The sequence below is a fragment of the Microbacterium sp. TWP3-1-2b2 genome (assembly GCF_049896145.1).
In the GTDB taxonomy this organism is placed as follows: domain Bacteria; phylum Actinomycetota; class Actinomycetes; order Actinomycetales; family Microbacteriaceae; genus Microbacterium.
On record NZ_JAFCTS010000001.1, the window covers coordinates 279,180 to 333,216 of the forward strand.

The 54,037-nt window shown below is 66.0% G+C and carries 59 protein-coding genes and 1 tRNA gene (2 of these 60 only partly in view); 44 read left to right on the forward strand and 16 right to left on the reverse strand.

The window, feature by feature from the left end; translation table 11 throughout:
• The 4 genes from ACP7AR_RS01380 to ACP7AR_RS01395 all read right to left on the reverse strand — a co-directional run.
• Positions 1 to 1,081 carry the 5' portion of an acyl-CoA carboxylase subunit beta gene (locus ACP7AR_RS01380; RefSeq protein ID WP_426187569.1) on the reverse strand. It extends 515 nt beyond the left edge of the window, so 1,081 of the gene's 1,596 nt are visible here — the first part of the coding sequence; the start codon lies at positions 1,079 to 1,081; the stop codon falls past the left edge of the window.
• A gap of 128 nt (positions 1,082 to 1,209) precedes the next feature.
• Positions 1,210 to 1,515, reverse strand: coding sequence for a hypothetical protein (locus tag ACP7AR_RS01385; RefSeq protein WP_426181783.1), 306 nt, complete (start codon positions 1,513 to 1,515; stop codon positions 1,210 to 1,212).
• Positions 1,516 to 1,590: 75 nt separating this feature from the next.
• Complete coding sequence (locus ACP7AR_RS01390; protein WP_426181786.1) at positions 1,591 to 2,538, reverse strand: hypothetical protein; 948 nt, start codon at positions 2,536 to 2,538, stop codon at positions 1,591 to 1,593.
• An 81-nt stretch (positions 2,539 to 2,619) separates the two neighbouring features.
• On the reverse strand, positions 2,620 to 3,312 hold the full coding sequence (locus ACP7AR_RS01395) for an NTP transferase domain-containing protein (protein WP_426181788.1): 693 nt from the start codon (positions 3,310 to 3,312) through the stop codon (positions 2,620 to 2,622).
• A gap of 233 nt (positions 3,313 to 3,545) precedes the next feature.
• On the opposite strand from ACP7AR_RS01395, the gene ACP7AR_RS01400 reads away from it, so the two are divergent.
• From ACP7AR_RS01400 to ACP7AR_RS01410, 3 genes are read left to right on the forward strand one after another with little or no spacing between them, the layout of a single operon-like run.
• Complete coding sequence (locus ACP7AR_RS01400; RefSeq protein WP_426181791.1) at positions 3,546 to 5,243, forward strand: ATP-binding cassette domain-containing protein; 1,698 nt, start codon at positions 3,546 to 3,548, stop codon at positions 5,241 to 5,243.
• The gene (locus tag ACP7AR_RS01405) at positions 5,219 to 6,784 is read left to right on the forward strand and encodes a hypothetical protein (protein ID WP_426181793.1); all 1,566 of its coding nucleotides are present in this window, start codon (positions 5,219 to 5,221) and stop codon (positions 6,782 to 6,784) included. Before ACP7AR_RS01400 ends, ACP7AR_RS01405 begins: the two co-directional genes overlap by 25 nt.
• A gap of 51 nt (positions 6,785 to 6,835) precedes the next feature.
• Positions 6,836 to 7,102, forward strand: coding sequence for a DUF3039 domain-containing protein (locus ACP7AR_RS01410; protein WP_426181796.1), 267 nt, complete (start codon positions 6,836 to 6,838; stop codon positions 7,100 to 7,102).
• Between the two features lie 26 nt (positions 7,103 to 7,128).
• Here the strand turns inward: ACP7AR_RS01410 and ACP7AR_RS01415 are convergent, their stop codons facing one another.
• Positions 7,129 to 8,454 (reverse strand): nicotinate phosphoribosyltransferase, encoded by a 1,326-nt coding sequence (locus tag ACP7AR_RS01415; RefSeq protein WP_426181799.1) that lies wholly within the window; start codon positions 8,452 to 8,454, stop codon positions 7,129 to 7,131.
• Between the two features lie 114 nt (positions 8,455 to 8,568).
• Here ACP7AR_RS01415 and murI point away from each other — a divergent pair, with 114 nt between their 5' ends.
• From murI to ACP7AR_RS01435, 4 genes are all read left to right on the forward strand, one after another.
• A complete protein-coding gene (gene murI, locus ACP7AR_RS01420; RefSeq protein ID WP_426181801.1) occupies positions 8,569 to 9,435 on the forward strand; it encodes a glutamate racemase in 867 nt (288 codons plus the stop codon).
• Positions 9,432 to 10,169: a ribonuclease PH gene (rph, locus tag ACP7AR_RS01425; RefSeq protein ID WP_426181804.1), complete on the forward strand. Its 738-nt coding sequence runs from the start codon at positions 9,432 to 9,434 to the stop codon at positions 10,167 to 10,169. The genes murI and rph overlap by 4 nt, the downstream gene beginning before the upstream one ends.
• The gene (gene rdgB / locus ACP7AR_RS01430) at positions 10,169 to 10,765 is read left to right on the forward strand and encodes an RdgB/HAM1 family non-canonical purine NTP pyrophosphatase (protein WP_426181807.1); all 597 of its coding nucleotides are present in this window, start codon (positions 10,169 to 10,171) and stop codon (positions 10,763 to 10,765) included. Before rph ends, rdgB begins: the two co-directional genes overlap by 1 nt.
• A gap of 97 nt (positions 10,766 to 10,862) precedes the next feature.
• Positions 10,863 to 11,789 carry a cation diffusion facilitator family transporter gene (locus ACP7AR_RS01435; protein ID WP_426181810.1) on the forward strand — a complete coding sequence of 309 codons (927 nt, stop codon included), beginning with the start codon at positions 10,863 to 10,865 and terminating at the stop codon, positions 11,787 to 11,789.
• 9 nt (positions 11,790 to 11,798) lie between these two features.
• On the opposite strand, the gene ACP7AR_RS01440 is transcribed toward ACP7AR_RS01435, so the two are convergent.
• Positions 11,799 to 14,225, reverse strand: coding sequence for an ATP-dependent DNA ligase (locus ACP7AR_RS01440; RefSeq protein ID WP_426181812.1), 2,427 nt, complete (start codon positions 14,223 to 14,225; stop codon positions 11,799 to 11,801).
• Positions 14,226 to 14,285: 60 nt separating this feature from the next.
• Here ACP7AR_RS01440 and ACP7AR_RS01445 point away from each other — a divergent pair, with 60 nt between their 5' ends.
• A complete protein-coding gene (locus tag ACP7AR_RS01445; RefSeq protein WP_426181814.1) occupies positions 14,286 to 15,092 on the forward strand; it encodes a Ku protein in 807 nt (268 codons plus the stop codon).
• A 34-nt stretch (positions 15,093 to 15,126) separates the two neighbouring features.
• Here the strand turns inward: ACP7AR_RS01445 and ACP7AR_RS01450 are convergent, their stop codons facing one another.
• Positions 15,127 to 15,885 (reverse strand): DedA family protein, encoded by a 759-nt coding sequence (locus ACP7AR_RS01450; RefSeq protein ID WP_426181816.1) that lies wholly within the window; start codon positions 15,883 to 15,885, stop codon positions 15,127 to 15,129.
• Between the two features lie 45 nt (positions 15,886 to 15,930).
• Positions 15,931 to 16,012 (reverse strand) — tRNA-Leu (locus ACP7AR_RS01455).
• A gap of 262 nt (positions 16,013 to 16,274) precedes the next feature.
• Here ACP7AR_RS01455 and phnD point away from each other — a divergent pair.
• The 16 genes from phnD to ACP7AR_RS01535 all read left to right on the forward strand — a co-directional run bounded on the left by phnD (position 16,275) and on the right by ACP7AR_RS01535 (position 30,161).
• Positions 16,275 to 17,264 carry a phosphate/phosphite/phosphonate ABC transporter substrate-binding protein gene (gene phnD / locus ACP7AR_RS01460; protein ID WP_426181819.1) on the forward strand — a complete coding sequence of 330 codons (990 nt, stop codon included), beginning with the start codon at positions 16,275 to 16,277 and terminating at the stop codon, positions 17,262 to 17,264.
• A 44-nt stretch (positions 17,265 to 17,308) separates the two neighbouring features.
• Positions 17,309 to 18,085: a phosphonate ABC transporter ATP-binding protein gene (phnC, locus tag ACP7AR_RS01465; RefSeq protein ID WP_426181822.1), complete on the forward strand. Its 777-nt coding sequence runs from the start codon at positions 17,309 to 17,311 to the stop codon at positions 18,083 to 18,085.
• A complete protein-coding gene (gene phnE, locus ACP7AR_RS01470) occupies positions 18,082 to 19,719 on the forward strand; it encodes a phosphonate ABC transporter, permease protein PhnE (protein ID WP_426181825.1) in 1,638 nt (545 codons plus the stop codon). The genes phnC and phnE overlap by 4 nt, the downstream gene beginning before the upstream one ends.
• 1 nt (position 19,720) lies before the next feature.
• Entirely contained in the window at positions 19,721 to 20,974 is a 1,254-nt protein-coding gene (locus ACP7AR_RS01475) for a cytochrome P450 (RefSeq protein ID WP_426181828.1), read from the forward strand.
• 34 nt (positions 20,975 to 21,008) lie between these two features.
• On the forward strand, positions 21,009 to 21,974 hold the full coding sequence (locus ACP7AR_RS01480) for a PaaX family transcriptional regulator C-terminal domain-containing protein (protein WP_426181831.1): 966 nt from the start codon (positions 21,009 to 21,011) through the stop codon (positions 21,972 to 21,974).
• 46 nt (positions 21,975 to 22,020) lie between these two features.
• Positions 22,021 to 23,436 carry a hypothetical protein gene (locus ACP7AR_RS01485; RefSeq protein ID WP_426181833.1) on the forward strand — a complete coding sequence of 472 codons (1,416 nt, stop codon included), beginning with the start codon at positions 22,021 to 22,023 and terminating at the stop codon, positions 23,434 to 23,436.
• A gap of 92 nt (positions 23,437 to 23,528) precedes the next feature.
• Entirely contained in the window at positions 23,529 to 23,855 is a 327-nt protein-coding gene (locus ACP7AR_RS01490) for a hypothetical protein (RefSeq protein WP_426181836.1), read from the forward strand.
• A gap of 41 nt (positions 23,856 to 23,896) precedes the next feature.
• On the forward strand, positions 23,897 to 24,901 hold the full coding sequence (locus tag ACP7AR_RS01495; RefSeq protein WP_426181838.1) for a hypothetical protein: 1,005 nt from the start codon (positions 23,897 to 23,899) through the stop codon (positions 24,899 to 24,901).
• Complete coding sequence (locus tag ACP7AR_RS01500; protein WP_426181841.1) at positions 24,898 to 25,797, forward strand: hypothetical protein; 900 nt, start codon at positions 24,898 to 24,900, stop codon at positions 25,795 to 25,797. The genes ACP7AR_RS01495 and ACP7AR_RS01500 overlap by 4 nt, the downstream gene beginning before the upstream one ends.
• A gap of 823 nt (positions 25,798 to 26,620) precedes the next feature.
• Positions 26,621 to 26,911: a hypothetical protein gene (locus ACP7AR_RS01505; RefSeq protein WP_426181843.1), complete on the forward strand. Its 291-nt coding sequence runs from the start codon at positions 26,621 to 26,623 to the stop codon at positions 26,909 to 26,911.
• 267 nt (positions 26,912 to 27,178) lie between these two features.
• Positions 27,179 to 27,559, forward strand: a complete 381-nt coding sequence (locus tag ACP7AR_RS01510) for a hypothetical protein (RefSeq protein ID WP_426181846.1) — start codon at positions 27,179 to 27,181, stop codon at positions 27,557 to 27,559.
• Positions 27,556 to 28,164: a hypothetical protein gene (locus ACP7AR_RS01515; protein WP_426181849.1), complete on the forward strand. Its 609-nt coding sequence runs from the start codon at positions 27,556 to 27,558 to the stop codon at positions 28,162 to 28,164. The genes ACP7AR_RS01510 and ACP7AR_RS01515 overlap by 4 nt, the downstream gene beginning before the upstream one ends.
• The gene (locus ACP7AR_RS01520; protein ID WP_426181852.1) at positions 28,161 to 28,541 is read left to right on the forward strand and encodes a hypothetical protein; all 381 of its coding nucleotides are present in this window, start codon (positions 28,161 to 28,163) and stop codon (positions 28,539 to 28,541) included. The genes ACP7AR_RS01515 and ACP7AR_RS01520 overlap by 4 nt, the downstream gene beginning before the upstream one ends.
• Before the next feature lie 365 nt (positions 28,542 to 28,906).
• Entirely contained in the window at positions 28,907 to 29,212 is a 306-nt protein-coding gene (locus tag ACP7AR_RS01525) for a hypothetical protein (RefSeq protein WP_426181855.1), read from the forward strand.
• Complete coding sequence (locus ACP7AR_RS01530; RefSeq protein ID WP_426181858.1) at positions 29,209 to 29,475, forward strand: WhiB family transcriptional regulator; 267 nt, start codon at positions 29,209 to 29,211, stop codon at positions 29,473 to 29,475. The genes ACP7AR_RS01525 and ACP7AR_RS01530 overlap by 4 nt, the downstream gene beginning before the upstream one ends.
• A gap of 122 nt (positions 29,476 to 29,597) precedes the next feature.
• Complete coding sequence (locus ACP7AR_RS01535) at positions 29,598 to 30,161, forward strand: recombinase family protein (protein WP_426181861.1); 564 nt, start codon at positions 29,598 to 29,600, stop codon at positions 30,159 to 30,161.
• A 104-nt stretch (positions 30,162 to 30,265) separates the two neighbouring features.
• Here the strand turns inward: ACP7AR_RS01535 and ACP7AR_RS01540 are convergent, their stop codons facing one another.
• On the reverse strand, positions 30,266 to 30,403 hold the full coding sequence (locus ACP7AR_RS01540) for a hypothetical protein (RefSeq protein ID WP_426181864.1): 138 nt from the start codon (positions 30,401 to 30,403) through the stop codon (positions 30,266 to 30,268).
• 721 nt (positions 30,404 to 31,124) lie between these two features.
• On the opposite strand from ACP7AR_RS01540, the gene ACP7AR_RS01545 reads away from it, so the two are divergent.
• Entirely contained in the window at positions 31,125 to 32,009 is an 885-nt protein-coding gene (locus ACP7AR_RS01545; protein ID WP_426181867.1) for a hypothetical protein, read from the forward strand.
• 458 nt (positions 32,010 to 32,467) lie between these two features.
• Here the strand turns inward: ACP7AR_RS01545 and ACP7AR_RS01550 are convergent, their stop codons facing one another.
• Positions 32,468 to 34,039, reverse strand: a complete 1,572-nt coding sequence (locus ACP7AR_RS01550) for a recombinase family protein (protein WP_426181869.1) — start codon at positions 34,037 to 34,039, stop codon at positions 32,468 to 32,470.
• Positions 34,040 to 34,080: 41 nt separating this feature from the next.
• Here ACP7AR_RS01550 and ACP7AR_RS01555 point away from each other — a divergent pair, with 41 nt between their 5' ends.
• Genes ACP7AR_RS01555 through ACP7AR_RS01585 form a run of 7 tightly spaced genes read left to right on the forward strand, consistent with a single transcriptional unit; the run spans position 34,081 to position 38,257 of the window.
• Positions 34,081 to 34,974, forward strand: a complete 894-nt coding sequence (locus tag ACP7AR_RS01555) for a CpaF family protein (RefSeq protein WP_426181871.1) — start codon at positions 34,081 to 34,083, stop codon at positions 34,972 to 34,974.
• A complete protein-coding gene (locus ACP7AR_RS01560; RefSeq protein ID WP_426181874.1) occupies positions 34,971 to 35,831 on the forward strand; it encodes a type II secretion system F family protein in 861 nt (286 codons plus the stop codon). The genes ACP7AR_RS01555 and ACP7AR_RS01560 overlap by 4 nt, the downstream gene beginning before the upstream one ends.
• The gene (locus ACP7AR_RS01565) at positions 35,828 to 36,766 is read left to right on the forward strand and encodes a type II secretion system F family protein (protein WP_426181877.1); all 939 of its coding nucleotides are present in this window, start codon (positions 35,828 to 35,830) and stop codon (positions 36,764 to 36,766) included. The genes ACP7AR_RS01560 and ACP7AR_RS01565 overlap by 4 nt, the downstream gene beginning before the upstream one ends.
• 44 nt (positions 36,767 to 36,810) lie before the next feature.
• Entirely contained in the window at positions 36,811 to 37,011 is a 201-nt protein-coding gene (locus tag ACP7AR_RS01570; protein WP_426181880.1) for a hypothetical protein, read from the forward strand.
• 1 nt (position 37,012) lies between these two features.
• Positions 37,013 to 37,411, forward strand: a complete 399-nt coding sequence (locus ACP7AR_RS01575; protein WP_426181882.1) for a TadE/TadG family type IV pilus assembly protein — start codon at positions 37,013 to 37,015, stop codon at positions 37,409 to 37,411.
• The gene (locus tag ACP7AR_RS01580; RefSeq protein WP_426181885.1) at positions 37,380 to 37,835 is read left to right on the forward strand and encodes a TadE family protein; all 456 of its coding nucleotides are present in this window, start codon (positions 37,380 to 37,382) and stop codon (positions 37,833 to 37,835) included. Before ACP7AR_RS01575 ends, ACP7AR_RS01580 begins: the two co-directional genes overlap by 32 nt.
• Positions 37,820 to 38,257 (forward strand): pilus assembly protein TadG-related protein, encoded by a 438-nt coding sequence (locus ACP7AR_RS01585; RefSeq protein ID WP_426181888.1) that lies wholly within the window; start codon positions 37,820 to 37,822, stop codon positions 38,255 to 38,257. The genes ACP7AR_RS01580 and ACP7AR_RS01585 overlap by 16 nt, the downstream gene beginning before the upstream one ends.
• 14 nt (positions 38,258 to 38,271) lie before the next feature.
• Here ACP7AR_RS01585 and ACP7AR_RS01590 read toward each other — a convergent pair whose 3' ends face one another.
• Together ACP7AR_RS01590 and ACP7AR_RS01595 are read right to left on the reverse strand one after the other, a co-directional pair.
• Complete coding sequence (locus tag ACP7AR_RS01590) at positions 38,272 to 39,486, reverse strand: MFS transporter (RefSeq protein ID WP_426187571.1); 1,215 nt, start codon at positions 39,484 to 39,486, stop codon at positions 38,272 to 38,274.
• Positions 39,487 to 39,545: 59 nt separating this feature from the next.
• Positions 39,546 to 40,361: an endo alpha-1,4 polygalactosaminidase gene (locus ACP7AR_RS01595; RefSeq protein WP_426181891.1), complete on the reverse strand. Its 816-nt coding sequence runs from the start codon at positions 40,359 to 40,361 to the stop codon at positions 39,546 to 39,548.
• A 49-nt stretch (positions 40,362 to 40,410) separates the two neighbouring features.
• Between ACP7AR_RS01595 and prfB the strand changes: the two genes are divergently transcribed.
• The 4 genes from prfB to smpB all read left to right on the forward strand — a co-directional run bounded on the left by prfB (position 40,411) and on the right by smpB (position 44,115).
• Positions 40,411 to 41,520 carry a peptide chain release factor 2 gene (gene prfB / locus ACP7AR_RS01600; RefSeq protein WP_426181893.1) on the forward strand — a complete coding sequence of 370 codons (1,110 nt, stop codon included), beginning with the start codon at positions 40,411 to 40,413 and terminating at the stop codon, positions 41,518 to 41,520.
• A gap of 67 nt (positions 41,521 to 41,587) precedes the next feature.
• Positions 41,588 to 42,637, forward strand: a complete 1,050-nt coding sequence (ftsE, locus tag ACP7AR_RS01605) for a cell division ATP-binding protein FtsE (RefSeq protein ID WP_426181896.1) — start codon at positions 41,588 to 41,590, stop codon at positions 42,635 to 42,637.
• Positions 42,634 to 43,548: a permease-like cell division protein FtsX gene (gene ftsX, locus ACP7AR_RS01610; protein ID WP_426181898.1), complete on the forward strand. Its 915-nt coding sequence runs from the start codon at positions 42,634 to 42,636 to the stop codon at positions 43,546 to 43,548. The genes ftsE and ftsX overlap by 4 nt, the downstream gene beginning before the upstream one ends.
• Positions 43,549 to 43,638: 90 nt before the next feature.
• Positions 43,639 to 44,115: an SsrA-binding protein SmpB gene (smpB, locus tag ACP7AR_RS01615; RefSeq protein ID WP_188436937.1), complete on the forward strand. Its 477-nt coding sequence runs from the start codon at positions 43,639 to 43,641 to the stop codon at positions 44,113 to 44,115.
• Here smpB and ACP7AR_RS01620 read toward each other — a convergent pair whose 3' ends face one another.
• Together ACP7AR_RS01620 and lexA are read right to left on the reverse strand one after the other, a co-directional pair.
• On the reverse strand, positions 44,116 to 46,008 hold the full coding sequence (locus ACP7AR_RS01620; protein ID WP_426181902.1) for a S9 family peptidase: 1,893 nt from the start codon (positions 46,006 to 46,008) through the stop codon (positions 44,116 to 44,118).
• Positions 46,009 to 46,108: 100 nt separating this feature from the next.
• Positions 46,109 to 46,795 (reverse strand): transcriptional repressor LexA, encoded by a 687-nt coding sequence (gene lexA / locus ACP7AR_RS01625; protein WP_426181904.1) that lies wholly within the window; start codon positions 46,793 to 46,795, stop codon positions 46,109 to 46,111.
• Between the two features lie 310 nt (positions 46,796 to 47,105).
• On the opposite strand from lexA, the gene ACP7AR_RS01630 reads away from it, so the two are divergent.
• From ACP7AR_RS01630 to hisH, 4 genes are read left to right on the forward strand one after another with little or no spacing between them, the layout of a single operon-like run.
• Positions 47,106 to 47,480 carry a LysM peptidoglycan-binding domain-containing protein gene (locus tag ACP7AR_RS01630; RefSeq protein ID WP_426181906.1) on the forward strand — a complete coding sequence of 125 codons (375 nt, stop codon included), beginning with the start codon at positions 47,106 to 47,108 and terminating at the stop codon, positions 47,478 to 47,480.
• Positions 47,481 to 47,493: 13 nt separating this feature from the next.
• Complete coding sequence (locus ACP7AR_RS01635; RefSeq protein ID WP_426181909.1) at positions 47,494 to 48,588, forward strand: histidinol-phosphate transaminase; 1,095 nt, start codon at positions 47,494 to 47,496, stop codon at positions 48,586 to 48,588.
• Positions 48,585 to 49,190, forward strand: a complete 606-nt coding sequence (hisB, locus tag ACP7AR_RS01640) for an imidazoleglycerol-phosphate dehydratase HisB (RefSeq protein WP_426181912.1) — start codon at positions 48,585 to 48,587, stop codon at positions 49,188 to 49,190. The genes ACP7AR_RS01635 and hisB overlap by 4 nt, the downstream gene beginning before the upstream one ends.
• Positions 49,187 to 49,822, forward strand: a complete 636-nt coding sequence (gene hisH / locus ACP7AR_RS01645) for an imidazole glycerol phosphate synthase subunit HisH (RefSeq protein ID WP_426181914.1) — start codon at positions 49,187 to 49,189, stop codon at positions 49,820 to 49,822. Before hisB ends, hisH begins: the two co-directional genes overlap by 4 nt.
• Positions 49,823 to 49,857: 35 nt before the next feature.
• On the opposite strand, the gene ACP7AR_RS01650 is transcribed toward hisH, so the two are convergent.
• A complete protein-coding gene (locus tag ACP7AR_RS01650) occupies positions 49,858 to 51,084 on the reverse strand; it encodes an AAA family ATPase (RefSeq protein WP_426181916.1) in 1,227 nt (408 codons plus the stop codon).
• Between the two features lie 100 nt (positions 51,085 to 51,184).
• On the opposite strand from ACP7AR_RS01650, the gene priA reads away from it, so the two are divergent.
• The 3 genes from priA to ACP7AR_RS01665 all read left to right on the forward strand — a co-directional run bounded on the left by priA (position 51,185) and on the right by ACP7AR_RS01665 (position 53,253).
• Positions 51,185 to 51,931: a bifunctional 1-(5-phosphoribosyl)-5-((5-phosphoribosylamino)methylideneamino)imidazole-4-carboxamide isomerase/phosphoribosylanthranilate isomerase PriA gene (gene priA, locus ACP7AR_RS01655; protein ID WP_426181919.1), complete on the forward strand. Its 747-nt coding sequence runs from the start codon at positions 51,185 to 51,187 to the stop codon at positions 51,929 to 51,931.
• Positions 51,915 to 52,739 carry an SseB family protein gene (locus ACP7AR_RS01660; RefSeq protein WP_426181922.1) on the forward strand — a complete coding sequence of 275 codons (825 nt, stop codon included), beginning with the start codon at positions 51,915 to 51,917 and terminating at the stop codon, positions 52,737 to 52,739. The genes priA and ACP7AR_RS01660 overlap by 17 nt, the downstream gene beginning before the upstream one ends.
• A 115-nt stretch (positions 52,740 to 52,854) precedes the next feature.
• A complete protein-coding gene (locus ACP7AR_RS01665) occupies positions 52,855 to 53,253 on the forward strand; it encodes a hypothetical protein (protein ID WP_426181925.1) in 399 nt (132 codons plus the stop codon).
• A 47-nt stretch (positions 53,254 to 53,300) separates the two neighbouring features.
• Here the strand turns inward: ACP7AR_RS01665 and ACP7AR_RS01670 are convergent, their stop codons facing one another.
• A complete protein-coding gene (locus ACP7AR_RS01670) occupies positions 53,301 to 53,696 on the reverse strand; it encodes a DUF1844 domain-containing protein (RefSeq protein WP_426187573.1) in 396 nt (131 codons plus the stop codon).
• Between the two features lie 260 nt (positions 53,697 to 53,956).
• On the opposite strand from ACP7AR_RS01670, the gene infC reads away from it, so the two are divergent.
• Positions 53,957 to 54,037 carry the beginning of a translation initiation factor IF-3 gene (infC, locus tag ACP7AR_RS01675; protein ID WP_426187575.1) on the forward strand. 546 nt of this gene lie beyond the right edge of the window, so the window shows 81 of its 627 coding nt (coding positions 1–81); the start codon lies at positions 53,957 to 53,959; its stop codon lies beyond the right edge, outside the window.

Here is a 54,037-nt window from a genome sequence, read left to right on the forward strand (position 1 = left end):
AGAACCGCACGAAGCGGCTTGCCTTCTCACCGGCTTCGATGTTCAGCGTGCCGGCCATCTGCGACGGCTGGTTGGCGATGATGCCGACCGAGCGGCCTTCGACGCGGCCGAAGCCGATGACGATGTTCGGGGCGAACAGCGGTTGCACCTCGAGGAAGTCGTCGTCGATGACGTGGTCGATGACGGTGTGGATGTCGTAGGGCTGATTGGCGGAGTCCGGGATGATCGTGTTCAGCGTGCGATCAGCATCCGTGGTCTCCCACTCGAAGTCGCTCTCGTAGCCGGGGATCTCGGCCATGTTGTTGTCGGGGAGGAACCCGAGCAGGGTGCGCGCGTAGTCGATCGCGTCGTCTTCGTCCTCGGCGAGGTAGTGCGCGACGCCCGAACGCGTGTTGTGCGTGAGGGCACCGCCGAGCTCTTCCATGCCGACGTCTTCGCCGGTGACCGTCTTGATGACGTCTGGGCCGGTGACGAACATCTGACTGGTCTTGTCGACCATGATGACGAAGTCGGTGAGGGCAGGGCCGTAGACGGCGCCGCCGGCAGCCGGTCCCATGATGATCGAGATCTGCGGGATGACTCCCGACGATCGGGTGTTCAGACGGAAGATCTCGCCGTACTTGCTGAGCGCGAGCACGCCCTCCTGGATGCGGGCGCCGCCCGAGTCGAGGATGCCGATGACGGGTATGCCGCCCTGGAGGGCGTATTCCATGATCTTGATGATCTTGTCGCCCGACACCTCGCCGAGAGATCCGCCGAATGTCGTGAAGTCCTGAGAGTAGACGGCGACCGTGCGGCCGTGGATCGTGCCGATGCCGGTGACGACGGAGTCGCCGTACGGGCGGTTGCGGTCCATGCCGAATGCCGTGGTGCGGTGACGCACGTACTCGTCGAATTCGACGAAACTGCCAGGGTCGACGAGCAACTCGATGCGCTCGCGGGCGGTCATCTTGCCCTTGGCGTGCTGCTTCGCCTTCGCCTTCGTCTCGGCGTCGACCACTGCTTCGCTGTAGCGCGCGCGGAGGTCGGCGATCTTGCCGGCGGTCGTGGAGAGGTCAGGGGTGTCCGTCACGGATTCCACACTAGCGGCGGGGAGCGGGCCGACGTTGGATGCTCGCCACAACGGGTTGGCCGAACCTTTGGCGAAACCGGCTGGCCGCGGCGGGCGGAGCGGACCGATCGGCCGGCTTCAGAAGACCGGCGCGGTGATCACACCACGAATCGCCACACGTACTCGAGGCCGTCCACTGGGCGAAACCACGCTACTGTGACCACCACCTCGTGCGGATCGGACGCGCACAGGCACAGGTCGATCTCTTCGGGCGGCAGCACCTGACCCCACAGCTGCGTGCGCTCCGACGGTCCGCCGTCGCTGCGGAAGACGCGTACGAAGTCGGCGGTCTCCCTCCCGTCGTTCATGAGGGTCGGATGAGACGCATCCGCTCGCACCACCCGCCATGGCACGCGGTACGCGGGTGCAGGGGGCAGTTCGGTCGGATCGATGGCTCGCAACATGATCGTCACGGTAGGAGCGGCATCCGACGCCTTCGGCCTGCTCAGCAGGCCGCCTCCGTGATCGGGGGAGAAGACTCAGAAGTCAGCGTCGGTGGAGGCAGACTCGCCCGCACCGATCTCCTTGCGATTGCGGTGTGTGAGATCGCCGACCCTGTGACCGACCCAGCCCGCGCCTCGTGCCACGGTCCCCGCAGCGCCGGTGACGGCAGACCCGGCGTAGCGCGCTCCGCGCAGCATCCGGGTCTCGATCTTCTCGGCACCTGTCACGGGTTCGAGTTCAGCGGGAAGTATCGCCGGCGCGACGCCGAACGCGCGACGAGATGTCGTGAGTACGCGTCGACCGAGAAGGTGGTTGCCCGCGCCGCCGACGGCGGCACCGACCCCGAACGGCAGCGCCTTACCGAGGAACGATGCGCCGCCCGCCGCCGCGAAATGCTTGATGAACACCGTCTTGAGCCTGTCGACGACGGGACCCACCGCGGCCCGGGGGAGTGACTTGGTCACGAGCTCACCCCAGTACGACGAGCGGTTCGTTCCTTGCCCTGTGGCCTGCTTCGCGAGTTGACCGACCAGGTCGACGCCCTCTTTGCCGAGCATCAGGGTCATCACGAGAGCGCGCGCCCGGTCGGGATTCTCGATCGCGATGCCATGGACTTCGGCGAGCGACTGCGCGAACAGCGCGGTCGACTCGACGAAACCGAGGGTCTCCACTCCCGATAGCGCCAGCGTGATGCCGGTTCCGATGCCGGGCACGACCGCCGTGGCGCCGACCGCTGCGCCACCGGTCGTCACTGCCGCGAGATAGCGGCGCTCAAGAATACGTACGAGCTGGTCGGGCGTGGCCTGCGGATTGCGCAGGCGGATGCTGCGGATGTGAGCCAGCACGAGCGGGCGCTGAATCGCGAGAACGCGGTCAAGCCCGCGCACGGCGGCTGGGTGTTCGTCCGAACCCACGGGTGGGACACCCTTGTCCCAGGCGGAGTCGTCTGGGAGGGAATGGATCTTATGCACCTTCTTAGCCACAGCACGATCCTAGATTCACCGGCAGGGAGAATGCAGAGAGCCGCACCCTGCTGCAGGGCGCGGCTCTCTGAAACGCGAAGTTCAGACGTACAGGTTCGCCCGCTCGAGGTCTTCGGCGAAGTCGACCTCGACGGCGTACAGATCGGAGACGTCCATCGGCTCGAGCAGCAGACCGTCTTCTGCGATCGCGAGTTCGAGGCCGCGCTCGAAGTAGTCCTGATCCTCGACGCGCTGCAGCTGGCGCATGAACGCCTTCTTGTTCGCGGACGAGATGTAGTTGATGCCCACTGCCTCACCGAGACCGCCCTTGACGGTCTTGGACAGCTCGTTGATGAAGCCCTCGGCAGTGATTGTGTACTTGACCTCTTCGTCGCTCACCTTCGAGGTGTTGACGGTCACGAACGACTGGTCGCGCTCGATGAACTCGATCGCGCGCCCCAGGATGCGGGGATCGAAGACCACGTCGCCGTTCATCCAGAGCACACCGCTCTTGCCCGTGGCGCCGAGAGCGCGCAGCAGGCTCTTGGAGGTGTTGGTCTCGTCGTAACGCTCGTTGTGCACGTAGTTCACGTGCGGGAACGCTTCGATGATCGTCTCGGCACGGTAGCCGACGACGGCGGTGATGCGTGCGTCGCTGCCGAAGGCGGCACGGATGTTCTCGTGCTGCTGCTGCATGATCGTGCGTCCGTCGTTGAGTTCGGTCAGCGGCTTGGGGAGGGCGCGGCCGAGGCGAGACCCCATGCCTGCGGCAAGAATGACGGTCTGAAGAGTCACGAATACTCCTTAAAAAGAATCTGTGTTCACGGTCGGTTCACCGACCAGACACTTCTTCGTGCCGAGTTCATGTTAGCGATGCCCCCTGGGAACCCCCGGGTCAGGCCGTCGCCGTTGCCATTTCGTGATCGAGTACACACCTGATGCACAGGTCTGAGCTCGCGCAGTGATGCGCTCACTGAATTGTTTCGCCGGACCCTCAGAAAGTCCAGTGCCGTTGATACCGTAGGACCGTGACTGCTACTCCAGAAGACCGCCCCGAGCGGCCAGACGACGTGACGGCGCGCCCCGTCGACGGCCCCGCGAAGAAACCCGCGGCGAGGACAGCAGCCAAGCCCAAGACCGCCGCAGCCAAGACGATCGCGGAGAAGGCGGCAGCGGTGAAGTCCGGCGAGGCGAAGGCCGCGGCCGCCAAGTCCGCGACCGCGCGGAGCACGGCTGCGAAGACAGCCGCAGCGAAGAACGCGGCCGCACGCTCTGCGGCGACCAAGACCGCCGCGAAGACCACCGCCGCGAAGACCACCGCCGCGAAGGCCGCTGCTGCGAAGGCCGCCGCTGCCGCCGAGGAAGAGGCCGAGAGATCTCGCGCCGCGGCCGACGATGAGGCGCTCGAAGAGACGACGGCCCCGACGACACCGTCCGACGAGTCTTCGACGGAGGCGGCGTCCGCCACGCCGGTCGTCAGGCCGGCCACGAAGCGCACGTCGACGAAGAAGACCGCGCAGGCGAAGCCGCGAACCACCAAGCCCCGCACGACGAAGCCGCGCGCCGAGAAGCCCACGACCAGGCCCAAACCGGTCGTCGCCGCCGATGCGGCCGCGCCGGCATCCGAAGCTGTCGCATCTCCGATCGGCGAAGCGGCGTCACCGGCAGAGGTCGCGCCGCAGACGGAGGACGCCGTCACCGAGGACGCACTCTTCGAGGACCTTCTCGAAACGGGGCCCGAGTCGACTACGAGCGATTCGGCCGAGGCGGAGACCATCCGCACTGAGGAGCCGGTCTCTTCCGAGCCTGTCGTCGAATCACTCGAATCGGTCGAATCACTCGAATCCGTCGAGACGGCCGAGTCGGCCGACGACCTCGTGGCCGACGACCTCGTGGTCGATGCAGACGTGGTCGATGCAGTGGCCGTCAGCGCCGTGGTCGACGACAAGGTCGTCGTGCCGGCATCCGCTCACGCCGTCGTGCTCCGCGATCTCGTCAAGGACTTCGGCGACCATCGTGCGGTCAACGGCATCGACCTGTCGATCCCCGCCGGTTCGTTCTACGGCATCGTCGGGCCGAACGGCGCGGGTAAGACCACCACCTTGTCGATCGTGGCCGGTCTGCTTCGCGCGACCTCCGGTCAGGTCGTGGTCTGCGGCATCGACCTTGCTGACGACGCACTCGGTGCGAAACGCATGATGGGCGTGCTTCCTGACCGGCTGCGCACGTTCGACCGCCTCACCGGCCGGCAGCTGCTGCATTATTACGGTCTGCTGCGCGGGCTGGCATCCGAGGTGATCGAGAAGCGCACGGCTGATCTCGCCCGTGCCTTCGATCTCGCCGACGCGCTGAATCGCGTCGTCTCCGACTACTCGGCGGGTATGACGAAGAAGATCATGCTCGCAGGTGCAATGATCCACTCGCCGCGCGTGCTGGTGCTGGACGAGCCTTTCGAAGCCGTGGATCCCGTCTCATCCGCCGTGATCCTCGACATTCTGCGCGCGTACGTCGCACACGGAGGCACGGTGATCCTGTCGAGCCACGGAATGGACCTCGTCGAACGAGTCTGCTCTCGCGTGGCGATCATCGTCGGCGGTGACGTGCTGGCGGAGGGGACGATCGACGAGGTGCGTGCGGGTCAGACGCTCGAAGCGCGATTCGTCGAGCTCTCCGGCGGCATCGGCGAGGTGGAGGGTCTCGAGTGGCTGCACACGTTCTCCGACTGAGGTTGACGCTGATGCTCGGCGCCCTTCGTGGCGGACGAGCGTTGCGCACCGTACTCGGACTCGTCGCCGTCGTCATCGTGACCGTGGCGGTCTGCATCGCCGTCCTGAGCCTCGCCGACGCGCCTCTCGCCGTCGCACGCGCCGTGATCGTGCTCGGCGGTACCGCCGTGCTGCTCGGCTTCCTGATCGGCCCGATCCTCACGGGTGCGGTCGATCAGCTCGACCCCCGCCGCTTCACCGTCTTCGGCGTCGACGAACGGCACATGCCGTGGATCCTCGCTGTCGCCTCGCTGGTCAGCGTGCCGTCCTTCGCGTTGCTCGCCGTCGGCGCGTGCATCGTGGTGCTCGCCGTGCAGCTCGGGGCACCGTGGATCGCTGCGGTGCTCGTATCGCTTCTCGGCGTCGTCGCGTCCGCGCTCGTCGCTCGGATCGGGATGTCGCTGAGCGCACTCCTGCTGCCGGAGCGGCGTTCGCGTGAGCTCACGGCACTCTTCGCGCTCGCGGTCGTCGTCGTGGCCTTCCCCGTCGCGGTGTTCCTCGCCTCGCTGGAATGGGACGGCGCGGTGCCGGGCCCCGTGGCCGTCGCGACCACGATCGTCGGCTTCACCCCGTTCGCCGCCATTCCGGCGTTCCCGTTCGCTGTCGCCGCCGGCGACGTCGCCGGGGCGTGGGTCAGCGGCATCGTCGCGGTCGTGACAGTGGCCGCCCTGTGGCTGACATGGTGGTGGGTCGTACGCAGACTGCTCACCACCACAGAGCGTCCGGCGGCGTCGCGCGAGCGCACCGGCCTCGGCTGGTTCGCTGTGCTGCCCAGCAACGCGTTCGGGGCGGTCGCCGCGCGAAGCCTGGTGTACTGGTTGCGCGATCGCCGCTACATCGTGAACATCATCGTCGTTCCGATCGCGGGAATCCTCACGGTGTTCCCGCTTCTGGTCGCAGGCGTGCCGCTGTACATCGCCGCCCTGGTGCCGGCACCTGTCATGGCGCTGTTCTTCGGCTGGCTGCCTCATAACGACGTCGCGTACGACTCCACCGCCCTGTGGACGCACGTCGCCAGCGGCGTGCGCGGACTGCCTGATCGCCTCGGACGACTGGTGCCGGTCGCGCTGGTCGCGATTCCGGTACTCGCGATCGCGATCCCGCTGACGCTCGCCGTCATCGAGAGCTGGTATCTGCTGCTACCGATGATCGGCCTCGCTGCCAGCCTGTTCCTCTCGGCTCTCGGCCTGTCCAGCATCTCGTCCGTCGTCTCGCCCTACGCGGTGTCGCGCCCCGGTGACAGCCCGTTCCAGCAGCCGCAGCGATCTGCGTCGCGCGGCTCCTTCGGCCCCGCCGCAGCATTCATCGGGTCCCTGATCGTCAGCGCCCCGACCCTGTGGCTCTTCGTGATGACGATCATCACCGACGGTGTGTACAACCCGATGACCTTCTGGGTCGGTGTGTGCACCGGCGTCGTCATCCTCGCGCTCGGTGCGTTCGTGGGGGGACGGATCTATGACCGAGGCGGCGCGCGGCTGATGGAGTTCGTGGAGACCGCGTGAGTGTGCACGATGACGCCCCGCAGCGGGCTCAGGACGGTTAGACTCGCCGCTATGAGTACTCCGCTGGACAGCCCCGATCAGGGCGGCGTGGCAACGCTTGATCGCGAACTGGAAGAACTTCTCAACGAAGAGAACCTCGAGCCGGGCGACCACGAACGCTTCTCGCACTACGTGAAAAAGGACAAGATCCTCGAGTCGGCGATCTCCGGAAAGCCCGTGCGCGCATTGTGCGGCAAGAAATGGACTCCGGGCCGTGACCCGGAGAAGTTCCCGATCTGCCCCACGTGCAAGGAGATCTACGAGTCGATGGTCAGCTGACCTCGATCTGAGACTCGGGCTTCGACTTACTCCGCATCGACGAACACCGTCGGGATCGCAGGGTCGGATTTGCTCAGCGCGAGCGCGCGAACCGGCATCTCCTCGCGCACGCGAAGATGGTGCGCGCGTGCGGATGCTGTGCCTGCCGCGCCTTCGTGAGAGTCGTCGATCTCGCCTCCATCGACGAGCGTCACCTGCAGCGAGCGGGAATCCGGATGCTCCGCCGCGGTGCTGACCGCTTCGAATCCATCGGAGACCACAACGGTCTCCGAGACGGCGACGCCGTCTCGGAGCGTGCGGAAGGCGGCTTTGCGCCCACCCTTTGATGCCTTGTCCGTCGAGGCCTTGGCGACGCCGACCCATGACCCTGACGGGTCCTGTCGGGCGACGAGCTTGTAGACCATGCCCGCGGTCGGGTAGCCGGACCCGGTGACCACAGACGTGCCGACGCCGTAGAAGTCGACCGGTGACGCAGCCAGAGCTGCGATGGCGTATTCGTCGAGGTCGCTCGTCACGGTGATCTTGGTGTCAGCGGCTCCCAGCTCGTCCAGCTGGGTGCGCACGGCGGCCGCTACCGTCGGGAGGTCACCGGAATCGAGGCGCACGCCGCCGAGTCCGGTGCCGGCGACTCGGATGGCCGTCTCGACCCCTGCGCGGATGTCGTACGTGTCGACGAGCAGGGTGGTGTTCGTTCCGAGGCTCTCGATCTGTGCGCGGAAGGCGTCCTCCTCGGTGTCGTGCAGGAGCGTCCACGAATGCGCAGCCGTGCCCATGGTCGGGATGCCCCACTGCCGCCCGGCCTCGAGGTTGCTCGTCGAGGCGAACCCTGCGATGAAGGCCGCACGGGCCGCGGCGACCGCAGACCTCTCGGCGGCTCGTCGCGAGCCCATCTCCGCGAGCGGGCGTTCGCCCGCCGCGATGCTCATCCGCGAGGCCGCGGTCGCCACGGCCGAATCGTGGTTGAGCACGCTCAACGCGAGAGTCTCCAGAACCACGGCATCTGCGAAGGTGCCTTCGACCGTGAGGATGGGGGAGCCGGGGAAGTACAGTTCCCCCTCGCGGTAGCCGTGCACCGATCCGGTGAACCGGTAGTTCTCGAGGTACTTCAGCGTTTCGGCATCCACGACACCGTCGTCGTGCAGGAATCGAAGCTCGTCGTCCCCGAAGCGAAAATCGCGAAGCAGTGTGAGCAGGCGTCCTGTGCCGGCGACGACGCCGAAACGGCGGCCGCCAGAGAGGCGCCTGGAGAACAGCTCGAACACGCTGGGACGCGCCGCGGTGCCATCGCGCAGAGCCGCTCCCAGCATCGTGAGTTCGTATCGATCTGTGAGCAGCGCCGTCGACGAGGTCATGCGCTCAGTTTAGTGAGCGCGGCGGATGTATCGGCTCGCGGGGGAGGTCACGGAGCCCGTCGCCAGTACTGAGCGAGCGGCAGCGAGTCGAAGTGAAGGGTAGGCTCGATAGTCATGAATGACGCGCCGATCGGAATCTTCGACTCCGGTGTCGGCGGGCTCACGGTGGCTCGCGCGATCCGTGCTCAGCTGCCGAGGGAGTCGTTCGTCTACATCGGCGACACCGCCCATTCGCCGTACGGTCCCAAGCCCATCGCCGATGTGCGCCGCTACTCCCTTGAAGTGCTCGACACTCTCGTCGACCAGGGCGTCAAGATGCTCGTGATCGCCTGCAACACGGCATCCGCTGCGATGCTCCGCGACGCGAGAGAACGATACGACGTCCCCGTGATCGAAGTGATCGGCCCGGCTGTTCGCCGGGCCGTGTCGACCACGCGCAACAACCGGATCGGCGTGATCGGCACGGTCGGCACGATCGGCTCCCGCGCTTATCAGGACATGCTCGAAGTCAACGAGCGTCTTTCTGTCTTCACGGCCGCATGCCCGCGTTTCGTCGAGTTCGTCGAAGCCGGCATCACCGGCACCGAAGAGGTGCTGGCCGTGGCGGAGGAGTACCTCGCCCCGCTCCGCGAAGCGGAAGTCGACACCCTGGTGCTCGGATGCACGCACTATCCGTTCCTCCGCGGCGCGATCAGCTACGTGATGGGCGACGGCGTCGCCCTCGTCTCGAGCGACGATGAGACGGCGGGCGATGTGTACCGTCAGCTCGTGCGCGGCGATCTGCTCGCCCCGGCGGATGCCGTCGCCACTGCCGTGTACGAGGCCACGGGCGAATCCACCGAGGAGTTCACCGCGCTCGCCAACCGGCTCATGGGCCGCGAGGTGCGCGACGTGCAACATATTCAGACGGGCGTCATCACGCTCCCCGACCTCTCCGAGCTGGCTGAGGCCGGTACATCCAACCCAGAAGGAACCTCATGACTGACATCGTCCGCGTCGACGGCCGCTCGACCGACCAGCTCCGCGAGATCACGATCGAGCGGGGATGGAGCGCGAATGCCGAAGGCTCCGCGTTGATCAGCTTCGGAGGCACGAAGGTGCTGTGCACGGCATCCTTCACCAATGGCGTGCCGCGCTGGCTCACTGGCAAGGGCAAGGGCTGGGTGACCGCCGAGTACGCGATGCTGCCGCGCGCGACGAACAGCCGCAACGACCGCGAGAGCGTCAAGGGCCGCATCGGCGGGCGTACGCACGAGATCTCGCGTCTGATCGGCCGCGCGCTCCGCGCCGTCGTCGACACCAAGGCCCTCGGCGAGAACACCATCGTGATCGACTGCGATGTGCTCCAGGCCGATGGTGGCACTCGCACGGCCGCGATCACGGGCGCATACGTCGCACTCGCGGACGCGATCGAATGGGGGCGCGAGAAGAAGTTCATCGGCAAGAACGCGACGCCGCTGCTCGACTCGGTCTCTGCGATCTCGGTCGGGATCATCGACGGCACACCCATGCTCGATCTGCCATACGTCGAAGACGTTCGTGCCGAGACCGACATGAACATCGTCGTCACCGGTCGGGGGCTGTTCGTCGAAGTGCAGGGCACGGCCGAGGGGGCGCCGTTCGACAAGCGTGAGCTCGATGCGCTGCTGGAGCTCGGCCTTGCCGGCTGCGAGACCCTGAAGGGGCATCAGCTGAAGGCTCTGGCAGGCGAGTGATGGTGCAGGTCGTCCTCGCCACGCACAACCCGCACAAGATCGCGGAGTTCCAGCAGATCGTCGCGCTGACCCGCCCCGACCTGGAGGTCGTCGGGTATGACGGCCCCGAACCGGTCGAAGACGGAGTCACGTTCGCAGAGAACGCTCTGATCAAGGCTCGCGCGGCCGCGGCGCACACCGGACTCGCCGCCATGGCCGATGACTCGGGCATCTGCGTCGATGTGCTCGGCGGGTCGCCCGGCATCTTCTCCGCCTACTGGGCGGGACAGAAGAAGGACGCGCAGGCGAATCTCGACCTGCTTCTCGACCAGCTCGCCGACATCGCCGATCCGCACCGCACTGCGCAGTTCGTGTCGACGATCGCTCTGGTCACCCCGGAGGGTGTGGAGCACACGGTCGCCGGCGTGTGGCCCGGACGTCTTGCCCGCGCGGCCGCGGGTTCCGGCGGCTTCGGCTATGACCCGATCTTCATCCCTGACGGTCAGCCGGCGGGCGAAGACCGCACCACCGGCGAGTTCACCGCCGAGGAGAAGCAGTCGCAGTCGCACCGTGCCCGCGCGTTCCAGGCTTTGATCCCGCTGCTCCAGACGTTGTGACGCGCATTTCGGCGGGCCGCGCCTACTGAGAATCGTTACGCTTCCCGACTAGGCGAAAAGGGCGCTCCCCGCCGGCTTCCAGCCGTAGCCTGGATGCATGCACGATCACGCGCCGGCGGCACACGGGGGAGGAATCCGCGGTTCCAGCAACCGCCGATTGCTGACCATCTCGCTGTGTCTGACCGCGACGGTGATGATCGTGCAGGTCGTGGGAGCGATCCTCACCGGCTCGCTCGCGCTGCTGGCGGATGCCGCCCACATGTTCACGGATGCCTCGGCGCTGGTCGTCGCTCTGATCGCGAGCGCCGTCGCCGCACGTCCCGCGGATGACAGGCGCACCTTCGGTTATCAGCGAGCCGAGGTGTTCGGCGCACTCATCAACGCCATCATCCTCATCGTGCTCTCGGTGATGGTCGGCATCGAAGGCGTCAGGCGTCTGCTGGAGCCCGCAGAGACCGAGGTCGCAGGACCGCTCATGCTCGTCGTCGCGGTGATCGGCCTGATCGCGAACGCTGTCGCGATGTGGCTGCTGAGCGCGGCGCAGAAGACGAGCATCAACGTGCGCGGCGCCTACCTCGAGGTGCTCGGCGACATGATCGGCTCGGTGGCTGTGATCGTCGCCGCTCTCATCATCGTCACCACCGGATGGATGCCCGCAGATGCGATCGCGTCGCTGCTCATCGCCGGCATGATCATCCCTCGTGCGATCTCGCTCCTGCGAGAGGTGTTCTCGGTGCTCGCCGAATCTGCGCCGAAGAACACGCACGTCAGCGAGATCCGCAATCATCTCCTCGCGTTCGACGGCGTGAAGAGCGTGCACGATGTGCACGTCTGGCAGCTCACGCGCGGTGCGCCGGTCTTCACCGCGCACGTCAAGGTCGATCCGGCGCTGCTGGCGGCCGGCCGGTCGGATCTGCTCCTCGAAGAGCTGCAGGGCTGCCTCACAGACCACTTCGATGTCGCGCACTCGACGTTCCAGATCGAATCCGCGGCTGCCGGGGAATGCGAAGACGCCCACGCCTGAAAAGGCCGATCAGGGCTCGACGACGATCTCTTCGGATGTCTTGTCGGGGCGCAACCCGCGCCAGCGGGCATGACGCAGGATGCCGTCGGGCGTCCAGTTCGCGAATTCGACCTCTCCGACCAGGACCGGCTCGACCCACAGCGCGTCTCGTGCGTCGGCCGCCGGAACGCCGGCGACCTCAGCGGCCTTCGTACGCAGCGGCTCGAGCCGCGCCGAAAGATCGCGGAGCGTCCGCTCGGAGAAGCCGCTGCCCACACGACCGACATAGCGCAAGGCCCCGGCTTCGGCATCCGGAATTCCGAGCAGAAGCGAGCCGATGCCACCCTCGCGATCTCCCTTCCCCGGTCGGATGCCGACGATCACGGCCTCCTGCGTACGCGTGTGCTTGAGCTTCAACCAGGAACCGGAGCGGACGCCGGGGCGGTAAGCCGAGCCGGATTCCTTGGCGACCACGCCTTCGAGCGCGAACGCACGACTGGTCTCGAGCGCGGCATCGAGATCCTCGAAGACCGGCGGAACCACGATCGGCGCATCCGAACCCTCTGCCAGCGTCTCCAGCAGTGCGCGCCTGTCACGAAGCGGAAGTCCGGTGAGATCGTGGCCGTCGAGCCTGAGAAGATCGAAGAGGTAGTAGACGATCGGCGTACGGATCACTTCACGCTCGATCTCGCGAGCCTTCGTCAGGTGCATCCGGTTCTGCAGCCTGCTGAAACTGGGACGCCCTGAGCCGTCCAGAGCCACGATCTCGCCGTCGATCACCGCGTCATCGACCGCGAGATGCGGAGCGCCGTCGGCGGTGAGTTCCGGATACCGCGCCGTGATGTCCGTGCCGCTGCGCGCGTGCAGCTGCATACGGCCATCCGCCCAGGTTCCGAGCGCGCGGATGCCGTCCCATTTGATCTCGATCCACGGGTCGCGGAGCGAACGGACCAGGCCCGCCGTCCCCGACTCGGCGAGCATCGGAACGGGCGGGCGCCCGCTGGCAGCCTTCGCGACCGGCGTGCTCTCGAGCGATGGCGCAGGGTGCTGCGTCGGCGACCCGGTGCGGTGCGCAGCATCCTTCGACTCCTTCATCCGGTGCAGCAGCCAGGACGACTTCTCGCCCGACCCCGTGGTGCGGATCAGCGCGAGCCTGGCGCGGCCGAGCGGTCCGGCTCCGGAGAAAGTGCCGATCACCTCGTCGTCGCGCCATTTCTCGAGCTCGACCGTTCCGGCGTCCCAGATCGTCATGGTCCCGGCACCGTACTCGCCCTTCGGGATCTCGCCGTGGAAGGAGAGATACTCCAGCGGATGCGGCTCGGTCATGACGGCGAGATGGTTGCTGTCGGAGGTGTCGGGAACGCCCTTGGGTACCGCCCAGCTGATCAGGACTCCATCGCGTTCGATGCGCAGATCGAAGTGCCGCCTGCGGGCGTGGTGCTCCTGGATGACGAACCGGGGGAGTCCGCTGTCCGCGGACGCCGACGCCGACACGGACTGCGGCATGGGCTCAGGCGTCTTGGTCGCGTTGCGCTTCTCGACATAGGGGTCGAGCAGCCCGGAGTCGGCGGCGGACGCGAACTCCTGCAGGGGGTCCAGCCCTGCCTCGACACGGTCGATGACTTCATCGAAGCGCAGCTGGCGCAAGTCAGGATCATCGAGTTCTTCCCAGGTTCTGGGTGCCGCCACAGTCGGATGCGCTCGTCCGCGCATCGAATACGGCGAGATCGTCGTCTTCTTGCCGTTGTTCTGACTCCAATCGATGAACACCTTGCCGCCGCGAGCCGCCTTGGCCATGGTGCTCGTCGCGATGTCCGGGTGGTCGGTTTCTATCGCGCGCGCGAGCTCGCGGGCGATAGCGGAGGCCTGGTCGCTCGTCTGCGTGCCGTCGAGCCTGCTGTACAGGTGGATGCCCTTGCTGCCGCTCGTCACGGGTGCAGGGTCCAGTCCGATATCGCGGAGGATGTCGCGGGCGAGGCCGGCGATGTGCGCGCACAGTGCGAGATCCGCGCCGGGGCCCGGGTCGAGGTCCAGCACGAGACGGTCTGGATTTCGACGTTCGCCTGACGGGCTGAATCGCCACTGCGGGACGTGCAGCTCGATGCTGGCGACCTGGGCCAGCCACACCAGGGTGGGCAGATCGTCTGCGATGGGGTAGTGCTTCGCCCCTCCGGAATGCTCGATCGGCATGCGGTGCACCCAGTCGGGTGCGCCGGCGTCGAGCTGTTTCGCGAAGAACGCATCGGCGGGAGCATCCGATGTGCCCACGCCCTCCACCCAGCGCTTACGTGTGATCGGCCGACCGGCCAGCAGCGGAAGCATCAGCGGGGCCACCGTCGTGTAGTACGCGATCATCTCGCCCTTGGTGGTGCCAGTCTCGGGGTAGAGCACCTTGTCGAGATTGGTGAGGCGCACACGACGGCCGCCGACGTCGACGACCTGTGCGTTGCTTGGCATGACGAAAGAGTATCCGCAAGCCTCTGGCATCAGGCCCCTCGCGCGGTGTGTACTGGTCTCATGAGGTCGATCTGGAAGGGCGCCCTGACGTTCGGGCTCGTGAACGTCCCGGTGAAGGTGTACTCCGCCACCGAAGATCATGACGTCTCGCTGCATCAGGTGCACGATGAGGACGGCGGACGCATCCGCTACAAGCGCACGTGCGAGGTGTGCGGCGAAGTCGTCGCCTACCAGAACATCGACAGGGCCTTCGAGGACGACGGACAGATGGTGGTCCTCACGAAGGAGGACCTCGATGCCCTGCCGGCGGAGCGCAGCCGCGAGATCGACGTGGTCGAGTTCGTCCCGAGCGAGCAGGTCGACCTGCTCACGCTCGACAAGGCGTACTACCTCGAGCCTGATTCCAAGTCGCCCAAGGCATACGTCCTGCTGCGACGGACGCTCGAGCAGACCGACCGCACGGCGATCGTGAGATTCACGCTCCGTCAGAAGACCAGGCTCGCGGCGCTGCGGGTGCGCGACGATGTGCTCGTCCTGCAGACGCTGCTGTGGGCCGACGAGGTGCGCGCTGCGCAGTTCCCGGCGCTCGATGAGAAGGTGACGATCTCCAAGAAGGAGCTCGAGCTCTCGGCGAGCCTCGTGAAGAGCTACTCCAGCGACTTCGATCCTGAGTCGTTCGTCGACGAGTACCAGAAGGAGCTTCGCACCCTGATCGACGCGAAGATCGAGGCCGGCGAGACGTTCGACGTCAAGGAGACCTTCGCCGATGAGGGCGAGGACGAGAAGGGCGGCGAGGTCATCGACCTCATGGAGGCGCTCAAGGCCAGCGTCGAGCGTTCACGGTCGAAGAAGCGCGACGCCGGCTGAGCCCGATGCGCGGCCTCGGCGCCGGAGAGCGACCTCAGTGCTTTCCGTCGCCGTCCAGATCAGGAGCGCGGTCGAAGACGTTGGGGTCGAGCGTGAGTTCCTCGGCCTCGGCGGCATCGACCTCAGGGTCAGCGCCGGCTGCGAGTTCCTTCTTCACCTTGTGGCGCTCTGAGAAATAGTGCCAGAGCGTGACGATCGCGGTGCCGCCGACGGCGATCAGCAGGATGATGTCGATGTACTCGGTGACCAGGTGGGCGATCCAGGGGATGTAAGCGATGAGGTAGCCCAGCATCGTCAGCCCGAAGCCCCACAGGAGAGCGCCGATGAGGTTGTAGAGGCTGTACTTCCTCCACGGCATGTGACCGACACCGGCAGCGACGGGTGCGAAGGTGCGCACGATCGGCACGAAGCGCGCCAGGATCACAGTGAGTCCGCCGTAGCGTTCGAAGAACGCGTTCGTGCGCTCGACGTTCTTCCGGCTGAACAAGCCCGATTCCTTGCGTTCGAACACCGCAGGGCCGCCCTTGTGGCCAATGAGGTACCCGACTTCGCCGCCTACGAACGCGGCAAGCGCGATGAGCAGCGCGACCAGCCAGATGTTGAGGCCGAACACGTTGTTCGTGTGGGTCAGGAGCCCCGCGATCACGAGCAGCGTGTCGCCGGGCAGCAGGAACCCGACCAGCAGGCCGGTCTCGGCGAACACGATGAAGCAGACCACCAGCAGTGCCCATGGCCCGGCCGCGCCGATGATCAGTTCTGGATCGAGCCAGGGGATGAGTGCGATGTGATGCATGGTGTCCCGTCGAGCAGGTCGTTCAGCGGTCAGTCGGAATTTCTGTGCGGAAGGTGGGACTTGAACCCACACGCCCTAGGGCACAGGAACCTAAATCCTGCGTGTCTGCCAATTTCACCACTCCCGCGCGCTTCCCTCAGTCTAGAGGCGCGCCCCTGTGCGGAAAAGATGGCGAACCCGCACGCCCGGTTACGGAAACCCCGAAAGCGTCCGGCGCCGCTCGGAACAAATTGATTGACATATTCAATTATTGATGATGGAATCTGCGTAACCCCGGAATCGAGCCGAACTCAGTGATGAGCAATAGGCCACAGTTTTCGGTTTGGTCGTGCATATATCTGCTGTGCAAATGTTCCGCATCCGACGTCACCGACGACAGAAAGAGCCCGATGATGCGCAAAACCCGTTACCTTGTCTCCCTGGCGATACTGAGCCTCGCGCTCGCCGCGTGCAGCGGCAGCCCCAACGCCCGTCCCGCCGATGACGACGATGCCGAGGCGCCGGCCGAACTCGTCTTCGCCGTCGTTCCCACCGACGACAGCAAGGCGCTTGAAGCCTCGTTCGAGCCGCTGGTCGCCGCGATCGAGGCGGAGACCGGAATCCCCACCCGCATCGAGGCCGTCAGCAGCAACGCCGGCGTCATCGAGGCGCAGGCCGCCGAGCGCGTCGATGTCGCCGTCTACGGGGCGTTCTCCTACTACCTGGCCAAAGATGTCGCCGACGTCACCCCTGTCGCGATGGACCAGCTCACGCCTGAGCAGGGCTCTGGCGCCGTGAACTCGTTCGGCGTCGTCGCCGCCGGATCTGACATCACCTCGATCGAGGATGTGGCCGGCCGCACGGTGTGCTTCACCGATCCGGCCTCCACGACCGGTTACCTTGCGGCGGCGGCGGGGCTGCTCGACGCAGGCATCGATCCGGAGACCGACATCACCCCGATCTTCGCCGGCAAGCACGACGTCGCCGTCACGCAGATGCTCGCAGGCGACTGCGAGGTCGCCTTCGTGGCCAGCACTTTCGTCACTGATCTGCTTCCCGCACGCGGCATAATCGCGGAAGGCGACACCGAGACCGTGTGGACGTCGCCGGACATCCCGGGCACGCCGCTGGTGATCGGGAACTGGCTGAGCGATGACCTCACGCAGCAGATCGTCGATGCGGTGCTGAAGTACGACGCCGTCACCGCCGCTGAGGCCGGGCTGTGCGATGACGCCCAGCGTGAGGCCCCTGCACCGTGGGGAGACGACTACGCAGGCACGATGGCGTGCGAGTGGGGAGGCACTGGCGCGTTCGCGTTCGAGCCGGCGACCGACGGCGACTACGACACCATCGCGGAGATCTGCGAATCCACCCAGGCGGAAGTCTGCCGGCAGGAATGACGAAGGGCGACGCAATCGTGCTGACCACTGAATCCGAGGCGCAGATGACGAGTTCTGTCGCTGCTGGTCCCAGCCTGCTCATTCGAGATCTCGAGAAGAGTTTCGGCGCCAAGACGGTGCTGAAGGGGATCGATCTGGAGGTCTCACCCGGGCAGTTCGTCGCCCTCGTCGGCCCTTCGGGTGCGGGCAAATCCACCCTGCTGCGACTGATCAACGGCAGCCACCGGCCCACAGGCGGTTCTGTGAAGGTGCTCGGGATCGATCCGGCCTCCTGCGGTCGTCGTGACCTGCAGCGACTGCGTGCCCGAGTCGGTTTCGTCTTCCAGCAGTTCGGCCTGGTCGGGCGCCTCACGGCGCTGGAGAACGTGCTGATGGGAGCGCTCGGAACGCTGCGGATGCCGCGGTACGGAGCGGCGAGCTATCCGCGTGCCCTGCGTGAACGCGCGGCGACACAGCTGGAGCGGGTCGGTCTGGTCGAGCAGCGCTTCCAACGATGCGACACGCTTTCGGGCGGACAGCAGCAGCGCGTCGCCATCGCACGAAGTCTGATGCAGGAGGCCGAGATCGTCCTGGCTGACGAGCCGGTCGCCTCGCTGGATCCGACGGCGAGCGTGTCGGTGCTGGCGATGCTGCGCAAGCTCAGTGCCGAGGACGGCTTCACCGTGATCTGCTCGCTTCACCAGGTCGACCTCGCGTTGCAGGTGAGCGATCGGATCGTCGCCGTCCGTGACGGCGGGATCGTCCTGGATGCCGCGACGAGCGACACCACCGAGGAACAACTCAGGGCTGTCTATCGGACGGTGGAGGCATCCGGCGCATGACGCAGACACTCGAGCGGCCTCCCCGCGTCCGCCGTCCGGCCGGCGATGCGACGCGATCGGGCGCGCATGCCAGCACGTGGGCGATTCCGCTCGCGTACCTCGCCGTCACCGTCTTCGGGGTGTGGTGGATAGACATCCGCCCCGAGGCGCTCGCGTCCGGCTTCGGCGACATCGCCCGCCTGCTCGAGCGGATGCTGCCACCCGAGACCGGCAGCGTGCCTGGTCTGCTCTCGAGCGCGCTCGAAACGCTGTGGATCGCCATCGCGGGCACCGGCGTCGCAACAGTCATCTCGGTGTTCCTCGCGGCGGCCGCGGCGCGCACGTTCACCGGGCCGCGCGTCGTGCAGTGGGGCGCCCGGCTCATCATCGTCATGACGCGCGCCGTGCCGTCACTCGTGTTCGCGCTCATCTTCGTGCGGATCTTCGGTCCCGGACCGCTTGCCGGCGGCCTCGCGATCGCCGTGCATTCGGTCGGCATGATCGGCAAGATGATGGCCGACGTCTTCGAGGAGCAGGACCCTGCGCCGCGGGACGCTGTCGCCGCCGTCGGCGCAGGAAGAGTGCAGAACTTCGTCGCGACGACCTTCAGCCGTGCACTGCCGTCGATCACCTCGCTCGTGCTCTACCGTCTCGACATCAACATCCGTGCGTCCGCCGTGCTCGGCGTCGTCGGCGCGGGTGGCATCGGCGTCGCGCTGCAGACCGCCATCGGGTCGTTGAACTACCCACGCGCTGCCGGGATCATCCTCGTGATCGTGGGGATGCTGCTCGTTCTGGAGATCGTGTCGTATGCGGTGCAGCGCGCGGTGGCAGAACACGCCGACACCGGCACGGCCGCCGAGCTCTACGGCCGAAGAGGCGATATCGCTGCCATCGGCTGGAACCGCGGGAGGACGTTGCGCTTCATCGGCGCAGTCATCGCCGTCGTCTTGTTCATCTACTCGCTCACGCAGCTCGGGTTCAATCCTGCGCGACTCACGCGCGCGGGGGAGAACACCGTCGCGCTTCTGTCGGGGTTCGTGCCGCCCATCATCACGATGGATGTGCTCACCGGAGTGTTCGAAAGCGTCATCATGGCACTCACCGCCACCACATTCGGGGTGGTGTTCGGCCTCCTGATCGCGGTGCTCTCGACGAATCTGCTCATTCGGTTCACGCCGTTGTCGCTGCTGCTGCGCGGAATCATCGTGCTGGTGCGAGGCGTTCCCGACATCATCTATGCGCTCGTGTTCGTCGCCGCGCTCGGCCTGGGGCCGTTCGCCGGGTTCCTGGCACTGGCGATCTCGTGCACCGCTCTTGCGGCGAAGTTCTTCACCGACGCGTTGCAGAAGGTCGACCCCGCGCCGCTTCGGGCACTCGAGGCCACCGGGGCGAACCGGCTGCAGGTGTTCGTCAGCGGCGTGTGGCCGCAGTTCGTGCCGAGCTTCATCGGAAACAGTCTGTTCACTTCAGACCTCGCGCTGCGCGAGTCGGCGGTGTTGGGCATCGTCGGGGCAGGGGGAATCGGATTCCTTCTCGATGAATCGGTCGCCTCCCTCGACTACCAGACGACGGCAGGGATCCTCGTCTGCCTGGTGGCGGTGGTCGTGGCGCTCGAATCGGTTGCGCGGTGGGCGCGGAAGAAGGTGATCTGACGTGGGTGGATGTCCATTCGGGTACGGCGCCGGGGGCGTCACCGGGGCCGAGGCGGATGCTCGAACGCGCGAGGAGCGCGGATCGGAGTGGGCCCCTGCGCTCGAGGAGGAGTTCGGCAGCGCGCACGCCGACTACGCGAAGCTGCGCGCAGACAATCCTTTCCCGTGGAGCGAGGAGTTCGGTGGGTTCTGGTCGGCCACGACATACGACGACATCGTGCGCGTCGCCCAGGATGACGAACTGTTCGTCACCTCAGTGCAGAACGTCGTCCCTCACGTCCCGCGCAGTTCGCGTCGCCCTCCGCTGCATTTCGACCCACCAGAGCACACCGCCTACCGGGACGCGATCGACCCTGTGCTGCGTCGCAGCGTCGTGCGGGAGCACGAGACGGCTTTCCGGGCGAGCGCAGCGGAGCTCGTCGACGGTCTGTTGCGCAGCAGCGCGCCTGACGCGGTCCGCGACTATGCGGCGCCCTACGTCATGGACTGCTTCGCGGCATTCCTGAGCGTGCCCCCCACCCTGACGCGACGGATCCGTGAGGTCGGTGTGCGGTATGCGTTCGCGATCCAGGACATGGACGACGCGGTCATCGCCGAATGCAGCGCGGAACTGTACGCGATCGCGGAGGGCGTGTACGACGACCGGATCGCGCAGCGCCCTGACCCTCGCCGCGACCTGGTGGCGAGTCTCGACGCTGCCGCGCAGGACCCGGCGAACCACATCACGAGGAAGACCGCGGTCGCCACCGTGCGGCAGATGATCGTCGCAGGGATGGGCGCTCCGCAGGCCGCGCTCGGCAGCTGTCTGGTGCACCTCGCTCAGGACCAGGATCTGCAGCGGCATCTGCGACGTCATCCCGATGACCTTCCCGCTGCGATCGAGGAGTTCCTGCGGCTGCACGCCCCGTATCGGGTGTTCGCGCGCACCCCCGTGCGCGACACGACGGTGCACGGGCGCCTCGTGCGCGAGGGGGAGCCGATCGCGCTGCTGTTCCCCTCCGCCAATCGCGACGGGGACGTGTTCGACGACCCGGACGACTTCGTCCTGCGCCGCCCGGGCAACTCGCATCTCGCCTTCGGCCGTGGTGCGCACAGATGCCCGGCAGCGACCATGGGCCGCCTCGAGCTGCTGTTGGCACTGCAGATGATCCTGGAGCGCACCGAGCGGTTCGAGCTGGCGGGCGAGGTGACGATGATGAATTGGCTCGAGTACGGACCGCGCTCCGCACCGCTGGCCCTGCGCGCGGCGCGCTGACCGGAGCGGAGCGGCCACGTGACAGAATCGGCTCATGTCGCAGCCAGAGACAGTCCTGCCGCGCGTCCAGCGCGGGGCGCACTCGCAGCAGCTGCTGTCGGTGCTGTTGGGCGACTACTGGTTCGCGCGGGCCGAACCGGTTCCGTCCGCAGCCCTCGTCGACCTGCTCGGCCTCTTCGATGTGAGTGCAGCCGGTGCCAGGGGCGCGATTCAGAGACTCGCGCAGCGGGGATTCCTCGTGGGAGCAAAGACCGGGCGTCATACCGAGTACGCGGTGGCACCCATGACGAGGGAGATCATCGACTCGCACGTGCGTGTGCTCTTCCTGAGTCACCGCGCACCGCAGTGGGACGGGACGTGGACCGTGGTCGCGTACTCCGTGCCGGAGAACGCCGCCGGTACGCGACGCGCACTGCGCGACCAGCTCAGGCAGCTGCGCTTCGGCGCGCTGTACGACGCGCTATGGCTTCGGCCGGGGGACGCGTCGGAATCGATCGAGAAGATGCTCGCGAAGATGCCTGCATCCCTGCATCCGGAGCAGTTGACCGTGTTCGCCGACGCTCGGCTTCCTCGTGGTGCCGATCAGGAGGCGGTCGCGGGAGCATTCCAACTGCACGCGCAGGCGGCGGGCTACCAGCGGTTCCTCGACCGTTGGGAGTCCGTGGCTCAACGCCTCGAGAGCGAGGGGCCGGAGGCCGTTCTGGACGTCGTGTCCGACTCTGCGGGGCTGCCGGCCGACGAGGCCCTCCGCGTTCGCACGTCGATCATGGCGGACTGGCGTACGCTCCGACGCAGCGACCCGCAGCTGCCGGACGAACTGCTGGGACCGGACTATCCACTGCATCGCGCCGTCGCCGTGTGCGCAGCCGTCTATGACGTCCTCGGCCCGGCAGCCGAATCCGCGGTCCGACGTGTTCTTCGTCCATACCGTGACGATCTCGCCGGCCACGTCACCCATCACACCTTCGCTGCAGCGACGTCGCTGCTGACCGAGGGCTGAACTCTCAACGCGAACTCGGGCGCTCCGCCCGGCAAAGGACATCTCCATGCCTTCATCGATCCTCCCGCGCGCCGCCGCCTGCATCGTCGCCGCTGCCGCACTCGCCCTCACACCCCTGACCGCCCACGCCACCGCGCCCGTCGCGACGACCCCGACCGCTGTCTCGCCGATTTCCGGCGCGGACCAGTACGGCGAAGTGCGGGGATCCTTGACCACTGGCAGCCGATACGTGCTGTTGACGCCCGCCACATGGAACGGCACGCTGCTCGTGTGGAGCCCCGGCTACTCGGGAAGCGCCGGAGGCGAGGCTGCCGCCGGACCGGATGCCGAAGTGATCTCCTGGCTGCTCGACGAGGGCTACGCGCTCGCCGGGTCCAAGCCGGCCACCGCCGGATGGAGCGTGCAGGACCTGCTGGCCGAGCAGCCGCAGCTCGCCGAGGTCGCTGCGGCCTCGCTGGGTACTCCCACGCATGTCGTGGCCTGGGGGTCGTCGATGGGCGGGCTCACGTCCGTGAGCCTGTTGGAGAACAACCCATCGGTGTTCGACGCGGCGCTGCCGTTGTGCGGATCGGTCGCGGGCGCGATCCCGATGCTCAACCAGTCACTCGACGGCGCGTTCGCCTTGCGGATGCTGTTGGCGCCTGGCGATGATCGACTGGAACTCGTGGATGTGCAGAACGAGCCGCAACGACAGGCGGCGTTCCGAGAAATCCTGGATGCGGCGCAGGCAACCCCTCAGGGACGTGCTCGCATCGCACTGGCCGCGAGTCTCGCGCAGATCCCGCCGTGGACGCAGCAGGGGACTCTCGAGCCTGGCCGCGGCGACACCGCGGCGCAGCAGGAGCAGTTGTACCGCGCGTTCATGTTCGGCGTGATCTCCCCACGTGAGCCGCTGGAGACCCGCGCGGGCGGCAACTTCTCGTGGAACATCGGCGTCGACTACTCGGCGTCCCTGCGCAGATCCGGCAACGCGCAGTTGGTCCGGTCGCTGTACGCCGAAGCAGGACTCGAGGTGAAGAGCGATCTGGGCGTGCTCGCCTCCGCAGATCGCATCTCTGCTGATCCGTCGGCGGTCGCGTACATGCAGGACAACGCGACGCCGACCGGTCGGATCTCAGGGCCCGTGCTGTCGTTGCACGAGACGGGCGACACCGCGCCGACCGTCGCCCAGGCTGAGACCTACGCCGAGAGAGTGCGGCACGCGGGCGCAGGGGCGCAACTCAGGCAGGCATTCGTCGACCGGCCCGGTCACTGCGCGTACTCGGAAGCCGAACTCGCCGCCGTCGTCGATGCGTTGCAGCAGCGGCTTGACACCGGACGGTGGGCGAACGTCGCCACGCCGAGGGCTCTCAACGCTCGCGCCGACCAGATCGCAGCCGAGAGCGGCCTTGATCGCGGAGAGGGGACGTTCGCGCAGCACCGCCCCGACGCGATGCTCCGTCCCGAGCGCGAAGCTGACTGATTCTCGACACCGTCGCCGGCCAGGGAGGGTCCGCACTGCTCGGCTGTGGATAACTTCTGCGGCCGGCGGCGGATTGTTGCGAGGATGCCGGTGTGAGCCAGACCTCCCTCGTCGTCGCCGAGCGTGTGCGTCGGCGTCTGCGCGCTGAGCGGACTGATCCTTCACTCGCGCCGGAGGAGGCCAGACGCATCGCGCAGGCCGAGGTGCGACGGCACAACGATCTGGCCTTGTCGCGAGGCGAAGCGACGATCGACGATGAGACCGCCTGCGTGCGGGACGTGCTGGCATCGGTCAGCGGTTTCGGGCCCCTTCAACCGCTCCTCGATGATCCCGACATCGAGGAGATCTGGTTGAACGGGCCCGACCGCACTTTGTCAAGTTCCACATTTCAAGTTGCGAACACCAGGTCATCTGCATGACACGGCTCAGCCTGGCCTTGCGAGCGCGCTAGGGTCAGCTCATGGATGAAGTTGCCCGCTTTGGGACCGCCTCTGTCGCTCAGGTTGCTCACCTTTTGTCTCGCGAGGAAGAGCAAGTGCTAGCCGAGGCGCTTCGCCTGACAGGTGAAGGATCAGCCGTGCGGGGCTGGCTCACCGCCGAAGCTGTAGCTGCATTGGTGAACGGGGTTGAGCGGAAGCGTCCTCTCGCGGAGGCCGATCCGTTCATAATCAAGGCCTTCGGTCAGGCCCAGGAGAGGTCTAAACCCGAGTGGACCTCGATGACGATCCCGGTCTTGAAGAACCGGTTGCTTCAGGTCTCATCGCAGACATTTCGAGAGATGGACTACGGCTCGCCGAACATTTGGCACTTTGTGACGCTATTTCCGCACCTCCTCAGGACCGACGGGGTTCGACCCGGCGAACGTGTTCATCTTGTGGATCCCAGCATCGTCGAGCCCAGTTCAACAGATGAGTCAGCGGCACTTGACCCAGTCGGTAGGGGGCGTATACGAGTTGATCTCTGGCGAGCTGTCTTTGACTACAGTTCAGGCAAGGAATATGTCTGGGACGACACAGTCGGGCGTGCCCGCCTGCGAGCGCCGGAAGATGTAGCGCGCCCAATCATTCCGACACTCGGAGAAGAAGACCTGCGCGGTCTTCGTGATGAGTTCGTCCAGACACAGGACGCGATCTCAGAGCACGATTCCAATCGTTTGAATGATTGGGTAGAAGGCGCGGGCGCAACCGCCGCTCTCCCGAGATTCTATCGGGGGCTATGGAACGCCCATCTGAAAAGTCATGCCGCAGACAGGCTGCGCGCATTTTTTGTGTCAGAAGGTCTCGCCGTACCTGTTGACATGCTGGAGAGGGTCGCCGACGCGGTCCAACCAGAATCCGACGTCGAGCGTGCTCGACGAGCCGCGCACCGCTATGTTGACGCGATGACGGGAGAAGAACTGGCTCGTCTGTCAATCGAGATTGCCGTTGTCATGAGGGTCCCGCTGCGCGACGAGGCTCCGAAATGACTGAACAGGACGGAATCTGTATCGTCTGCCCGCCTGCGGGAGGCAACCCGACCGACAGGATCACGCCGGAGCAGCAACGCTGGGTTGATGACGTTCGTAAGAGCGCGAATGACCGCGACCTTGAAGTGAAGATCTTCCGCACCGTCGTGCGTCGGTCGAATGTGAAGGGGCAAAAGGAACGAAGATTCAACCTTCTCGACCCATGGGAGGCAGATCGGCTGTACCGTCTCGTGCATCGCGGCTTTGACGCCGTATTCCAAGCGGGCTCCGCACGAGTGCTGCTGAACCCGATTAAGGCTCTGGAGACATCCAACTCGGTCCCGCTGTCCCAGGTGGTCAGGCACAAGTCCTTCTTTGCACAGCTCGATGGAATCACGCCTGCGGCGGACACCTTTGCAGCGTTCGATGCATGGTCGGAAGTCGCTCACTGCGATTCACACCGTGATTGTCGCGTGCTCCCTCTACACATGTTCTCGCCTAGACGGGACTGGGAAGCCCTGACGACAACAGCCGAACGGAAGCTTTTTGAGCGTGCTCACGGCATTCCTACTCGTCTCGTGGATGAGAAAGCGCGCAGGTGGAATCAGACCACTGCATGGCACGGGAACGATTCGCTCGCCGTCGCGAAATACGGTCTACCGACCGGCTTTCATTGGGATGTCACTGGGGTACACAACACCTCTCGTCTGTCTTCGCTAACCTCGACCTGGCAGTTCAAGGGGGAGGCGTACCTCAACGTCAGCCCTGACGGATTCATCCGAGCGGGCCAGAGCAAGGGCATCACCGCAATGATGGAAGGCGAAGCGCCGAGGCCCGCACCGTCAGCTCCGAACAAGCCCAGCAAGCGAGAACGTAATCGGGCACGGCGCGAGCGTCAGTTGGCGAAGCGCCACTAGTTGCGGACTCTCAGGCAGAACACGTAGTCTATGTATCGATCCGGTTCGCCTCGGCGAGTTGGAAGGACGGTGGGAGTTGATCCCTTTCACCTGAAGACACCAAAACACAGGGAACGCGAGCAAGCATCGGTCGTTTCGAGCCGTGAATGCAATTCACTCAGGGTCGATGGGACCTCGCGTAAGCGCCATTGCGCCTCTGTTGGTTGTCCGAAATAGGCTCGACCTATTTTTCAAGTGCCCCGGCTTATCGTCCGGGGTACTTTTTTGGGTTGTCGCCATCCGCTGTGTCGGTCCGAACGAACACGAGATATACCGAACAGCATAACGACCTAGTTAGTGAAATCTTCGCGGCAAATATCCCTGTTCAGCGGGTAAATTTGTCTTCACGATGCGATATGATGAATACAGCGCCCTCTCCTGCACCGGCTCGTCCCTGAAACTCGGAGAGGGCGCTTCACTGTTTCCAGAATTAGTCCTGGTTAGCGCGTGTTTCGTCTTTATCTGGAGGCCTTGACAGAGGCCCCTGGAGCGGCTTACAGTCGTCCGTGACGAGCCGTGGCAGTAGCGACCATAGGCGGGGTCCCCAGATGCCGGGTAGTACCAAGACCGGATGCCAGCAGCAGACACCCTAGACGTGCTGGCCGTCGCCGTCGCTCGCGAGGACCGGTCCGGGTCATAACTGGCCGCGTCTCCATTTTGGAGGCGGGCTACTCGTCGTGACCTTCTACTCACTGTCTGAGGGACAAGCGCAGGAACCCGGCATGCGCGCGTCCCGGTGAGTATTACGAACCGAGCACGATTTATGCCCACCTGGAGATCCCTCATGGAAGACATCGATTGGAACGCCGAGTTCGCGGAGCTGGCCGTCTACGCGCTGGAGGCCGAGAAGGCCACTGCCGAGATGATGCAGCGCAAGAACAGCATCGAGCGTGAGCACCGAGAACGTGGACGCAAGCTCAGTGAGCACGAGCGCCTCAGGCAGTTGGCCGTCCGGCTGTGCCGGAGGGCAGGGGCTAAGGGCGTGAACCAGAGCAGCTTCAGTGACCGCACGAAGAACCAGCTCCACAACATCATCCGCGAGGCGCAGGCGGTCGTTTCCAGAAACGCGCGTTAGCGCAAACCGGCGCATAGTCCAGCGGGTACCCGTCGTCTAAAACCGTCGAATGACGAGCGGTCGATATTCTCTGATGTGAAGGACTTTTCCGCCGCACTCGTGCAGCCCCGTCGTCTGGGCAGGCCGTGCGGTGTGTGCGCGCTCAGCTCTCAGCAGCGCACAGCACTGGAAACGGCGCTCGCCGCAGGCACGTCTATTTCTCGAATTTCCCGGCAGCATTGGGCACCAGGGCGAGAGTCCATCACGCACCACCTTCAGAGTGGACATTTGCCGCAGCAGCTCCAGGATCAAGCCGAACGCGCGCAGGGCCTCGACGTGACGACTGTGGTCGCACGGATCTCCGACATCGCCCAGCGAGCCCGCAGCACCGCCCTGGAAGCCGCCGAAGCTGGAGACCGCGCCGGAGTGCTCCGAGCCGGTGACAGCGAACTACGGGCTCTCGCAGTGCTGGCCACCAATGGCGAGACCTCCGAGCTGGAGATCGAGCGGAGACGGTCCTACCAGGACCTCTCCGCCGCCGTCATCCGTGTCTCCCGTCGTGACCCCGAGACAGCCGAGCGCATCGCATCCGAGCTGGACCGGATGAACAGACCGATCCTTGCGGAGGACGTCCGCGACCAAGCCGTTTCGAGAAATGAGATCGCATGAGCCACTCCGAGAAGACCGAACCCGCAGGCGTCGTACGACTTCGAGCAGCCCGAGAGGCCGCAGACAAGCTCAAAGAAGCCGTAGCAGTGGAGATCCCGCCTATGGTGCAGGACGGTGATGTGATTCACGCCGTCAGTACCGGGCTGAACATCCCGCGAACGGCGAGCTTGTGGGGCGGCTTGCCCTCTCTGTCGTTGACGCGCGGCGACAGAGTCGTCGTGACGCAGGCGATGATCGAAGCCGCCATCGACCGCCACGGCAACCCCGGCTGGACGGCGCTCGTGCACGATCCGCAGCGTCAGATAGCCCGCTGGGGCCGAATCCACCTCGCACCCGGCGAGCCGCCCGCCGACATGCAGCCCTGGATCTATGGCGATGCGTCGTGGTCAGAGCAGAGAGAGATCGCGAGGAAGGCCGCTTGGCAGGAGATCGACCCTCAGCGTCGTGCAGCAGCGCTCGAAGAGGTGAAGCGGAAGTTCGGACCCGCGCCGACGACGAGCACCGTGCATGCCGTGTACAAGGGCGATGCGATGTATGACGCGCAACAGGCGCGGATCGCAGAGAGCGCAGCGACCGGCACGCCGAATCTCGGGGCGAGTCGATGAGTGGACCGGCTTGGAGGAACACCAATCGTTCGACGCACCGCGCCGTGCGCGATCTCGCCGTCGCGTATCTCGACCGTGAAGGCATCCCGGCGATCACCAAGCGGATGCCCAAGGGGCTCTCCGACAGTCTGGACGACGACGCCATTGCACCCGACCTCGCACTCGATGGCGTGGATCTCGATGTCAGCTCCCGATTGAGCCCGTTCAGACTCTCCGAATCTCTGGAGAGCGTGCAGCGCACCGCGCAGATTCGAGGCGTCCCCGCGTACGGCTTCATCCAATGGCGCGGAGATCACGAGATCCGAAACTCATATGTCGTCTTGGATCTGGCGAGCTTCGCACGGCTCGTGCGCGGTGATCACATCATCTCGAACTAAACACTGACCTCCTCATGCTGGGTCTTCCTTGGCCTTGGTCGGATCTTCAGCCCAGCGTGAGGCGCGGAGAACGGGTTACTCGAACAGCCCGCCGCAACAGGGTGCCGCTGGACGCGTTGCGAAGGGCGGCACCCGACCCAAGACCCCGGCCCCCGCCTTACTCAACCGACTGAACGGGTTTCGACTGCGGGGGTCGGTCCCCTTTCTGCAACCTGGAGCACATCGTGAGATCACGCCATTCCCGTACCTTCGGACCTTTCCGCACGAGCGGCCTCAATCCCAAGCCGCAGCAGCAGCCCGCCAGAGCCACTCCAAGGCCATCAACGCCTCGCACAGCCCCTCAGCAGCCGTCTCAGGCCACCACGGTGGACGAAGCGATCCAGGGGCTTCAGGGAGCCGCCGCGCCCAAGCTCGTGACGCCACGATTCAGCAGCACCTCCGGCCCATGGCTGAGGCTGGCCGGTTATGAAACCCGGCTGCCCCCGAACGTGGCGATCTCGACCACGCAGGCGGGAGACGGGAGACACATCGCCGTCGTCGCGCATCTGGATGAGAGCGAGAATCCCGGGCGCGTGCAGGTGCTCGTCAGCACGGACGCCGGAGTCCGCGAACTCGTCGGATTGTCCGCCGAACAGCTCCGCGAACTTCGCCGTGAGCACTTTGGAAAATGAGCAGCAGCGAGACGGCGTGGCAGGCGCTCCAAGACGCACTGGCCGTCTCGACGCCCTTGTGTGTAGGTGATTCACGGTTCACGTCGGAGAGCAACGAACACGATGCGACACTGCGAAAAATCTGCGCACGGTGTCCGATCCAGCAACAGTGCATCAACTACGCGAGGAACGCGCCGAGGAACGGAGTTTGGGGACTCTACGGCGGCGTCGTGCGTCGCACACAGCCCCAGGTGAAGGAACGTCGTGCAGCTATCCGTCAGTGATCCTGGATCGACTGTCGAAAACGATGGTTCAGTGAGAGCGTGTGAGAGTCCAGTTCTGAGAGACTCCTGAGCGGCGTGTCGCGATAGTTGTTATGCGAGATGAGTTGTGAGACAATTGACTCATGACCAAGTTCGCGTACATCCGCACCTCAACCAAGGATCAGAACGCCGATCTCCAGCTTGATGCCATCGCGAAGGTGGACGGCATCAAGCGGACCTACACGGATGAGGGCGTCTCCGGCACGCTGGCATCCCGGCCCGAGTGGGACAAGCTCATCGACCGTCTCGAAGAGGGCGACGAGGTAGTCATCTGGAAGTTCGACCGCATCGGACGCAACACCATGAATGTCCTCGAAGCTGTGCAGGCGATCACCGCCAAGGGTGCAACCTTCCGCAGCCTGACCGAGAACATCGATCTCAACTCCGGCCCCATGGCTCAGGCCATGATGACGATCATCGCGGCGTTCGCCCAGCTCGAACGCGACACTATCGTGCAGCGCACGCGGGCGGGCCTAGAGGCAGCCAAGGCGAAGGGCAAGGTCGGCGGGCGTCCCTCCGTCGTGGACCCCAAGAAGCTCGCCACAATCAAGAAGCTCATCAACAGCGGAGACCACAGCCGCGCCGACATCGCGCGCATGGTGGAGATCTCGCCCGCCACGCTCTACCGGGTGATCGCCACCCTCTAGGCTCCCGAGGCCACGAAGGCCTTCAGATTAGGTCCTAGCCCCTTCTGGCGGCCTTTCCATGTCTCAGCCACCGGTGCGGTGGGCATCAAGCTTGATCCGCGCGCCTATTCTTGCTTGCCGCCCTCGCGCAGCATGACGATCAGGTACTCCACATCGAGCAAGACGGCCTGCACGAACTCCTCGCCGAGGGTGTTGAGCGGAGCAGAAAGCTCAGGGGCCAGACGGTTGGAATCGAGCTTCACATGGGCTGCGTACGCGGCACTCAGAGCTGAGGCCGGAATTGCGCTTCCAGTAGCGCTGCCATGCCCTAAGGCCCGACTCACCCAGCGTTTGCTATTCGTCCCCTAGAATCCGAGCATGGGGGATGCACTGGGCGCGTTTCGTCGCGACCTAACCCGAGATGGGTGGGTCCTCGGTAAAGGCGAGCCAACGATGATCGCTCTCCTCGAATCTCTGGGAACCGTGCGCGCCGCTGGCATTCTCACCCCGAAAGACCCAGCGGACGCGCGACCTAGATCGTTGTCTGGCGTTTACGGCAGGGGTGCCTTCCCTTGGCATACGGATGGTGCCGTCGCGGCAGACCCGCCGAGATGGTTGGGCATGTATTCGTCGGCGTCCTCCGCCGTCGCTACTGAGATTCTGGACCCAAGGCCCGACCTGCTCGACACGCTCAGCAGGACCACTGTTCGAGCCACCGATGCCAGCGGCCAGACTGTCATGCGGGTGGCAATGATGAACGTCTCCGAAAACCTGACTCGCGTGCGTTGGGACCCACGAGCGTGCCCATCTGGGGACCCGGTGTTAGACGCCTTGGTCGAGGCCGAGGTGGCCACGGGGCATGCCACTTGGGCTGGGGATGCCTGGGTAGTCATCGACAACTTCAGACTCCTGCACCGCCGCCCGAGCGCGATTTCAGACCCTTCACGAGAACTCCACCGCTACTACGCGAACTGAGGCACGATCATGTGGGACCACGAGGCCTATCGCGCGAAAGCGCAGGCGTACTTCACCCGAGCTGGGCGAAACCCGAACGGCGATGAGTTCATCGTCTGGAGCATCCTTGGCGTGGAACTCCTTGCTCGTGCGGCGTTGGCGAAGGTGTCGCCTGTGCTCAACGCGGCCATGGACGGCCCCTCGATACTCGACTCTCTCGGCTATCCCGACCCCAACGGGAAGCAAGCAAAGTCCGTGCCCATGCATACAGTGCTAGCCCGCCTACCCGTGGTTGTCGAGGAGTTCACCCCCGACCGCGTTGCGGAGTTTGAATACCTCATGGAGTTGAGGAACGCCGAGCTTCACACAGCAGTAGTACGACTAGACGAGCCGGTGTCGAACTGGCTACCCAAGCTGGTGCGAGCGATTGCGCCCCTCGCAACACACCTGGGCGTAACTGTCGGAACCCTTCTAGGCGAAGAAGTGGCAGAGCTGGGGCAAAGCTACGTCGATGCGGACGACAAGAAGGTGCTGCAGGACGTGCGAACCCGAATCAACGCCGCGCGCCAGTTTTGGGACCGACTTACGACCGATGAGCAGACCGCGCGCCTCCCGCAGGTGCGAAACGCCAACAACCGGCGCTTTCAGCTCTGCCCCGCGTGTAAATGCGTCATGACGCTGCAGTCCTCAGCCATTCGTTCGTCGCCTTCGTATATTGACGAAGACGGCGACCGCGTAACGAAGGTCGAGTACGTCGTTACGGGTGGAGTGTGCCAAGCGTGTGGACTTGAACTTGGCTCGACCGCTGAGGTTCGCTCCGCAGGCCTCGCGCAGGCGTTCCACGAGATCGAGATCGAAGAGGCCTACGTCGAACGGGAACCGGAGTACGTGGACGACGAGTACGGCAACGACTGATCCCTGCGCAGCGTCACCCCGAGCTACGAGAACTTCCTCCTCGCCGCAGAACGGCGTCTCGGGTGCTCCACCTCGACATCCTGGGATGCTGGCCAGCGCCGACCTCGAACTCGCGGATCTCTTCGTGCTCGTCAACCGAGACCGCATTCCCGGGCGTGGGCTACAGCGGCGAGCGCGACGCGTGCACCGTTACCTCTTGATCGCGAGTATCGTACGGGCATGATCCTGCCGTCCGTGTTCACACCTCACAGCCATTTCCTCAGCGGTGGGCGGCACCTTCGCCCGTGCCGCGCTCGCAGCTTTGGCCATCGCGATTGAGTAAGACACATCCACACGGAACGCGGCATCTGCGACTGCCCACAGCGCCCGCTGTCGCTCACGTCGCGCATGCACAGGATCGGCCTCGATCTCAGCCATCCTGATCAGGTCGTCAAAGTCGTGGTCCGGCTCCATGGGCATCAGGCAACGTCCTCACCATTCAGGCTCAGCACGCGAGTGTGTCGGATCTCGTATTTGCGCGGGTTGGTCTCCATGCGACCGCCGTGGACCTTTATGTCCAGGAGCTGTTCAACCAGTTTCCGGCGCTGTTCGACGTCGAGTGCATCGAACCGTCGTCCTAGCTCCTCCTTCAGCTCGGACATGCGCTCAAAGGGTGCGCGCCCCTCAGCCCTCAAACCGGCGCGGAGATCCACCAGCATGGACGCACTCGCTGAGGACGCCACAGCGGCCTCCAGGCGCTCCCGGAGAACCTTCAGGGGCTCCTCTGTGGCCTTCAGGTCTGCGACATACTCAGCACGTGAGATCAGCTCGTTGCGATAGTCCTCTCGGATCTCCGCGCGTTTCTGCGAGAGCTGGTTCAACTCCATCTGCATGGCTCCGACATCAGGTCCACCAGGCTCATGGAAGAGGTCAGTGGTTCCGAACGCGAACGCTGAGATCACCGCATTCCGGATCATCGGCTCCAGGTGCTCGATGCGCGCTGAAGGATGACGGAGCCCATCGGACTTGTCTACGCGGGAGCACTTCAGGATGGGATAGCGGGTGCCTGCTCGCTTGTCGCTCACGGTGTTGGACTTCATCTTTCGTCCGCAGATGCCACAGCGTGCCGTGCCGCTGGAGAGCCAGCGAGCGCTGAAGCCAGGTGAAGTCTTCCGGCTCGGGTCCGTGATGATGTTGTTGACCCGATGCCAGAGCTTGATCCCTGCATCTTCGTCGTCGTTGGTGCCCCTCAGGATGGGCACCCACTGGCCCAGGAGGGGCTTCTCTTCACCAGTATCTTTATCCGCGACCTGGATAATGACGCCCTCTTTGGTGGACACGAGACCAGCGTTCCGTGGTCGGGTCAGGATCGACTTGACGTGCGCGTAGGACCAGCCGTGCTTGCCGCTCCTGCGCTGAGGCACCTTGTCGGCGTTCCACCTCCGGACGATGGAGCCCAGCGTCTTGCCCTCGTCTATGGCTCGGTAAGCCTCTCGGATGAGCTGCGCTTCCCATTCCACGACGTTCTCGCGCTCGTATCCGAACGTGCCAGAAGGTGCTTGGAAGGTGCCGGAGATGCGCTTGCCCTCGTAGTGCATGAGAAGACGTTGACTCTTCAGCGCGGATTCCAGTTGTGCCACTGCGGACAGCATCTTGGCCAAGAACTCACCCTCCGCCGTGCTCGGGTCCAGGAGCATGCCACTGCTGAATTGCCACTTGACCTTGTGCTGGATCGAGCTGATGCGCACCAGCAACCCTTCGGTCTCGTTGCGTTCCAGGCGGTCTTGGTGGCGACAGAGGATGATGTCTACCTCGTCGTCTGTGACGGCCACCAGGAGGCGCTGGAAGTGCGGGCGGTACTTGCCCTTGTAACCGGAGATGCCGTCGTCCGCGAACGTGCCGACGACGTCGTAGCCCATACGCTCTGCCATGGCCTCCAGATCTCGGACTTGGTTCTCGATGGAGTCTGAGTCTTCGTCGTTCTCTCGTTCGATTTGCGCGGTGGACAGTCGTGCATAGATGGCAGCGCGTAGCTTGCGTTCAGTGATCATGGTCGTTATACGCCGATGAGACACGCTGGATCAACCTTCATGTGGAAGATACTGAAACGAGCGACCGCGTCTATGTGGCCCGAGACGGTGTGTCCGAGCGGATCGCCTTGCGGCTGACGGATGCGATGGTGCGCGATCTGGTCGAGCGGATGCTGCAGGCCACCGGCCGCCGCGTCGACATCAGCCAACCGTTCGTCGACGCGTCTCTGCCGGACGGTTCGCGACTGCATGTCGCGATCGCCGATGTCGTCCGGGGTTCCTGGGCCGTGAACATCCGCAAGTTCCTGCCTCGATACCGCACTCTGCAGGCGCTGGTCGATCTGGGAATGCTGCCGGCCGATGTCGCGGAGATGCTGAGCAGGGCGATGCGAGACGGGCTGAGCGTGATCGTGTCAGGAGCGACCCACGCGGGTAAGACCACCCTTCTCGGCGCGCTTCTCGCCTCTTGCGCAGACAACCAGCGCATCATCACGGTCGAGGAGACTTTCGAACTCGCGGTGGACGGTCCCGATCTCGTCGCGTTGCAGGGCCGGCAGTCGAGCCTGGAGGGCACCGGAGAGATCACTCTGCGCAGGCTCGTGAAAGAGGCGCTGCGCATGCGGCCGGATCGTCTCGTCGTCGGCGAAGTCCGCGATGCAGAAGCGCTCGATCTGGTTCTCGCCCTGAACACCGGCGTGCCCGGCGCGGGCACTGTCCACGCGAACTCGGCGGTGGAAGCCCTTGAGAAGCTCACGATCCTTCCGCTGCTCGCCGGGCGGAACATCGATCGCTCGTTCATCGCTCCGGCCCTCGCGGCTTCGGTCTCGATGGTCGTGCACTGCGCTCGCGACACGGCGGGCGGCAGGCATGTCGTCGAGGTGATCGCTCCGACCGGTGAGGTCGTCGAGGGGCGCATCATCACGCGATCGCTCTATCGTGCGGAGCCGCTGTCATGACGTTGTTCGTCGGTGCGCTCCTCGCTGCCGGACTGCTTCTGTGCGCGTCGCCGTGGCTGTGGCCGCATCGGGAGAAGGGCGATCGTCCTCTGACGAAGGGCGGATGGCTCGCTCGTCTGATCGAAGAGGCCGGCTATTCGGCGATTCAGCAACGTACCGTCGTGATCGTCATCATCGCGCTCGCTCTGGCTGCGGCGGCCACGGCCTGGCTGGTCACCGCGATCGCGACGTTGGCGGTCCTCGCAGCGATCGGGGGAGCGTCGGCTCCGATCGCCTTCCTCCGGTCGCGCAGACTGCGACTGCTCAAGGCACGAAGACAGCTCTGGCCGGACGTCTGCGACCTCCTCATCGCGTCGATCCGCGTAGGACTGTCCCTTCCGGATGCGGTCGCCTCCCTCGCTGAGTCAGCACCCGCGATGGTGCGCCCCGCGTTCGCGGTGTTCGCCAGAGATCTGCACTCCACCGGCCGCTTCGAGAGCAGCATCGAGAGGCTGAAGACCGCGCTCGCCGATCCCATCGCCGACCGGATCATCGAGACGCTCAAGATGGCGCGACAGGTGGGCGGAACCGAACTCACCGGTGTATTGCGAGCGTTGTCGGCATCCGTGCGTGCCGATGCGGCGCTGCGAGGAGAGGTCGAGGCACGTCAGTCCTGGATCCGGGGTGCGGCCGTCCTGGGCGTCGTCGCTCCGTGGGTGATCCTCGGGCTGCTGGCGCTGCGCCCGGAAGGCGCCCAGGCGTACGCGAGCCCGGAGGGGGTTCTCGTGATCTGCGGCGGTGCGGCGGTCTCGGTCGTGGCGTTCCGCATCATGGTGCGCATCGGCCGACTCCCGGAGCCCAGACGGTGGTTCGCATGAGCGGTGTCACAGATGCAGCACTTGCGGTGCTGCTCGGCGGGCTGCTGGCTGCCGGAATCCTGTGCATCCTCGCCGCAGCTCCGCGATGGGGCGCGGCGTCGCTGACCACGCGCATCGCTCCGTACGTGCGTGACGCGGTCGACGATGCGGTGCTGCCGTCGGGCATCCTTCCGAGGGTGAGCGTGCTTCCTCTCCGCACCGGAAGCGGCTGGGAGCGGCTGAAGAGCATTTTCATACGAGGGCTGGGCGGAAGCGACGCACTCGCGTTGCGGCTCGCCCAAGCCGGCGTCGACCAGACACCGGCGTCATTCCGCGCTCGCCAACTCGCATGGGCGGTGACAGGATTCGGTGTCGGCTGCGTCCTCGTCGTGATCCTCGCGCTGACGGGACGGATGACGCCGCCGGTGGCGGTGCTGCCGGTGCTGACCGCGGCGGCGGGTGCGGTGGTCGTGGACCTGTTGCTCTCCGCCCGGGTCAAGGCACGGTTGGCACGACTCAGCGACGAGTTGCCGACCACACTGGAGTTCCTCGCGTTGTGCCTGTCTGCGGGCGAGGGCTTCCTCGACGCGCTGCGGCGTGTGGCCTCGATCGGTTCCGGCGAGCTCACGCACGAGCTGCGACAGGTCGTGCTCGCTGTCGGAACCGGCTCGCCCCTGGCGGATGCTCTCGCGGAGATGGCCGCGAAGCTGCGATTGCCTGGACTGTCGCGCGCCGTCGACCAGGTGATCGCGGCGCTCGAGCACGGGGCGCCGCTCGCCGGTGTGCTGCATTCGCAGGCCGCAGACGCACGCGAAGATGCGAAACGTGCGCTCATCGAGCAGGCGGGTCGGCGTGAGATCTACATGATGCTGCCGCTGGTCTTCCTGATCCTCCCGCTGAGCGTGCTGTTCGCAGTGTTCCCGGGAATGTTCATCCTGCGGCTCGGACTCGGCTGATCAGAGCCAACTCACTGAAGAAGCGAACAACTACGAGAGGACTGATGATGAGGGCAATAGGACGCTGGTGGGCGGCACTGGCCGCCGATACCAGAGCGCTCGCCGAGGATGAGACCGGCGATGTGCCCGGATGGGTTTTGGTGACCCTGATGACGGCCGGCTTGGTCGTGTTGATCTGGGCGGTTGCAGGCCCTGCCTTGACCGGGCTGTTCGAGCAGGCGATCTCGCGAGTGTCCGGACTCTGACATGCGCTGGCGCGCGGCGGGGGATGAGCGTGGGTCGAGCCCGGTCGAGTTCGTGCTCGTCGGCTCGCTGCTGACCGTCCTCACCCTTGCCGTGCTGCAACTCGGACTCGCCGTCTACGTGCGCAATGTCGTGCACGATGCGGCGGTCGAGGGTGCGCATTACGCGGCGCTCGCCGACACCGCGCTCGAAGAGGGTGCTCAGCGCACGCGAGACTCGATCACCCGTGCGATCGGGGCTGCCTATGCGGAGGACATCGCCGTCGCCGAGAGCGACCGGCTCGGGCATGCGACTGCGGTCGTGACAGTGCGCACCACGCTGCCCATCATCGGCCTGCTCGGCATCCCCCACGCGATGGAGGTGAATGCGGATGCCCCGTTGGAGACTCTGGGCGAACGATGACGAGGGGTCGGCGGCGCTGGAGTTCATCACGGTCGGCGTCATCCTGCTCGTGCCGCTCGCGTACCTCGTGATCACGCTCGGCGCCATTCAGGAGAGCCTTCTCGGCGTCGAGGCTGCCGCGAGACACACTGCTCGGGTGATCGGCCAGTCAGGCGACGTCGGGTCCGCTGCGGCGAACAGCGATGCCGTGCTGGCGAGCGTGATCGACGAGTACGGGATGGATGCCGCGAGCGTCGAGGTCTCCATGTCGTGCACACCGGCGGGAGCCATATGCCCGTCGGCCGGCGCGACCGTCATCGTCACGGTCAGCACGCACGTCTCGCTGCCGTTCGTCCCACCGATCTTCGGCCTCGACCAGGCGGCGAGCATCCCGCTCGAGGCCGCCGCCGCGCAGAAGGTGTCGCGACTATGGGGCACCGGGTGAGTCGGCGATCGCTGTTCGCGGATGACGAGGACGGCAGCATCCTCCCGCTCCTGCTGGGCTATGTCGTGCTCGCGCTCGCCGTGATCTTCGTCTGCACCTGCGCGACCGACCTGTACATCGCACAGAAACGGCTCGATTCGCTCGCGGATGCTGCGGCGCTCGCCGGTGCCGATGGATTCACGCTCGTCGTCGACGGCGACGCGGTGCGCGCGGAGCTGACGGATGCCGGCGTGCAGGAACAGGCGATCGCGATCGTCGACGCCATCACGACCGACGCGGCTCTCGTCTCGGCATCCGCTCCCGACGGCGTGACGGCCCGCGTGACGGTCGCTGCTGCCTGGCACCCGCCGCTGGTCTCCGCGTTCGTGCCGGACGGTGTGCCTCTGGAGGCGACGGCGACCAGCCGAACGGCGCTGCGCTGACGCGAACGCGGACGCTATCTTTCCGGTCGCGGGCTGAACCGGGGGATCCAGCGGATGAACCCGAGCGCGCCGAGCAGGCCGACGACGCCCATCACACCGGTTGCCACCGACAACGACGCGATAGCGGTCACGCCCGACACGATCAGCGGGGCGACGGCCCCACCGGCATCCGTGAGCGTCCGCCATGAGCCGAGGAACGCCGCCGGCTCCTGCTTCGGAGCGGTGTCGGCACCGAGCGTCAGCAGAATGCCGCTGGAGAGCCCGTTGCCGACGCCGAGGACTGCCGCCAGCATCCCGAACCACAGCACTGCGGCATCTCCGTCGTGCGTCAACGACAGCACGAGGAACCCGCTGCCCATCAGCACCATCGCAGGCATCGCGGCCCAGAGCCTGCCGAATCGGTCCATCACCTGACCGCTGGCGTAGAAGAGGGCGAAGTCGATCGCCCCGGAGACGCCGACGACAAGCGCGATGGTCTGCGCGTCCAGCCCCAGCGACACACCCCACAGCGGCAGCACGACCTGGCGCGCGGATCGCACCGCAGACAGCGACGCGGCGGCGAGTCCCAATCGTCCGAGCACGCCACGGTGATTCCACATCGTGCGGAAGATGCCCACGCGCTCCACTGTCGGAATGGAGCCGGTCACGACTTCGCCGGAATCCTCGGCGAGAGTGGAGGTCGAAGCGATCGCGGGCGTGGTCTTCTCCGGATCGGGTCCGAACAGCACCAGCACCACCATGACGATCAGGCAGCCGAGGAAGAACCAGATCGCCGCGTGTTCGTCGAACACCTGCAGCAACGCGGCGGTGACGAACGGCCCGACGAACACGCCGAGGCGGAAGCTGCCGCCCAGCAGTGACAGCGCACGAGCCCGGAATGCGACCGGTACGCGCGTCGTCATGAACGCGTGCCTGGCCAGACCGAAGGCCGCAGCGCAGAATCCGAGCAGGAACACGTATGCCGCGAACGCGGCGAGCACGGGGGCGAAGACCATCCCGAACACAGCGATGATGGAGATCACGCCGGCGATTACCATCGTGAAGCGTTCGCCGATTCGGGCCACGGCCGATCCGGCGGGCAGGTTGCCGCACAGCTGACCGATCACGAGCGCAGAGGCGACCAGCGCGGCGGAGGCGACGTCGGCGCCCATGTTCGCTGCGATCACGGGAATCAGCGGGATGACGGCGCCCTCACCGAGGGCGAACAGGATCGTGGGCAGATACACCATCGGCCCGAACTGCCTGAGGACCGATGACGCGCTGCTCACATGGCCACGCTACTCCGCGCTCAGCACGACTCCCGTACGTATGCGGGGTCGGCGGGGGTCGCGAGGGCGCGGTCGCGCAGGATCGTGGCCGGGGGCGAGTCGGCGTCGGTGCACACCTCCGCGAACGGACGCGGCAGATTGTCGGTGTACTCGATGTTCAGTACACCTGCGCCGTACGTCTCCACATACGCGGAGCATTCGTCATACGCCGCGCACTCCTCGCTGACGGCGAAGTCGAAGCCCGCCTGATCGCGGAAAGCGACGGCGAACTCGGCGGCGTTCTTCTGACCGGCGCCGAGACCCGCTGCGTGCGCGATCGACACCAGACTTGCAGCCACCTCCATCCCATCGTCGACAGATATCCTTCCGTCGGCGCGCGTGAAGGAATCGAGGTTGTCGAACTCGACGGCGTCGAACCCGTCCTCCGCGCACTGCCGGATCCATTCGCCGACCGTGGCGACGACGATCTCCCGCCCGGTGGGGGAGGAGATGTCCAGCAGTGCTTCGTCAGGCCAGTCCGGATCGCGCACTGGCAGTCCGGAATCATCGACGAGCACAGCATCCGACGGCCAGTCCTCGAGCTCGTCCGGCTGCGTCTGAAAGGCGTTGATGTAGCAGATCGAGAGGAGACCGGCCGCTGGGACATCACTGCGGTCACGGACGACGACCGTGACGTCGCCGGCGGGCGCATATCCGCCGCCGAGCTGGTAATCGAACGTCGCACCGTCGAGCGACGCGGCGAAATCGGTCGGGTCCGCAGTGGGCACGGATGCCGTGCAGGCGGCGAGGGCGATCATCGTCGCTGCGGCGGCTGCACCGCCGACGAATCGTCTCACGCGGATCTGCACACCTCAGAGTAACCGCGGCAGGATAGGCTGGGGTGTCATGCTCGAACTCGATCTCTCCGCCGACATCCAGGCGCTCAGGCAAACCTTCGGCGACATCAGTGAGGTCGTCGATGTTTCGCGACTTCGCGAGGATATCGCCCGGCTCAGTGAGGAAGCGGGCGCACCCGACCTCTGGGACGACACCGAGCGTGCTCAGAAGGTGACCAGCGCCCTCAGCCACCGTCAGTCAGAGCTCGCTCGCATCACCGGCATCGCACAGCGCCTCGACGACCTCGAGGTGCTCGTCGAACTCGCCAACGAGATGGGGGATGAGGAGTCAGGTCTAGAGGCGCGCAACGAACTCGCCGCGCTGACCGAGGTCATCAACCAGCTCGAGGTGCAGACGCTGCTCGACGGCGAGTACGACGACCGCTCGGCGATCATCACGATCCGCTCCGGTGCGGGTGGCGACGACGCCACCGACTTCGCCGAGATGCTCATGCGCATGTACCTGCGGTGGGCGGAGAAGCACAAGTATCCGGCGAAGGTCATGGACACGTCCTACGCGGAGGGTGCAGGCATCAAATCCGCGACCTTCGAGATCGACGCGCCCTACGCGTTCGGCACGCTGTCGGTCGAGGCCGGAACGCATCGGCTCGCCCGCATCAGCCCGTTCGGCTCAGCGGACAAGCGCCAGACCAGCTTCGCGGCGGTCGAGGTCATCCCGCTCATGGAAGAGGCCACCGCGGTGGAGATACCCGAGGGCGACATCCGCGTCGACGTCTTCCGCTCCTCTGGTCCCGGCGGCCAGTCCGTCAACACGACCGACTCGGCCGTGCGCCTGACGCACCTTCCGACCGGCATCGTCGTCTCGATGCAGAACGAGAAGTCGCAGATCCAGAACCGTGCCGCCGCCATGCGCGTGCTGCAGACCCGACTTCTGCTGCTGCAGAAGGAAGAAGAGGCTGCGAAGAAGAAGGAGCTCGCCGGCAACATCACGGCGAGCTGGGGCGACCAGATGCGCTCCTACTTCCTCTATGGCCAGCAGCTGGTCAAGGACCTGCGCACCGGCCAGGAATCAGGCAACCCCGCGGCGGTGTTCGACGGCGATCTCGACGACTTCATCTCGGCCGGCATCCGCTGGCGCAAGCGCAAAGACGAGGACTGAGTTCTCTCCTTCTCGATGGGGTGTCGCTCGCGGCGAGCGAGGGGCACGCGCTTAGGCTCGTAAAGCCATGATTCGGTTCGAGAACGTCACCAAGCGCTACCGCGGGACGAAGCGACCGGCCCTCGCCGGGGTCGACTTCGAGGTCCAACGGGGCGAATTCGTCTTCCTCGTCGGCGCGTCGGGGTCGGGGAAGTCCACCTGTCTTCAGCTCATCCTCCGCGAGGAGGTGCCATCGGCGGGACGCGTCGCCGTGCTCGGCCGCGATCTGCGCGCCCTCGCCAACCGCAAAGTGCCGTACTTCCGCCGTCACATCGGCTCGGTCTTCCAGGACTTCCGTCTGCTCTCGACCAAGACCGTGTTCCAGAACGTGGCCTTCACGCTGCAGGTGACGGGATCCTCTCGAGGGTTCATCCAGCAGGCGGTGCCGGAAGCTCTGGCGCTCGTGGGGCTGGACGGCAAGGAGAAGCGGATGCCGCACGAGCTGTCCGGCGGTGAGCAGCAGCGCGTCGCGATCGCCCGTGCGCTCGTCAACCGCCCGCAGGTGCTGCTCGCAGACGAGCCGACCGGCAACCTCGACCCGGCGACCTCCGTCGACATCATGCAGCTGCTGGCCCGCATCAACGCGGGTGGAACGACCGTGCTGATGGCGACGCACGAGGCTGCGTTCGTGGATCAGATGCAGCGGCGTGTGATCGAACTGCGCGACGGCGAGATGGTGCGTGACGAAGTGCACGGCGGATATGGCGATCGGTCGATGATCCCGCAGCTCGTGCCGGTGGAAGAACGCGGTGCCGCTGCGACAGCCGCGCTCACCGCTGTGCAGGAGGTGCAGCGCCAGACCGAGTCGCTCGAACCCCTCACGGCCGAGATGATCGCGTCGATGAGGGCAGCGCGCAGCGCCTCCTCGGCTCCTGCGACAGAGGCGACTGCCGATTCCGAATCTGACTCCTACTCCACGGCATCCGCGCCGACGCCGACCGTCGAGCCCGCGCCGACTGCAGGTCCTCGGACGCACCCGATCGTGATTCCGGAGGTCGACGTCGCAGAGCTCGGGGTGGCTGACCGCCTCGGACTCTCAGACAGCGGCGATGACGAGGAAGTAGGGCCGACATCGTGAGAGTGGGTCTGATCCTCACCGAGGCCCTCGGGGGCCTGCGGCGCAACATCTCGATGGTGATCTCGGTCGTGCTCGTGACGTTCGTCTCTCTGACGTTCGTCGGCGCGGCGATGCTCATGCAGGGCCAGATCAGCACCATGCGCGACTACTGGACCGAGCGTGCCCAGGTGTCCGTCTCGATGTGCTCGACCGTCTCGACGGGGGAGAGCTGCATCGACGGCGCAGCTACCCAGGAACAGCTGGACCAGGTGCGCGCCGAGCTCGAGAGCGACCCGCTCGCCTCGCTCATCGGCGAACTCCGCTTCGAGAGCAAGGCCGAGGCGTACGCCAACGTCACAGAGCTGCTCGGCGAGGAGCAGGCCAGCGTGCTGACCGAGGAGCAGATGTCGGAGACGTTCTACGTCACGCTCAAGGACCCCGGTCAATCGCAGGTGATCGTCGAGGCGTTCGCCGGCATCAGCGGCGTCGAGGAGGTGCGGGATCAGCTGCAGTATCTCGATCCGCTGTTCTCGGCGCTCACCGTCGCGACCTACATCGCCGTCGGCATCGCCGTCCTCATGCTCATCGCCGCCATCCTGCTGATCGCCACGACCATCCGGCTTTCGGCATACGCGCGGCGCAAGGAGATCGGCATCATGCGTCTGGTCGGTGCGTCGAACCGGTTCATCCAGACGCCGTTCGTGCTCGAGGGCGTGTTCGCGGCTTTCATCGGATCCGTGCTGGCCAGTGCCGCAGTGGTCGCCGGTGTGCACTTCGGCGTCAACGGCTATCTGAAGGGCCGAGTGCCGTTCATCACCACGTGGGTGACGATGCAGGATGCTGCGCTCGTCGTGCCTGTGCTCATCGGCATCGGTGTGGTCCTGGCTGCGCTGTCGGCCGGATTCGCGATCCGGCGCTGGCTGCGCACGTAGCATCCGTCCACGGCGTCGTGGCATCCGCAGTCCTCGTTGTAGACTGATGGGCTGTCGTGCGCTCGGCGCGGCACAGATCAGGAGAGCATCATGCCCAGGGAACGCGGGGAGAAGGTCGTCGCGACCAATCGTCGCGCACGTCACGACTACATCATCGAGAAGTCGTACGAGGCGGGGATGGTGCTCACCGGCACCGAGGTGAAGTCGTTGCGGCAGGGCCGCGCGAACCTCAGCGACGGGTACGCGTTCGTCAAAGGCAACGAGGTCTTCCTCGATTCGGTGCACATCCCGGAGTACTCGCAGGGGCACTGGACGAATCACTCGGCCAAGCGCATCCGCAAGCTGCTGCTGCACCGCGAGGAGATCGAGAAGCTGCAGCACGCGGTCTCAGCCGGCGGCTACACGCTGATCCCGCTCAAACTGTACTTCTCGGACGGCAGGGCCAAGGTCGAGATCGCTCTCGCCAAGGGAAAGCGCGAGTTCGACAAGCGTCAGACCCTGCGCGAACGCCAGGACACTCGAGAGGCCCAGCGCGCCATGCGCCTGCGCAATCGCGTGGGGGAGTAGTCAGCCCTCAGTTCTTGACGCTTCGACAGGCTCAGCGGTCGCAGGAGCGAAGCCGAACACCTCCCCGAGGAAGGCCAGCTCTCGTTCGAGTGAGTCGACGATCGTCTCCGCACGCCGGAAGCCGTGCCCCTCGCCCTCGTACACCACGTACTCGTGCGGGATGCCACGGGTGGCCAGTGCATCCCGGATCTTCTCGGACTGCGACGGCGGAACGACGCGATCGTCCGCGCCCTGCAGCAGCAGCACAGGCACGTCGATGCGGTCGGCGTGCGTGAGCGGTGATCGATCGATGTAGACCTGCTCGGCTGCCGGCAGCGGGCCGACGAGCCCGTCGAGGTAGTACTTCTCGAAATCGTGCGTGTCCTGCGCCAGGGAACGGAGATCGGTCACTCCGTAGCGGCTGATGCCGGCGGCGAACACGCCACCGCGCACGAGCGCGGCGAGCACCGTCCACCCTCCCGCCGATCCGCCGCGGATCGCGATGCGGCGGGGATCCGCTCGGCCGGAGTCGGCGAGCCCACGCGCGGCGGCCAGCACATCCTCGACGTCGGCGATGCCCCACTGGCCGTCGAGGCGTTCACGGTAGGCGCGGCCGTAGCCGGTCGAGCCGCCGTAGTTGACGTCGAGAACCCCGATGCCGCGACTCGTGTAGAACGCGATGGCGGCGGAAGCCGCCCCTGCCACGTGCGCCGTGGGTCCGCCATGGACGAACACGATATACGGCGGCAGCTCTGCGTCCGGCGCGGACGCATCGGGGTTCGCCGGCGCGTAGTCGAATGCATGCACGGCGCCGTTCGCGCCCTCGAGCGTGATGCGCGTGGCGGGCGGCATCCAGGCCTCATCCACCGGCAGGCCGCCGCGTACGCGCCGGACCTCGCCGGAATCGACATCTACGACCCACAGCCCTGCGCTCACTCCAGCGCCCCCTCCGGAGATGAGCACACGGGAACCGGACACATCATCGACGCTCGCATGCGCGGTGGCCGGCACATCGAGGCGCTTCTCGGCTCCGTCCCGACCGATGATCACGATCTCGTCAGAGCCGTTCGTGCGCACTGCGACGAGTCGCCCGTCGGGGAGTGGCTGATACCAGCGGTTGCCGAGCACCCACAGGCCGTATCCGGTGTCGGCGTCGACGGTCGAGACGGCCTCGGGCGCTGAGGCCTCGAGCCCTTCCACCGACCGTCGGTAGAGATTCCACCGACCGGTGGGATCATCGGCGTAGACGAGTTCCGTGTCGCTGATCCATTCCGGTTGCAGGGCCGCGCGTGCACGGGTGTCGGCGAATTCATCGCCCCCGACTTCGATGACGCACAGCTTCGCCTCCTGCCACGGCATCCGTCGCCCGCTCCACTCGACCAGTGCGATGCGCGTGCCGTCGGGGGAGAGTGCCGGGTGTGCGAAGAACGCCGTGCCCTGGATGAACACACGGATCGCAGTCGTGTCCGACGCTGCGGACCCGTCTGTGGGGATCTCCACGATCGCCCGCAGATGCGGCTCCACCGACAGGTCTTCGCGAACGGCCAGCAGCCGTCCATCCTGCAGCCGGAGTCCGCCGTGGTTCGCTCCCGTCGGCGTCAACGGCTCCGGCTGCTCGCCTTGGAGCATCCGGTACACACGCTGATCGTTCGCGTCGACGAAGAACAGTGTGCCGTCGGCCTCCGCCGTCCACGCCCCGCCACCGTACTCGTGCACCCGCGAACGGGCGCTCCATGGTGCAGGCAGGACGACATCACCGGTCGAGCTGCGCACGGTGACGCGACCGCCCTCGGCCGGCACCGACTCACCCCACCAGATCTCTTCACCGACGAAATGCGCACCGTCGATGCGCGGAGCGGATGACGCGATGTCGGCGGCGTGGAAGGGAGAGGACCAGGTTCCGTACGGCTGCATGCCTCGAGCCTATGCGGCGACGATCTGACACACGACGTCACACAGCGTGCGCCCCCGAACCGCCCTCCGAATCCGGAGGGGCGGTTCTTCGTGGATGCCGTCAGACCGCGCGCAGCACCGCGACGACCTTACCCAGCACCACGGCGTCATCGCCGAGGATGGGCTCGAAGGAGGAGTTGCGGGGAAGCAGCCACGTGTGACCGTCGCGCTGGCGGAACGTCTTCACCGTCGCGTCGCCGTCGAGCATGGCCGCGACGATCTCACCGTTCTCGGCGGTGTTCTGCGTGCGGACGACCACCCAGTCGCCGTCGCAGATGGCGGCGTCGATCATCGACTCGCCTGAGACCTTGAGCATGAACAGGTCGCCCTTGCCGACGAGCTGGCGGGGGAGAGGGAAGATCTCCTCGACCTGCTGCTCGGCGGTGATCGGGATGCCGGCGGCAATCTGACCGACCAGCGGGACCATCGCCGCATCGCCGACCGGCGTGCTGGAGTCCGCCGGGTTCTCCCCGCTGGTGCCAGGCAGGTCGATGAGGACCTCCATCGCGCGGGTCTTGCCCGGGTCGCGACGCAGGTAGCCGCTGAGCTCGAGCTGGCCGAGCTGGTGAGTGACGCTGGAGAGCGACTTGAGTCCGACGGCGTCGCCGATCTCCCGCATGCTCGGCGGGTAGCCGTGCCGCGCGATCGAGGTCTGGATGACCTCGAGGATCGCCAGCTGCTTTGGGCTGAGGTTCTTGCGCCGCCGCGTGCGCGAAGCCTCAGGGCTGGGGGCGGAGATGTCGCTCATGGGTGCTCCTTCGTGCGCGTTCACGGTGCCGGTGGTCGTCTCCACGGATGCTCATCTTCGAATGTCGGTGGTCCGTGATGTGGTGGTGATATCGAAACCGTATCCGAGAAACGGCCCGAAACGGAAGATCTGTTCGAGCGTGTCTGTGATTCAGGCGGATGGGTTTCGAAGAAGTCTTGACAGATGTTCGAATTCGAAGATACATTCGGTACGTAGCTTCGCATTCCCCGCTCCCGGCCGAGCGGCGAATGCGAACGCTACGCCAAACGGGCAAAGCCCAGAGGCAGCCAGATGGCAGAGGAGAGATCACATGAGCACCATCAGCATCAGCGCCCCCGCAGTCATTCCCGCTCGCACCGCGACCGGCGCAGCGACGCGGCTTCGACTGACGACGCGCGGACGTCGACTGCTGGTCGCTCTCGCGGCACTCCCGTTGGCGGCCGGCATCGGCTTCGCTGCCATCGGCGGCGGTTCGGCTCTCGCGTCGGGTGAGAGCGTCGAGCGCGCCACCTTCGACACCGTGACCGTCATGCCCGGCGACACGCTCTGGGCGATCGCCGAAGAGATCGCGCCCGCTGAAGACCCGCGCATCGTGATCAGCGAGATCGAGAAGCTCAATGCGATGGGCGGCGGGTCGCTGCAGGTCGGCCAGCAACTCGCGATCCCTGGTCAGTACGCCAACTGATCTCACCGTTAACATGGGGAGGGTGACTGTTTCACTCAGCGACCTCCCGCTCCGCGACGATCTTCGCGGTCTCACCCCATACGGCGCGCCCCAGGCTCCACTGGCTGTCGCGCTGAACGTCAACGAGAACACCCACCCGGTTCCAGATGCGGTGGCGAGCGACATCCTCGACGACATCGCTGTCGCGCTCCGCGACGTGAACCGCTACCCCGATCGGGAGTTCACGGCGCTGCGCGAGGGATTCGCCGACTACCTCGGACACGGCCTCGACGCATCGCAGATCTGGGCCGGGAACGGTTCGAACGAGGTGTTGCAGCACATTCTGCAGGCCTTCGCCGGTCCGGGGCGCACTGTCTTCGGATTCGCCCCCACCTACTCCATGTACCCCCTGCTCGCGCAGGGCACCGGCGCGCTCTGGGTCGCAGGCCGGCGCCAGCCCGACTACACGATCACGGCCGAGGAAGCAGCGGCGCAGGTGGTCGCGGCCGACCCGGACGTCATCCTGCTCTGCACGCCGAACAACCCCACGGGCACCCCCCTCGCGCTCGACGTGATCGAGGCGGTCTATGAGGCGTCCCGCGGGGTCGTGGTCGTCGATGAGGCCTATCAGGAGTTCGCGCCGCGTGATGCGGCATCCGCCCTCACGCTGCTAGAAGGCCGTCCGCGACTCGCTGTCTCTCGCACCATGAGCAAGGCGTTCGCGTTCGCAGGCGCGCGCGTCGGGTACCTCGCCGCCGATCCGGCGTTCATCGATGCGCTGCGACTCGTTCGGCTGCCCTACCACCTGAGCGCGCTCACCCAGGCTGCGGCCGTCGCTGCGCTGCGCAATGCGTCGACGATGCTCGGCATGGTCGACGAGATCGTCGAGCAGCGCGATCGGATCACAGCGACTCTGGAAGCGCTCGATTACGAGCCGCACGAGTCGTGGGCGAACTTCGTCCTGTTCGGGGGAGTGCCAGACCCTCAGGCGACATTCCAGGCCCTGTACGAGCGGGGGGTGCTGGTGCGTGATGTCGGGATACCGAATCACCTGCGCGTCACTGCAGGCACTGAAGCCGAGACCACGGCGTTCCTGGAGGCGCTGGCGTCGATAGGATCGGCGTCATGAGTGTTTCCCGCACCGCCACCCGCACCCGCAGCACGTCCGAGTCGACCGTCGAGCTCGAACTGAACCTCGACGGCACAGGGCAGAGCCACATCGACACTTCGGTGCCGTTCTTCGATCACATGCTGACCGCGTTCGCGAAGCACTCGCTCACCGACCTGACTGTGCGGGCCTCCGGCGACACGGACATCGACGCACACCACACGGTGGAGGACATCTCGATCGTGCTCGGTCAGGCGATCCGCGAGGCGCTGGGCGATAAGGCAGGCATCTCGCGGTACGGCGACGCGCTCGTCCCACTCGACGAGGCACTCGCGCAGGCGGTCGTCGACATCAGCGGTCGCCCGTACCTCGTTCACGCCGGCGAGCCCGACGGCTTCGAGCACCACCTCATCGGAGGTCACTTCACCGGTTCGCTCGTGCGTCACGTCTTCGAGGCGATCACGTTCGGTGCAGGGCTGACGGTGCACGTGCGCGTGCTGGGTGGACGCGATCCGCACCACATCGCCGAGGCCGAGTTCAAGGCGTTCGCTCGCGCGTTCCGTCAGGCCAAGGCGCTCGACCCTCTCGTGATCGGCATCCCTTCCACCAAGGGTGCGCTGTGACTCGCAGGCCGACGGTCGCCGTCTACGACTACGGCTCCGGCAACGTCCACTCCGCGGTGAAGGCGCTCATCGCCGCCGGCGCGGATGCGACGCTGACTGGTGACCGCACCGAGGCTCTCGAGGCCGATGGGCTGTTCGTCCCCGGTGTGGGGGCGTTCGCCGCGGTCCGCGAGGCGCTTCACGCCCAGGGCGGCGATGAGATCATCGAGCGCAGGCTCGCGGGCGGTCGACCGGTGCTCGGCGTCTGCGTCGGCATGCAGGTGCTGTTCGCCCACGGTGTGGAACGCGGCAGAGACGTCGAAGGTCTCGGCGAATGGCCCGGCACGGTGACCCAGCTCGAGGCTCCTGTGCTGCCGCACATGGGCTGGAACACCGTCACGCCCGATGAGGGCAGCGTGCTGTTCCGCGGCATCGAGGACGAGCGGTTCTACTTCGTCCACTCGTATGCGGCGCAGAGCTGGGAGCTCGACGTCATTCCGCCGTTCCCGCAGCCGTCGCTCACGTGGACGACCTACGGAAAGCCATTCCTCGCCGCGGTGGAGAACGGTCCGCTCTCGGCGACCCAGTTCCACCCCGAGAAATCAGGGGATGCAGGGATTCAGCTGCTGCGCAACTGGGTGCAGAGCCTCTGACAGCCTCTCGACAGGCCGGGGCGGCAGATGTTGCGTCAGAGCCCGCGTGCGACAGCCGAGGCGGCGGAGAGCCATGCGCGCTGAGTGCGCTTCGCGAGAGCGCCGTAGCGCAGGTGCCCGTCGACCATCTCGTGATCGAAGGGGATGCTGACGACCTCGCGGGCGAGGGAGCGGTACCCGCCGACGACATGTTCGACGTCAGCGGCCGAGGCCTTCGGATCCGCCTGCGAGACCACGACGACCGATCGCTGGGCGAGCCGGGCTGACCGCTCATCGCGTTCTTCGAGGGCTTCGAGCAGCAAGGCTCCGGCTTCGGCGTGATCGTCGCGGGTCGTGGTCGCGACGACGATCTGATCGGCACGGTCGATCATGCGCAGCCACATGGGGTCCGATTCGTCGTTGCCCGAATCGATGATGATCAGCCGGTAGAACTTCGCAGCGACGGCATGGATGGCGTCGACGTCTTCGGGATTCAGGCGGTTCTCGTGCGCGAGTCTGATCGGCTTCGAGCGCAGCACATCGTACTTCTCGCGGGGCTGGTGGTGCACGAAATGCGCGAGGTCTGCGGACTGCGCTCCGGTGCCGAGCAGCCGGGCAGCCTCGGGAATCATCTCCAGCAAGGTGCGATCGTGGGCGCCGGTCTCAGTGCGCCATCCCAGTGTGCCGCGCGTCTGGTTGTTGTCCCAGGCGAGAACACCGGCCCCGCCGTAGCGGGCGAACACCGCCGAGAGCAGGATCGTCGTCGGCGTCTTCCCTGCCCCGCCCTTGCCGTTGACGACCGCGATCGTCCGGGGGCCGGGCCAATGCTGGCTCACTGCCAGTTCGTCATCACGTGCGGACTGCTCAGCTGCGTTCGGTGCGAGCTTGAAGCCCATACGATTCAGCGCACCGCGGGCGCCTTCAGTCGCCGGCTCCTCCGGACGCTCGGTCTGCAGGAAGGACGTGCGTTCGTTCAGCTCACGCTGCTGCCGTCGAGAGGGCGGATCCGCGGGCGTGTGGGGTGCGTCCTCGGTCTGCGGCGCGAAGCTGCCGCGCCGGTACTGCGGCGGCTCGGCCGGAGAAGCGGGGACTGACGAGGACGCCGGATCGACGAACGAATCCTGGGGAGTCTCACCTGATTCTGCGGGCGTCGAGGGGAGCGGCGGAACGGGTGGAACGGCCGGTGCCATCTGCGGCACAGAGCGGATGATCGGCTGCGCGTGGTCACCGCTCATGGCCGGCACATCGGCCGAAGGCGTGGGTTCTCCGGTTGCTCCAGACATCATTGAGAGCCTAGCGGCATTTGAGGCTGAGTCGACCCGGCGGTACTCTCGGTTCTCGTGCCCTCTATCAGAGCACGTCACCCCCATCCTTGAGGACGAGATGAACGACTTCGCGTCAACGCCCAAGCTCACCCTTCTCCCTGCTGTCGACGTCGCCGGGGGTAAGGCGGTCCGCCTCACCCAGGGCGAGGCGGGCAGCGAGACCAGCTACGGAGATCCGCTCGACGCCGCTGCCGAATGGGTCGACCAGGGTGCTGAGTGGATTCACCTCGTCGACCTCGACGCTGCGTTCGGACGCGGATCCAACGCTCCGATGCTGCGCAAGGTCATCAAGCAGTTCCGCAGCGTGAACGTGGAACTCTCCGGCGGCATCCGCGACGACGCCAGCCTCGAGGCCGCACTGGAGACCGGCGCGTCGCGCATCAACCTCGGTACCGCTGCGCTGGAGAACCCGGAGTGGGCAGCCGACGTGATCGCTCGCTACGGCGAGGCCGTCGCCGTCGGGCTCGACGTACGAGGCACGACCCTCGCCGCTCGTGGCTGGACGAAGGAGGGCGGCGACCTCTGGGAGGTTCTCGCTCGTCTCGAAGACGCCGGTTGCAGCCGCTACGTCGTCACAGACGTCACGAAGGACGGCACGCTGCGCGGCCCGAACCTCGAGCTGCTGCGCGAGGTCACCGCGCGCACTCCGAAGCCCGTCGTCGCATCCGGCGGCATCTCGAGCCTCGATGACATCGTCGCACTGCGCGATCTCGTGCACCTCGGCGTCGAGGGCGCGATCGTCGGCAAGGCACTCTACGCCGGCGCCTTCACGTTGGCGGAGGCTCTGGATGTCGCAGGGGACTGACGACGCCGACGATCACGGCGCGCACGACCACGGCGCAGCCGACCATGACGCAGCCCGGGCCGGTGATTCGGCCGGCGTCCCGTGGGAGGGGCGCACCTTCGAATCGAACCCCCACGCGGGTGACGACGGTGCAGCCGATCCCGCGCTGCTCTCGGCTCTGCTGCGCTTCCGGGCGGGAGAGGGCAGCCAAGCCGAAGTCATCGACGCGTTCCGCTCAGCCCGCATCCTGATCCCTCTCGTAGCCGAGAAGGGTGAGGAAGGCGTGGCGCCCAGCGGCCTTGCCGTCGACAAGACGCAGGAGCTGTCCATCGTGACGGTCGCGGCCCCGGACGGCCGCACGGTGCAGCCGGTGTTCTCCTCGGTCACGGCGATGCAGAAGTGGGATGCCTCGGCTCGCCCGATCCCCGTGGAAGCCGTGCGCGCGGCGCTTGCGGCATCGTCGGAGCAGACGGATCTCATCGTGCTGGATCCGACATCCGAGACCGAGTTCGTGATCCGTCGGCCCGCCGTATGGGCCGTGGCTCAGGGGCAGCAGTGGGAGCCCAGCTTCCTCTCACCCGAGGTGTTCACCGCTCTTCAGGAGAGCGTCGCGCGTGAGCTCGCCGTGATCGATGTCGCGGTCGAGGCGGGCGATCCGGACGCGAGGCTGAGCGGCCCGGAACTGATCGTGATCCTCGAACTCGTCGACGGCCTCGAACGGGATGTGCTGGACGCCGTGCTCGCCCGCCTTGCGCAGCGCTGGGCCGCCGATGACCGCATCGCCGTGCTGGCCGACTCCCTGACGGTCAAGCTCCGCCGCTCCGTCTGACGAACGGCCGCCTGACGAGGGGCCACCCCACGAGACCGACCTCGTGGCACGAGACCGACGTGCACAGGCTCTGTCTCGCGCGGCAACCTCGGTCTCGCGGCAATATGCTCGCCTCATGCGCAGGATGCTCGCGGTCGGGATGCTGGTGATCGCGCTGCTCGGTGCGAGCACGGGTTGCGCGCAGACGGCATGTCCCGCGATCGGCTGGATCAACACAGTCGAGGTCGATTCGTCGGCGTTCGGGCCGGGCGTGCTCGTGCAGTTCTGCGTGGATGCGGGGTGCTCAGCGGGCCCGGGCGAGGAGCCGACCACCTCGTCGGTCATGGGAGCGCCGATGCAGAACGATGACGGCGTGTTCAGCCTGAGCATGACCACGCCCGAGGAGGCGACGATCCGCGTCTACGACGCCGCCGGCACACTCCTGCAGGAATCAGACCACGACGTCACCTGGACGCATTCCACTGAACGCTGCGGCGGCCCCAGTATCGCCGCCCCGATCACCCTGACCGTATGAAACTCCGGTGGTCACCGGGGCGCGCAAGCGCGAGCCCGCGTGTGGAGCTAATTGACCGGTCCGGTCCACTTCTCGCCCGGCCCCTTGCCGATCGGGTCGGGGATGGCGGATGCTTCGCGGAAGGCGAGCTGGAGGGAGCGCAGTCCATCACGCAGCGACCGCGCGTGCATGTCGCTGATCTCCGGGGCCCCGGCTGTGATGAGCCCGGCGAGGGCGTTGATGAGCTTGCGCGCCTCGTCGAGGTCGAGCTCGGAGTCCGGGTCGTCCGCGAGGCCGGTCTTGACGGCCGCTGCGCTCATGAGATGCACGGCGGCGGTGGTGATCACCTCGACAGCGGGCACGTCCGCGATGTCGCGGGTGGCCGCCGATGCGGCGTCCTCCTGTTGCTGCCAGCGCTCGTGGCGCTCGTCGTGGCCGTCATCCTGAACCGGAATCGTCACTATGCCTTGCCTTCTGTTAGACTTTGTCGGGCTTCGGAGCGTAATGCTCCGGAACGAAAGAGGATTCACTTCCCACCCGCGCTTGCCGTTCAAGGCTACCGGGTCTTGCACTCCACCGGCTCACGTCGGCAGATCAGACACTGTCTGATGTTCAGGGTGCGAAGCCGGCGTCTGGATGCCGGTGGGTGGGGGACGATTCCAATTTCGCCCGTGACGCAGTCTGCGCCGCGGTGGCTTAATTCATCGTCTAAAAGGAGTTCCGCATCAGCGATCCCCGCACCAATGAGCGCATCCGCGTCCCCGAGGTCCGCCTCGTCGGACCCGCGGGTGAGCAGATCGGCGTC

Excerpts from the sequence above, each read along its gene's own strand:
- ACP7AR_RS01580 (WP_426181885.1), top strand. The coding sequence starts at position 37,380 with ATGCCCCGTTGGAGACTCTGGGCGAACGATGACGAGGGGTCGGCGGCG.
- ACP7AR_RS01665 (WP_426181925.1), top strand. The coding sequence starts at position 52,855 with ATGCGCAGGATGCTCGCGGTCGGGATGCTGGTGATCGCGCTGCTCGGT.
- ACP7AR_RS01515 (WP_426181849.1), top strand. The coding sequence starts at position 27,556 with ATGAGCCACTCCGAGAAGACCGAACCCGCAGGCGTCGTACGACTTCGA.
- phnC (WP_426181822.1), top strand. The coding sequence starts at position 17,309 with ATGACGAGTTCTGTCGCTGCTGGTCCCAGCCTGCTCATTCGAGATCTC.
- rdgB (WP_426181807.1), top strand. The coding sequence starts at position 10,169 with ATGGTGCAGGTCGTCCTCGCCACGCACAACCCGCACAAGATCGCGGAG.
- ACP7AR_RS01545 (WP_426181867.1), top strand. The coding sequence starts at position 31,125 with ATGTGGGACCACGAGGCCTATCGCGCGAAAGCGCAGGCGTACTTCACC.
- ACP7AR_RS01415 (WP_426181799.1), bottom strand. The coding sequence starts at position 8,454 with ATGACCTCGTCGACGGCGCTGCTCACAGATCGATACGAACTCACGATG.
- ACP7AR_RS01505 (WP_426181843.1), top strand. The coding sequence starts at position 26,621 with ATGGAAGACATCGATTGGAACGCCGAGTTCGCGGAGCTGGCCGTCTAC.
- ACP7AR_RS01520 (WP_426181852.1), top strand. The coding sequence starts at position 28,161 with ATGAGTGGACCGGCTTGGAGGAACACCAATCGTTCGACGCACCGCGCC.
- ACP7AR_RS01435 (WP_426181810.1), top strand. The coding sequence starts at position 10,863 with ATGCACGATCACGCGCCGGCGGCACACGGGGGAGGAATCCGCGGTTCC.
- ACP7AR_RS01450 (WP_426181816.1), bottom strand. The coding sequence starts at position 15,885 with ATGCATCACATCGCACTCATCCCCTGGCTCGATCCAGAACTGATCATC.
- ACP7AR_RS01445 (WP_426181814.1), top strand. The coding sequence starts at position 14,286 with ATGAGGTCGATCTGGAAGGGCGCCCTGACGTTCGGGCTCGTGAACGTC.
- ACP7AR_RS01660 (WP_426181922.1), top strand. The coding sequence starts at position 51,915 with ATGTCGCAGGGGACTGACGACGCCGACGATCACGGCGCGCACGACCAC.
- ACP7AR_RS01560 (WP_426181874.1), top strand. The coding sequence starts at position 34,971 with ATGACGTTGTTCGTCGGTGCGCTCCTCGCTGCCGGACTGCTTCTGTGC.
- ACP7AR_RS01635 (WP_426181909.1), top strand. The coding sequence starts at position 47,494 with ATGGGGAGGGTGACTGTTTCACTCAGCGACCTCCCGCTCCGCGACGAT.
- phnE (WP_426181825.1), top strand. The coding sequence starts at position 18,082 with ATGACGCAGACACTCGAGCGGCCTCCCCGCGTCCGCCGTCCGGCCGGC.
- priA (WP_426181919.1), top strand. The coding sequence starts at position 51,185 with ATGAACGACTTCGCGTCAACGCCCAAGCTCACCCTTCTCCCTGCTGTC.
- murI (WP_426181801.1), top strand. The coding sequence starts at position 8,569 with ATGAATGACGCGCCGATCGGAATCTTCGACTCCGGTGTCGGCGGGCTC.
- hisB (WP_426181912.1), top strand. The coding sequence starts at position 48,585 with ATGAGTGTTTCCCGCACCGCCACCCGCACCCGCAGCACGTCCGAGTCG.
- ACP7AR_RS01575 (WP_426181882.1), top strand. The coding sequence starts at position 37,013 with ATGCGCTGGCGCGCGGCGGGGGATGAGCGTGGGTCGAGCCCGGTCGAG.
- ACP7AR_RS01530 (WP_426181858.1), top strand. The coding sequence starts at position 29,209 with ATGAGCAGCAGCGAGACGGCGTGGCAGGCGCTCCAAGACGCACTGGCC.
- lexA (WP_426181904.1), bottom strand. The coding sequence starts at position 46,795 with ATGAGCGACATCTCCGCCCCCAGCCCTGAGGCTTCGCGCACGCGGCGG.
- ACP7AR_RS01620 (WP_426181902.1), bottom strand. The coding sequence starts at position 46,008 with ATGCAGCCGTACGGAACCTGGTCCTCTCCCTTCCACGCCGCCGACATC.
- ACP7AR_RS01385 (WP_426181783.1), bottom strand. The coding sequence starts at position 1,515 with ATGTTGCGAGCCATCGATCCGACCGAACTGCCCCCTGCACCCGCGTAC.
- prfB (WP_426181893.1), top strand. The coding sequence starts at position 40,411 with ATGCTCGAACTCGATCTCTCCGCCGACATCCAGGCGCTCAGGCAAACC.
- smpB (WP_188436937.1), top strand. The coding sequence starts at position 43,639 with ATGCCCAGGGAACGCGGGGAGAAGGTCGTCGCGACCAATCGTCGCGCA.
- ACP7AR_RS01440 (WP_426181812.1), bottom strand. The coding sequence starts at position 14,225 with ATGCCAAGCAACGCACAGGTCGTCGACGTCGGCGGCCGTCGTGTGCGC.
- ACP7AR_RS01570 (WP_426181880.1), top strand. The coding sequence starts at position 36,811 with ATGATGAGGGCAATAGGACGCTGGTGGGCGGCACTGGCCGCCGATACC.
- ACP7AR_RS01410 (WP_426181796.1), top strand. The coding sequence starts at position 6,836 with ATGAGTACTCCGCTGGACAGCCCCGATCAGGGCGGCGTGGCAACGCTT.
- ftsE (WP_426181896.1), top strand. The coding sequence starts at position 41,588 with ATGATTCGGTTCGAGAACGTCACCAAGCGCTACCGCGGGACGAAGCGA.
- ACP7AR_RS01535 (WP_426181861.1), top strand. The coding sequence starts at position 29,598 with ATGACCAAGTTCGCGTACATCCGCACCTCAACCAAGGATCAGAACGCC.
- ACP7AR_RS01565 (WP_426181877.1), top strand. The coding sequence starts at position 35,828 with ATGAGCGGTGTCACAGATGCAGCACTTGCGGTGCTGCTCGGCGGGCTG.
- ACP7AR_RS01590 (WP_426187571.1), bottom strand. The coding sequence starts at position 39,486 with ATGGTGTATCTGCCCACGATCCTGTTCGCCCTCGGTGAGGGCGCCGTC.
- ACP7AR_RS01630 (WP_426181906.1), top strand. The coding sequence starts at position 47,106 with ATGAGCACCATCAGCATCAGCGCCCCCGCAGTCATTCCCGCTCGCACC.
- ACP7AR_RS01650 (WP_426181916.1), bottom strand. The coding sequence starts at position 51,084 with ATGTCTGGAGCAACCGGAGAACCCACGCCTTCGGCCGATGTGCCGGCC.
- ACP7AR_RS01485 (WP_426181833.1), top strand. The coding sequence starts at position 22,021 with ATGCCTTCATCGATCCTCCCGCGCGCCGCCGCCTGCATCGTCGCCGCT.
- rph (WP_426181804.1), top strand. The coding sequence starts at position 9,432 with ATGACTGACATCGTCCGCGTCGACGGCCGCTCGACCGACCAGCTCCGC.
- ACP7AR_RS01585 (WP_426181888.1), top strand. The coding sequence starts at position 37,820 with ATGGGGCACCGGGTGAGTCGGCGATCGCTGTTCGCGGATGACGAGGAC.
- ACP7AR_RS01480 (WP_426181831.1), top strand. The coding sequence starts at position 21,009 with ATGTCGCAGCCAGAGACAGTCCTGCCGCGCGTCCAGCGCGGGGCGCAC.
- ACP7AR_RS01495 (WP_426181838.1), top strand. The coding sequence starts at position 23,897 with ATGGATGAAGTTGCCCGCTTTGGGACCGCCTCTGTCGCTCAGGTTGCT.
- phnD (WP_426181819.1), top strand. The coding sequence starts at position 16,275 with ATGATGCGCAAAACCCGTTACCTTGTCTCCCTGGCGATACTGAGCCTC.
- ACP7AR_RS01550 (WP_426181869.1), bottom strand. The coding sequence starts at position 34,039 with ATGATCACTGAACGCAAGCTACGCGCTGCCATCTATGCACGACTGTCC.
- ACP7AR_RS01500 (WP_426181841.1), top strand. The coding sequence starts at position 24,898 with ATGACTGAACAGGACGGAATCTGTATCGTCTGCCCGCCTGCGGGAGGC.